Below are 57,671 nucleotides of genomic sequence, written 5' to 3' on the forward strand. Positions count from 1 at the left end.
ATTCTTCTATGACCACCGTAGTACTGGCAGTACCAAATTTGGCATCAACCAGCATGCTGCGTAGCTCTTCTTTTGCTTCCTGCAAATCGTGCAGAATAAGCACGCCTTTCCCGGCTGCCAGACCATCGGCTTTTAAAACATAGGGAGGTTTCAGAGCATCTAAAAACTGAAACCCTTGGTGCAAGCTTTCTTTGCTAAAGTGATTGTAGGCAGCTGTGGGAATCCTATGCCGCATCATAAATTCCTTGGCAAACTGCTTACTACCTTCTAAAGCCGCAGCGGCTTTTTGCGGGCCTATAACCGGAATGTGCCTTAACTGCGGATCGTTCAAGAAAAAATCGTGCACGCCATTTACCAACGGGTCTTCGGGACCTACCACTAACATCGAAATAGCCTCCTGTAGTACCAAGGCCTTTATGGCCTGAAAATCATTGACTCCAATCGCCACATTACTAGCTATTGCAGCCGTACCCGCATTTCCGGGTGCTACAAACAATTTATTGAGTTTTGGACTTTGTTTTAGTTTCCACGCTAAGGTATGCTCGCGGCCACCGGCACCAAGGATAAGAATGTTCATCATTAAAAATTTGCCCAAAAATACATTTTGCAGCGCAATTTACCCCTGTATCCCAGCGGGAAAAATGAATTCCTTTACAAAAACAAGAGTAGCTGTGAGTACAGCGGACTTTAATTGACTTTTTTTGGTCTGTTTTACGCTTTGTTACTCCTTACTTCTTGTTTCTATCGGCAAAATCTCGATGTTCGGTTTTTGTTAGTTCTTCTTGTGTAAGGGTTTTAAAGAAATCCCACGTTTTCTTCATGCCTTCGGCCCTTCCCACCTTGGGCTCCCAACCCAATAATTCTTTTGCCTTGGTAATATCGGGCTGGCGTTGCATAGGGTCGTCCTGTGGTAGCGGTTGATATATGATTTTTTGATTTGTGCCCGTTAGTTTAATTATTTCCTCGGCAAATTGTTTGATGGTGATTTCATGGGGATTGCCAATGTTTACGGGAGCGCTATAATCGCTCATCAACAATCTATAAATACCCTCCACCTCATCGTCTACATAACAAAAGGATCGGGTTTGCGACCCATCTCCAAATACCGTTAAATCTTCCCCCCGAAGTGCTTGTCCCATAAAAGCAGGGATAACACGCCCGTCGTTTAACCGCATTCTGGGCCCGTAGGTGTTAAATATGCGTACGATACGCGTTTCTACCCCATGAAATCGGTGATACGCCATGGTAATAGATTCCTGAAACCGCTTGGCTTCGTCATAGACACCTCGCGGGCCAATAGTGTTTACATTGCCATAGTACTCCTCTGTCTGTGGATGCACCAAGGGGTCTCCATAAATTTCAGAGGTAGAGGCGATAAGGATGCGCGCCTTTTTTTCCTTGGCCAAGCCTAGTAAATTATGCGTGCCCAAGGCACCTACTTTTAGGGTCTGAATAGGAATTTTAAGATAGTCTATGGGGCTGGCCGGAGAGGCAAAATGCAAAATATAATCGAGTTTGCCAGGCACGTGTACGAATTTGGTAACATCGTGGTGGTAGAACTCGAACTGTTCTAATTTAAATAGGTGTTCTATATTCTTTAGATCTCCGGTAATAAGGTTATCCATGGCAATGACATGGAATCCTTCTTTTATAAACCTGTCGCATAAATGCGATCCTAAAAATCCGGCGGCACCGGTGATTAATACTTTTTTCACTTAAAATAATTTAAATGGTTATGGTGTAGATTTCTACTCAAAATTAGGAACATATGCGACATGAATGCTTTTTTTCTGATAAACGACCCAAAAACCTAGGCAAGTACCCTATTGCTTGCTTAATGCGCCTTTGCTTCCATTGCTATGTTCTGTTTTCCTAAATTATATAATTCTTTTGCTACTGCGCTATTGATCATAGTACAAACATTACACTTTCGGAATTACATTCCGAAATTGTAAATGTTAATAGGCCTTTGCCTCCCCGGAAAATGCATTTAACACCGTTTGCACTATAATTTTAAGATCTAAAAAGAGCGACCAGTTTTCGATATAAAAGATGTCAAATTTTATGCGATTCTATTTCCACTTCTATATTTCTGGGCAGTATCTAAAAAAATGAAAAGTGTACGCAATTACCAACATTTTAGGATCTGGAATCTTTATTTTTATCAGAATCTCGTTCAAGGCCTCTATTGGCATTTTCATTCTTAGGAATGCCTTCTACGCGTCTTTTTATCTTATTTACTTTTCGCTTTAGTACAATTTTTTGCTTCAGCGTAGAAAAGTTGTAATTGTACTTAAAAAAAATATACCCCAAAAATATAACAACTGCTACTAGAAAAATCACCATTCCTAAATTTTTAGCTGTACTCCCTAGAATAATAAACAGTATAACAAAAAGAAGATTGAAGCAACCTATTATAAAACTAGCTTGTTTATGAGAAAGACCCCAATAATCAATTAAAACATGATGGGTATGGTTTCTGTCAGGAGAAAAAGGCCCCCTTTTATTGGCAATACGAATGGTAAATACCCTAGCTGTATCAAAAAGCGGAACAATTAAAATACTAATGGCTATTAATGGCGCATTTTCCAAAAGAAAAGGCAAATCTGTGTAGGCATGAGGTTTTAAAGCCAAGAATTTCAATGTTAAAATACTTATAATGAAACCTACAATGAGTGAGCCTGTATCTCCCATAAATATCTTCTTATCCGAAGACAAATTGAAACCTAGAAAAGCCATTAATGATGCATTCATTGTAATGCTAATCAAAGCATAAAAATATTCTTCCGTCAAATAAAAAATTGTTGTGTATATAACCATAATAACAATACCAACAATAGAAGCAAGACCGTCGATGCCATCGATTAAATTATAGGAATTTATGATAGTAATCATCATAAATCCCGCTATACACAGATAGAGATAATAGGGAATTTCATTTATATTGAGAAAGCCATTTAATGAATAAATGGTGAAACTCGGATTAACTAGGATAAAACTTACTGCCAAAGTTTGAGCAATTAACTTTGCTCCAGGAGAAAGGACAACCAAATCATCTTTGAGACCAACGATAAAAAGAATAGTAAGTCCCGGAATAATATACATTGCCTCATCGAAAGTATCGCGCCCTTTGATAAAAAAAAGCGCGAATATCAAGGTGTAAAAAAATGCAACACCTCCTAATGTTGGCGTTTTTAAATTATGCGAACTCCTATGATTAGGATCATCCATAAGTCTCTTATATTCAACAACTCCTATGATTTTAGGTATTGTTAAATACGTAAGAAGAAAAGACCCTAAAAAAACAAAAATGGCTGTTTCTAAAAAATACATGATAAATGCATTCTATTTACCTTAAATTTTATTTAAAACAATTTTTAAAAAAAATTGAAATAAATTTAGTTGTCTTGAGATTCTAGTTGGCTCTTTAAGCAATCTAAATAACCACTCTAAACCAAGTTTAATGATTACTTTTGGTGCTCTTTTTTTTTCTCCACAATATACATCAAAACTACCACCTAATCCCATGTAAAGTGCCGGATATCTCTTAATGAATTTATCCATTACAAATTCTTGCCTCGGGCTGCCCATAGCCACAAATACGATGTCTGGTTTTTCTTTAATTAATTCTAACAAAACCATGTTCTCATCGCCGTTGTTCAGGTATCCATTTCTGTAGCCCTTAATAATAACATTAGGGTACGCTATTTCTAATTTTGATACCGTTTTTTCTATAACTTGTTGCGTGGATCCCAACAGATAAAATGTTTTCGTTTTATGAAACTTTCTAACCACATCTAACCAAAATTCTGCGCCAGCTATTTTTACACTCCTAATACCCTTTCTTTTGAGTGCCAAAACAGCGCCTATACCATCCGCATAACCAATGTTCTTATTAATTATTTTATCCAATTCTTGATTTCTAGCATTTAATTTTTCAGCATTTAATGCAATCAAAATCTTTTTTTTTCCGTCTATAAAATTTAAAAAATCAAGTTTTGATTCAAACGGGTATACATTCTTATTATTGATCAGCATAATTTAGTAATATCTTCCTTTAGAATTTATTAAAAGTAGCGTTCTACGATAATTTTTACTCATCTCTATTTGCGTTTAAAAGAGTAGAAAAAAACGCAACAAAAGTAATCCCCGCATTCCGAATTAAATAATTTTCAAAAAAGCAAATCACAAATAGGGTTAAAAAAAACCATAAGTGAATAATTTGATCTGTCTTTATTGCATAGTTAAGGTTCCCCAAAAAAAACCATCCTAGCAAAAATACTGCAAATATACCCCCCTCTAATGCAAATCCAAGAAATTGATTGTGTGCATTATATCGATAACCCACGGAATGGGCCATTCCCATTTCTTCAAATTTGGCAGATAGCACGTCTACTTCCCCTCCGGCACCGTAACCCAATAAAGGTTGCTCACCTATCAATGCCAATGCAGCATGCCACCGGGCAACTCTAGAATCTCCGGTACCCTTTTTATTGTAATTTGTGCCTACTTCATATGACAGCTCCCAATTTAATTCGCTTGTCATTCTTTGATAAAAATAGGTTTTCCCAAAAAAAGCTACAAAAGCAATACCAAGTATAATACAGCTTCCTAAAACAACAGCAACCTTAATGGCTGTAGTATTAAAAAATTTGGTTATATTTTTCCAAAAAAAGAAAAGGACAATAACCATAAACATAAAAAATATAATTCTGGCGTTTAGAAAAAGGGTACAGACAAACAAAACTAAAAATACAATTACCCTAACTAGGGGTTTTCTTATGGGCGATTTAAACAACAATATAAGGAACGCCAACAATACGTACATCCCAAAATACGTTGGGTGAATATCTACTATTTTGGTAAATTCTTTGCCTGTATGATAATAATTAAGAATGTCTTTATCTATATAAAACAAGGGTCTAATGGTATAATATTTATATAGATTTTTGCTGATCAAAAAAATGGATGCGGCACAAACACCGTAAAATATCCCTCTTAATGAAAAATTTAATGACCGTTCTGATTCATCCTTTGATAGGAATAGAATTAAAATTGGGGCGACAAGGTAGCCTATTCGTCGTTCCAATGCGGTAAAAACACTACTTATATCGGCAACATATATAAAACTTAGTAATGTTGGTATAATAAGTATAATTGTGGAAAATTTTAAAGTCTTTATGTTTTTTTCGTCCAAGAATCTCTTTTTAGAAATTAGCAACACTGTTATAATTACAAAAAAAAGAACGAATGCTAAATTGCTGAATTTTGTAGAGAACGGCAGAAGCAATCCAAATAAAAAGGCAGTGTAAAAAAGACTAGTTTCTAGGCGTTTCATTTTTTTGTACATACATTAAACTAAAAAGTAACCCTATATAAATGCCAGCCATGCCTGAACTAAAAACATGTCCTGCGATGGTCGATATCGTAAGTAATACCACCGTCATTAATAAAACATACCTGGCGTAATCGTAGCTTTTATGCCTAGAAAGTTTTAATGCCCTATGCAGTAACAGTCCTATTAATAAAACAAACAAAAAGAGTCCAATGAAGCCGTAGGCAAAAAAGATGTCTGCTACGTCAATCTCCACAATTTTCCCGTCGTTTAATAGCTCATATCTGGATTGGCCAACCCCGATAGCCTTTTCCACCATACTATATTCTGTTTTATACGTAGCATAGGCATTTTTTAAAAATACATTTCTGTTCGATAAAACAAAGGTTAAAACATCCAATCGATCCCAAAAATAGATTAGTCTTGAATAAATAGCGCTCGTTTTCACTACTTGCCATGCCACTATGAGCACAACAGGCAGTATCAAAAAAACCGATAGTAAGATGCTCCTAAGCCTTTTAAGGCTTATGGTCATCGATGGCCTTCTAAGCGGTATAAGAAAAAATATAAGAAGAATACCTAAAATACCTGTTTTGGAACTTATGGTTATACCTACTACCAAATTGAGTACAAAAAATAAGAAATAGGCTCTTTTTTTTCCTGTAAGCCAATAGTTATAGGCAATGATAGAAACTAATACAATTAACAAGGCAGAGATTTCGTTTCCTGCAAAGAAGTATCCTTTACTCCCGATATTACCGTGTTCGTACATAGGATACCCAAGACCTACATATTTAAGAAAAACATTTATAACAACAACGATATAGGAGAATTTTACTAGTGAAAAAACCTTTCGCAACCTTTGTCTTAATCCATTCATGATAATTAGAACAAAAAAAAGAAAGCTATATAATGGCGTTAAGTATCTAAATATTTTGATGGTATCTGGTAGAACGGAACGAATATTACCTTTTATAAGGAATACTACAATTGTAGGGACAAACAACATTAAAGTTATAGAAATTGCTATTACAAGGAGTTTAGGCTTAAAACAAAACCTAAAAAAAATTAATAACAAAAGAATCATCTTAAATAATTGGGCAATCGACATTGGCATTATTACTGCACTTTTTAGTAGTAAGCCATTGAGCATATCAATAGGTAAAAGCAAAAACATTAGGAAGATAATAAGATCGTCCAGATATAATTTTTTACCCATTACCACATAATTCATTTAGTAATCGCACTTCCTCAATAACGGTTATTTTAATGTCTATTTTTTTCATATCATTGTTAGCATTCCTAGTTAATTTATAATAATTCGATGATGTATCAACTATAGATAGTATTTTGTTCGCAATTTCACTAGGGCTGCTTCCAAGTAAGCCGTTCACTCCATCTTTTATAAATTCAGGTATCGCCGTATTATTATTACTAACTGTTAACAGACCAGACGACATCGCTTCGCACATAGTTACCCCTTGCGCATCCATTCTTGTAGGACAAAGAAAAATACCATAATTAGAAAAAAAAGAGTTCATCTGATTTCTTTCTATAAAAGAATCCTTAATAAAAACTCTGTTTTCAAGACCTTCCTTTGATATTAATTTTTCATACTCTAATTTATAAAACCCTCTACCATAAATATCTAAAACAAACTCTTCTGGCAAATATTTCATTACCTTAATCGCGATGTCCACCGCATATTTTTTACTTGAAAGTGGTCTTAATGTAAGTAGCTTGATTTTTTTTTTATAAAGTTCGTGATACTTAAAGAGCATGGTATCTATGCCGTTAGGTATAATGTGATATTTTGTGAGCGTAAGAGATAAATTTGCCTCCAAATCTTTTTTCATCCAAATAGAAGGAAAAATAAGCTTAACGTTGTCACGATCCTTTGTTAAATTAACAAATCTTTTTATTTTGGGAATAACAAGGAAATCCTTCTTAAACCATTTCAAAAAATCCGATAATCGAAACCGAAATTCAAACATTCTAGCTCCATATTTTTGAACCTCGCTACCGTGCACATACATTGCAAAAGGTATCTTAGAGTCCATAATAAAAGAATACAAGGGCCAGCCATTAGAAGAACTCAAAGGATAAATATTTAACAAATGAAGGTACAATACATCAAAATCATCCAACATTAATGTCAACTTCTTAGACGTATCCTTTATAATTTTAATATTCTCAAATAAATAGGTTTCCGTTGTTTTCGACGGCACCAATACAGTTACATCTGCTCCCTGCTTGTGCATCTCCACTGCTCTCATATGAACAAACATATGGTTATAAGGATTGTTTTTGCTCGGATATCGGGATGTTAGTATCGCTATTTTCATTTACTTTTGATTTTTATTTGTCTTTCCGAAATTAATACCATTCCCACAAGAACGACCAAGTAAGAAATAGCGTTGGTAAGTACAGCCCCGAAAAGACCATATTTAGGCAACAGTAAAAAAATAGATGATATGCCCATAACAGCAGCTAAAAACATTACCATGAAGCGTTCTTTTTGCTTGTCGTATATAATCAAGAGTATCTCGTAGTTTGCGAAAATGAATCGCATTAAAACAATAGAAATAAGTAGCAAAAATGCGTTATACACGTTACTATCATTCTCAATTTTTATTAGCGTAAAGGCATAGTCCCTCAGAAAATATAGATTCACACAAATGAAAACACCTAATGCCATTACAGTGTATTGTATTTTTCGAAAAACGACCACCAAACCAGTGCCTCGAAATTTCTTTAGGTGCGTTAACACTACTTGGGCAACAGCAACCGTAACCATAAAAATGGGGGCTATCAGTACAAAAAGCGCTCGGTATTGCCCATACGTTCTAGCATCGACAACGTAGAACAAAATCAACAGACCTCCTTGCGTATATATAGCTGTCACAATTTCTTGAAGCCCAAAATATGCCCTGAGACCAAAAGCCTCAATAAGTTTTCTTGTTTTCCACGTTCTTAGGTTCGATTTTAAATAAAAAAGTGCCTTTCTTGGTGATGATAGAAAACAATATAAAAGCGTTATGCAATTTAGCCCTATAAGAACGCAAAAAATATAGCCTATTTCCAAGGAGCTCTCTTGGGCAAAAAAGGCATATCCTGTAATACTAAATAACAGTACACTAAAAATAACATATGCTTGGAGTTCTTTTTTGAATTTCCCAGCCCCCTTAAAATACGAAAATACTACTAAATTAAAAGACAATAAAAAACTTAATATAAGTCCATAAATGATGTACTCCCATCCCTTTATACCGCCAAAAAAGGGAGTTACTCCGAAATAAATTAGTAAAGCAACAAAAAATAAAACGGAAACAATGGTCAAAGAATAGAAAAGATGATGTGTTGTTTCATGGTTCTTGTTTGTATTGCCTATTAAAAATATTGAACTTCCGAAGGGCAGTACAGATAATACTATGTTTGACAATGAATACACAAATGAAAAGACACCGTACGATTCAATGTCCAAAAGCGCAATAAGTGCTAGGTTTAAAACCCATCTGGACCCAAATTGAAGGGCTTGCGAAAGATTGTTTAAAAGGATGTCTTTAAAAAAACGCATCGCTATAGATTATAATCAAAAACTACTCCCGCTGCCACTAAAATTAATTATGCAATGCCATAAAAGTTATTTATAGCACGCTACCTAAATTCTTATAAGGCTGAAATAAAAATTAAAGGAAAAAAACTGAAAACGCTATTGAAATAAACAGCATAAATTCAATTTTTTACCCCGCAAAAATCCAACACTACCTTATTTTGTGAGATCTCCAGGGTTTTAAATTCTTTATGCGCTACTAAAAACACAATAATATCTGCTTTTTCCGCTGCTTCCTGAAAATGGGTTAACTTAAACACCTTGTGGTCCTCTATATTGGGCTCTACAATATAATATTCCTCGTTGTTGGCATTTTGCAATACTTTTTGGACAATATATTTGGCCGGAGATTCCCTTAAATCATCAATATTGGGTTTAAAGGCCAAACCCATTAAAGCAATGCTAGGTTTTCGTCCGTGCCGCAATTCAAACTGAAGCTTCGCAGTTTGTACCTTTTCGGCACACCAAAAGGATTTATAATTATTTATTTCCCTGGCCTTACCAATAATCTGGGATTCCATGGGATAATCAGCTACTATAAAATAAGGGTCTACAGCTATACAATGACCTCCTACCCCGCAGCCGGGCTGCAAAATGTTTACTCTTGGATGCTTATTCGCCAAAGCTATTAATTCCCATACATCAATCCCCGCTTTATCACATATTAGCGATAATTCATTGGCAAACGCAATCTGCACATCTCGGGAGGAGTTTTCCACCAGCTTACACATTTCTGCTGTGCGGGCATTGGTGCCATGTAGTTTCCCTTTTATATATTTAGCATAAAATGCCTTGGCCTTTTCAGTAGAATTTCTGTTTACCCCTCCAATTACTCTATCATTATTCACTAATTCGAACATCACGTTTCCGGGTAATACACGTTCGGGACAATACGCTATATAAAGTTTGTCTTTTAGCTCGGGACGTTCACTATAAATAAGCTCCATCATTTTTTCTGTAGTCCCTATGGGAGAAGTGGATTCTATAATGTATAGGTCGCCTTCCTTTAAGTACGGCAAAACCGAATGGGTAGCGGCCTCCACAAATGAGATATCCGGCTCATTTTTATCTTTAAAGGGGGTTGGGACTACAATAAGATAGGTGCCCGCCTCTACAGGAGTAGTTCCTGCTATTAAATAGCCCTCTTTTACGGCATTGGCCACGGCTACATCCAATTCCGGTTCAACAATATGAATTTTACCTGCATTTATGGTCTCTACCACTTTAGGGTTAATATCTACGCCGTGTACATAGGTTTTATTCTGGGCAATTAAGGCGGCTGTGGGTAGGCCAATATAGCCCATTCCTATCATGACTACTTCCGGTTGGTTCATTTCTTGTGTAATTTTTTTTTTGATTATCAAGTGCTTTTGGGTTTTCACTTCATCACTCCGTAACTAATATTTTGCCATTATGAAACTATTTACATCCCCCTTAATCCCCCTTCAAAGGGGGAATTGGTATCTAGAATGTTTTTCTTCGCAACCATTTAACTTCTTAACTTGCCAATATGGTTAAGTTATTGCGTCATTAGATATATTTTTCAGAGTTAAGAACTTATTTCTAAAATATGGCTTACAATCTTGCTACAAGCCTTTCCATCTCCATAAGGGTTATGTAATTTTCCCATTTGCTCATAGGCCTTAGTATTGTTCAAGAGTAAAGTAGCCGCGCCAACAATTTTTTCTATATCTGTTCCTACCAATAGTACTGTTCCCGCATCTACAGCTTCCGGACGCTCTGTAGTGTCTCGCATTACCAATACCGGCTTTCCTAAACTAGGGGCTTCCTCTTGTACACCTCCACTATCGGTTATGATTAAATAGGATTTCTCCATCAGCCATACAAATGCCGGATAGGATAAGGGCGCAATTAAATGTACATTTTCTATTCCTTTTAAAAGCTCAAACACCGGCTTTTGTACGTTTGGATTTAGGTGTACAGGATATATTATCTGACAATCCGGGTGTTTTTCTGCTATCTCTTTCAATGCAGCGCAGATATTGATAAATCCTTGCCCATGATTCTCTCTTCTGTGCCCAGTAACCAGAATAAGTTTCTTATTTGGGTTTGTAAGTTCTTTTACAAGCTCTATTTCCTCATCTTTAAAGTCTTTTTGGTTTACTTTATTTACGCTATATAATAGGGCATCTATAACCGTATTTCCGGTTATTATGATACTGTCTTTATGCTTATTCTCTCTAATTAAATTATCCCTAGATGTGATCGTTGGCGCAAAATGAATATTGCTAACCACCCCGGTGACACTGCGGTTCATTTCTTCGGGAAAAGGCGATTGCATATTAAAGGTTCTTAATCCTGCCTCTACGTGGCATACTTGCGCCCCTGAATAAAATGCGGCTAGGCTGGCAGCCATGGTCGTTGTGGTGTCACCATGTACGTATACATAATCAGGCTTATAGTCCTCCAATATTGGCTTTAAACTGCTTATGATATCAGCGGTAAGCGTATATAAATTCTGATTAGGTTTCATTAAATTCAAGTCAAAATCTGGTATAATCTCGAAAAACGATAATACCTGATCCAACATTTCGCGATGTTGAGCAGTTATACAGAGCTTCGTCTCAAAATATTCCGAATGTTTTTGAAATTCCTTAACCAGAGGTGCCATTTTAATTGCTTCCGGACGAGTTCCAAAAATTATCAAATTCTTTTTTTTCATTTTTTTGTGTTAACTAGATTAGCTAAAACGCTATTCCTAGGTCTCTTGGCAAAACTACGATAATTATTGTTCCTTACAATTTTCGTAGTGTTTTTCAAGTTATTTGTTTCTATGATCTTAGATGCAAATTCATACCAAGTCATAGCCTCTCCATCGGTAAAATGATATATGCCAAATTGTTGGCTTTCTGATAGTATTAATTCCAAAATAAACGTTGCCAAATTACCGGCATGTGTGGGACAGCCCGTTTGTTCATCCGTAATTCTCAGTGTCTCGCCTCTTTTGGCTTTCTCTAAAATAGTGGTATAAAAGTTCTTACCATAATTAGAATATAACCAAGAGGTACGGACAATAAAATAATTGTTTAAAATTTCTGCTATGTGCTTTTCTCCTTCCCATTTAGATTTTCCGTATTCGTTTAAAGGGTTCGGAAGATCGGTTGTGGTATAAGGTGTATCCTTTTCGCCATCAAAAACATAATCGGTAGAAATATGTACCAATAGTACGTTATGATCCTTACAGGCCAAGGCTAAGTTTTGTACGGCTTCCGCATTTACTTGAAACGCAATTTCCGGTGTTACTTCGGCCTGTTCCACGTTCGTAAACGCAGCACAGTTGATGCAGTAGTGAAATTTACCGGTTTGTAATATCTGATATACTTTCTTATAATCGGTAATGTCTAAGGCTTTATAATCCACGAAATGAAATTCAAATCCACGGTATTCCGGTGCTATATCCCGAATACTTAATCCGAGTTGCCCTGAAGCACCGGTAACCAAAATTCGTTTCATGTCTTTAGATCTTTCCATAACGGTAATTCTAGGTCTTTTTTAGAAAGAATGGGGTTGATTGTATCCTTGCCCCAATTGATGTTTAATTCGGGATCGTTGTAAATAATACCTCGTTCCGATTCCTTGTGGTAATACGCATCGCACTTATAGGAAAAAATTACGTTCTTTGACAGAGCTAAAAAGCCATGTGCCATACCTTTTGGTATAAACACTAACGTCTTGTTTTTTGACGACAATTTTAAGGCCAAATGCTGTCCGTACGTACGGCTTTGGACTCGGAGATCCACAACCACATCCAAAATCTCCCCTTCTATAACCTGTACTAATTTAGCTTGCGCATGCGCTCCCGTTTGATAATGAAGCCCACGAAGCACGCCTTTCTTAGAAATGGAAATATTGTCCTGCACAAAATCTACCGGCTTCCCTACATACGCATCGAGCTTGCTTTTCTGATAGGATTCAAAAAAAATACCTCTACTGTCTTTGTAAATTTCTGGCTCTAAAATAATACATCCCTCTAATTGGGTTTTTGTTACTTTCAATGTGTTGTATGGTTATGTTGTTATCTAGTTATGTTGTAATGTAGCTAGGTTAATGTGTTCTTCTTTGTAACAGTATTACACCATAACTAAGCTTTTTCAATAATTGTGATTTTTACATCCCCCTAAATCCCCCTTCAAAGGGGGAATTGTTCCCGTGAATTCATTACTATTATGATAACCGCTTACTCTTTGATCAACCCCAACAAATAGTTACCATAGCCACTTTTCAATAAAGGTTGTGCCAAGGCAAAGAGCTGCTCTTTGGAAATATACCCCATGGTATACGCAACCTCTTCAATCGCACCAATTTTAAGCCCTTGACGCTCCTCAATGACTTCCACAAATTGCGAAGCTTGCATTAGGGAGGTAAACGTTCCTGTATCTAACCAAGCCGTTCCACGATCTAAAATGCGCACCTGTAACTTGCCCCTTTGTAGATACGCTTTATTAATATCGGTTATTTCTAACTCCCCTCTTTCGCTTGGTTTAATTTCTTTGGCTATAGTAACAACCTCATTGTCATAAAAGTATATTCCAGGTACCGCATAGTTTGATTTTGGGTGCTTCGGTTTTTCTTCAATACTTATCGCCTTGCCCGCTTCATTAAATGCTACTACGCCATAGCGCTGAGGGTCTTGCACGTGGTACCCGTATATAATTCCGCCATCCGGATTTGTACTGGTTCGTAAAAGATCAGACAGACCAGAACCATAAAAGATGTTATCGCCTAATATAAGTGCTACACTATCCGTGCCTATAAATTCCTGACCAATACGAAAAGCTTCCGCCAGTCCGTTCGGATTCAACTGGGACGCGAATTTAAAACTACAACCCAGCTGTGAGCCGTCTCCTAAAAGATTCTGAAACAGTAAATTGTCCTTTGGTGTTGTGATAATCAATAGTTCTCTTATTCCGGCCGACATCAAGGTTGCCAAAGGATAATAAATCATGGGTTTATCGTAAATGGGCATTAACTGCTTGCTCATCGCAAGTGTTATGGGGTATAGCCGTGTTCCGGAGCCTCCGGCGAGTATGATGCCTTTCATTTTTGTTGTGTTTTTATTTGGGTAAAGGTGAATTTTACATCCCCCTTAATCCCCCTTCAAAGGGGGAATTGTTGCGGTAATGTTGTTCTACTTAACAGCGAGATTTAACACCGTATTCCTATTTGTCCCAAACCACCCCCTTGATCCCTACTTTGACAACACTCAGTGCACGCCTTCAAAGGGGAATTGCTCCAGAGATGATCGTTTACCTCGTTATTTCATTACATTGTTTAAACGTTATTGTGTTGTTTATCATAATCTATTCCCATAAGTTCTGTTTCACAAAGGAAACTCCTTCGATGATGCTTTCGCTTACCCTGATATCGATCACAAACCATTCCCCCTTTGAAGGGGGTCGGGGGGATGTCGTTCCCTCATTTTATCACTTAAAATATCTATTTTATCCTTTAGTACCAATAAAACACTGAACATTTGCTGCTTTACCTCTCTATCGGATAGCCTCAAAAAAGTTACGCCATATTGCTCTAACTCATACTGTCTTCTATCGTCATATTTTTGTTTGAGGTCATGACTATTTCCATCAATCTCAATAGCAAGCCTAATCTCATGTGAATAAAAATCAACGATATAATTTAACATAGGAACTTGGCGGTGAAATTCTACACCTAATGCTTTCCGTTTCATTTGATTCCACAATAATACTTCCGCCAGGGTACTGTTTTTTCTTAGTTCTCTGGCGTATGCTCTAAGCTTGGGGTGATATGGTATTATTCTGTTTTTCATTGGTTTCCGATCTAACATCCCCCTTAGTCCCTACATCGACGAGGCTCTGCACAGGCCTTCAAAGGGGGAATTTAATCTAATCCCTATACTGTTCCTCATAATACTTCTGATACTCTCCGGAAGTGACATTATTTAACCATTCTGTGTTCACCAAATACCAATCTACTGTTTTTTCCAAACCTTGTTCAAAAGTTACCGAAGGTTTCCAGCCCAACTCTTTGTTGATTTTACTGGCATCTATGGCATACCGCAAATCATGGCCCGGACGGTCCTTAACGTACGTAATCAATTTTTCGGATGTCCCTTCTGTTCGGTTTAATTTGGTGTCCAAAATGCTACACAGTAATTTCACCAAATCAATGTTTTTCCATTCATTAAAACCGCCAATATTATAGGTTTCATGATTTTTACCCTTATGAAATATTAAATCTATGGCTGCCGCATGGTCTTCTACATAAAGCCAATCTCGGGTATATTTTCCGTCTCCGTAGACCGGTAGTGGTTTGTTTTCTATAATATTATTGATGAAAAGCGGTATTAACTTTTCCGGGAAATGATTGGGCCCGTAATTGTTAGAACAATTGGAAATTACATAGGGCAAGCCATAGGTTTCCCCATAGGCTCTTACAAAATGGTCCGAACTTGCCTTAGATGCCGAATAGGGGGAATTTGGGTCATATGGGGTCGTTTCGGTAAAAAGTTCTTCTGATCCTAGGCTACCATACACCTCATCGGTACTGATGTGATAAAAACGCTTTTTTTCGAATTTATCCTTCCAGAATTCCCTAGCCACATTCAACAGATTAACCGTCCCTATAATATTGGTGCGCACAAATGCTAAAGGATCCGTAATAGACCGGTCTACGTGCGATTCTGCCGCCAAATGGATTACGCCGTCGAAATGGTACTTTCTAAAGAGGGATTGCATCAAATCGGCATCCAAAATATCGCCTTTTATAAACGAATAATTCGCTTCGTTTTCTATATCTCTGAGATTTTCCAGATTTCCGGCATAGGTTAAAGCGTCTAAATTAACAATCTTATAGTCCGGATAACTGCTTACAAAACGCCGAACCACATGAGACCCAATAAAACCTGCTCCGCCGGTAATTAAAAGGTTCATAGCTTGTTGTTTTTGTAGGTATTAAGAAACCTATTTAACGAGAAAAGCCCTAGTAATAGCAGAAGTACGCTTAGTAAGCCTACCGGTACCCAAAATTTATAGCTGTTCCAAATTCCTTTTAGCTCTACGCCCCGTCTTGGAAAGGCCGAAATAACATTTAAAATACTCGATTTGTTGGCACGCTCTTCATTCAATTCAACAAGACCAGTTTTTAGTTGCTCCATTTTATTGATCAGTGCCAGTTCTTTATTTTCCTTGCCTCCATTTTCACCCAAACTTATACTTGTGCCTTGCATCGGTTTTTCGGCTTCTTTTACCATCACTCTTTTGTACAAAAGCTGTAGGGAATCAATCTCCCTAATCTGTTTTTTGTACAAGCTGTCTTGTAATTTAATATTGGTGTCGCTAATGTCTTTTTGCAGATTGAAATAGTCATTGCGTGAAATAGAACTAATGATGGAAGGCTGAATTTTTTTTGCGATGGAATTATCCGAAGCAACTACCGATATGGTGTGAAACCGCGCATCTAAAGAATTAAAGTTTTTCAGATAATTTTGCATGTCGATAGTCTTCTTGGTTGTAGAATCGAGACTGCGCACAAACTTGTCAAAAAGTTGTACTTTTTGATTCTCATCGGAATAGGACTCTATGGTAAACTTTTTAATGGTAGCTGCCTCCGACACTGAAATTTCTAAGGCTTCCGCTAATGCCAAAGAATCTTGAGATTCTGCCAACTCGCCATAAAACTGAATATTATTATACAACTGTTGAACGCTGTTAAAATTGGGTTCTATCACCATTGTGGATAGGTATTTCGGTTCCTTTATCATATCCAAATACACCCCAATACCTACACCTACAACACCTGTGATTAGAATTTTTACCATATGTTTTTGAATAAACAGTAAAAACCGAATCAATAGTGTAAAAATTCCAGTGATAATAGCGCCAAAAAATCTAAAAAGCTTCTTAAAGCCATTTCCGATCATTTCGAACAACTTGCCCAAATCTACCTCATCAGCGGCATTAGACGGCGTATTGGTTGGTGTTTGGTTTCCCATAGGATTACGAATTAAAAATTTGTTCTAGAATTTTTTCTGTGATTAAATAGGTAGGTTTTACCCCTGTCGTTCCCAATCCTCCGGAGGCCAGTGTGCTTCCTGTTTCCAACGGATTATCGGATGCGTAATAGGCATATCTTACTTGTACATCTTCCCGAATACTTTTACGGATTTTGGATGCGGCTTGAATTGCCTTTTGATAATGAACGCCTTCCATTTCTAACCCAATAGCTTTCCAGGTAGAGTCGTGAAAGAACTTTAAAATATCCTTGTTTTGTAATGAAGTTCCCAACACCGTAACCATATTTCCCTCTAAAACCTTAAGGCCTTGATTCCGGAAAAGGGAGGCGCTTAGTTCATTGTGAAACGGATAATTATCGGCAGTGCCTTCAAAAAAATGAGCCGTAGGGATCATTAAATCGCCTTTGCCTCCTTCTAAAATTCCGGCCTTTCCCATGATGGAAATAGATTGGACATTCAAAAATAGTTTTTGCCCTTTTTTAATTTTATAAGGTTTTAAAAATTCGTCTATGGTTTCAAAAGCTTGTTCGCCAAAGGCATAGTCCATCACAAAGAGAACCGGTTTTTGTTTGTCCGCAATTCCTTCGGGCAAATCATAACAGCAAGCAGATGGCCCTAAATTGGCCATGTCAAAAATCTGCACATCGATATTTGTGCCCGATACGTCGTTTATCGCTATCATACCATTCTTCTTGGCTACACCGGTAACCTTATTCCTTAAAGCCGAATTTTCGGGCAAGCTTAAGGCTTCATAGATTTCCAGTGACCCATTGGCATTAGGAAACTCTTTAGCTAGCGCCTTCTTAGCAAACAAGGAATTCATTACACTATGCATATTGGCGCTTATAATGTGTATGGGTCGCTCTAAAAGCCCATGTTGATGCAATGTGTCTTTTATAGTATTGGCCCAACGCTCCCCGTGGATATGATGGCCTAGCCGCTCCCGCAATAAAAGACTGAAGGTAATGGCGCGTTTGTTTCCTGTAGTCCGCTCTTCTATGGCCAGTGTTCCAAGCCAATACACAATGTTTAAAAAGCGATCGGGATCTTTTTTCGTAGCCAGTTTTTCGTAGGTTGCTACCGTTTCGCTATACGATCTTCCCAAAATATTAGAAGTATGAATTAAGGCCACTTCTTGTTCGGCTTTGGTGCGCTTTTGTTTTTTAAGCACCGCCTCCAATTTTTGCCAATCTCTTATGGTTTCCTTGCCGTCTTCGACCAAAACGCGATTGGCTATTTTCTGAGATTCAATAAAAAGAAATGTCAAATGGGTTAGAATGTCGTATATATCCGATCGGCCACGGGTAATCTCAATATTCATCTGCTCCTCATCAATCCGATAACAATTTCGCTTTCGTTTCGCCGGTATAATGGGTGTTATATGCGACTTCCCGTAGCCCTCATCAGAAGTAAGATTAATAAAGCGGCATTGTTCTATGCCTTCAGGGAGCCGCTCTAAGATGTATACCAGCCCATTCAACTCGGATTTTTCCTCGGCAATAGATCCGTAAATTTCCGGACGAAGTTGCAACAGCGCCTGCTTTAAGGTTTCTCCCGAAACCCCTGTGGGCTTGTAGAAGCCTCTGTTAAAGAGATGACGCATGGTAATGTACAAACGCTCGATAGCATTGGTAGATTCCTGTGCCCTTGTGGTATTGGCCGTTTTACCCATGGAACATAAATTCTTGCAAAATTACGAATATTATTAACATACGTCTCCTTTTGACATTTTGGCATTGGCAGGTACATACCGCTATGGGCGTCTATGGGTTTAGTCTATACTATATACGGATAAGGCATCGGCCAGTTTGCGATCATTAGCGAGCCTTTGCACCTTGTTCTGGCCTCCCAATTTTCCTATAGATTCCATATAATTTCTAAAGCCCCCTACCGCAACGCAGGTTATTTTTAAACGTTGTAAGATGCCCCCTTGTATCAAATCGAAATAATAACTGTTTTGCTTTTGCAATTGGTTGTCTAAAATGGTTGCAAACTTCTCCATATCAGTAGGTCGTTTTTCAAATTCTACCAACCATTCGTGGTACGGAAGTTCCTTATTTGCAGGAGTAATTTGTGGCGCCACGCTAAATTCATTGATCTGGGCATCTGTTTCACTTAGGGCAACGCGCATCGCCTCTTCTATTTCTTTGGCAATAACGTGCTCCCCAAAGGCAGAAAGAAAATGTTTTATGCGTCCGGTTACTATAATTTTGTAAGGCTTGGTACAGGTAAACTGCACGGTATCACCAATATTATACCCCCATAAACCGGCATTAGTAGAAATAATCATCACATAATTTATACCTATCTGTACATTTTCTAGGGTTAGTCGTTCGGGATTTGGCTCAAAAAACATATCGGCCTTTATAAATTCATAAAAAATACCCGAATTGAGCAGCAGCAATAAGCTTTTGTCTTTTTGCGAATTCTGATAGGCAAAAAATCCTTCACTGGCAGGAAACAATTCTATACTGTCTACGGGCTTTCCTAAAAGGTCTTCGAATTTTGCCCTGTACGGCTCATAGTTTACGCCTCCGTAAATAAACAACTGTAAGTTTGGGAATACCTCTGTTACCTTTTTTCCCGATCTGGTGTGTACCTTTTCAAAATACATTTGCACCCAAGAAGGAATTCCGGCAATAACAGTCATATCCTCGCTAAGGGTTTCCGTTACAATTTGGTTTACTTTGATCTCCCAATCTTCTATGCAATTCGTATCCCATGTGGGTAACCGATTTCGCTGTAAATAGGTAGGTACGTAATGTGCCGATATGCCAGATAAACGCCCTAATTTAATCCCGTTTTTTTCTTTCAATTCGGGACTTCCTTGTAAAAATATCATTTTACCATCTACAAAGGCTGCATTTCCGGTTTCATGGATGTAGCTTAGAATGGCGTCTCGGGCAGCGTCTATATGATGCCCTATAGAAGCTTTGGTTATTGGGATGAATTTTACTCCGGAGGTAGTACCCGATGTTTTTGCGAAATAAATAGGCTTGCCGGGCCAAAGAATACCTTCTTTACCTGCGACCACCTGATCCACATACGGTTTTAGTCCTTCATAGTCCCTAACGGGTACCTTTGCCACGAAATCGGCGTGCGATTGAATGTTCTTAAATTCGTGATCCTTTCCAAATTGAGTATTTACAGCCGATGTAATGAGTTCACGAAAAACCCTATTTTGCGTTTTAATTGGGGTATTTGCCCAATTTTTTGTTTTTAGAGCCACGTAACGGGCAAAATATTTGGCTGCAAAAGCTTTTAAGGACATGTTTTTTTATTTGAAATCTATATAATCTAAGGGATTTACATGATTGCCATTGCTCCAAAGTTCGAAATGAAGATGTGGTCCGGTGGTAAATTCGCCTGTATTGCCTACAGCAGCCAGTACTTCGCCCGCACGAACCGTTTCGCCCTGCGATTTGTTTAGGGAGCCATTGTGTTTGTACACCGATAGGAGTCCGTCTTTATGATCTAAAATAATGACATATCCCGTCTCAACGGTCCATTCCGCAAAAATGACAGTGCCATCGGCCACAGCTTTTACCGGACTGTCTTTGGGCGCCACAATATCTACCGCAAAATGCCTTTTATCTGCTTCGTAGGCTTGGGTTAACATGCCGCTTACCGGTGAAAAAAGCACCAGACCCGAACTTTCCGTATTGGTTTCAAATAAATTGTATTTGTCTTCTAGGGCTACTTGTGCCCTAAGTAAAGAGTCTTCACGAATGGGGGTAAGATCAATAGCCGATGGATCCGGTCTAAATTGCTCAAATAAAGAGTCTCTATTTATTTCATTATTGTCGATATCTCCCTTTAAAACTTTGCGAATATTATCCAAATACCTGTTGGTATAATTTAAAACGGTGACTAGTGAGTCTGTCCTGAATGTTAGTTCTGTGGCCTGCCGTTTTAATTTGGTAGACGAATAGCCCGGTATATATTCTCGCAAAGGCGTAAAAGCAATGAGCAATATAGTTAAGCCTATTAGGGCAATTATAAAGATGGTTCCTGTTACAAATACATTAAGGCGATTTAGTTTAAAGGAAATTTTTTCCTCAAAAGTACTTTCGTTTAGGATCACCAAACGGTACTTGTGAAGGAGCTTTCTTTTTATTTCCTTTCCTTTAGGTTGTTTACGAGCCATGATGAACAAAGATAAGCTTAGAATTGAAATTATAATCGCTTCCGTATTTTTTTTGACTTTTAATGTATTGGCTTTGATTTTACTACTAACCTATAATTAAATATGAATATCCGCGTTATTTAGTATATTAGGAACAAGTTTTTTAGTATATTTGTGATCCATATAAAATATATCGCATGACATCTTTAAACATATTTTTGGTAGTAGGCCCTTGGCAAATCGTAATTGTGGTGTTGGTCGTACTCCTATTGTTTGGGGGGAAAAAAATACCCGAGCTAATGCGTGGTCTGGGAAGTGGCATTAAAGAATTTAAGGATGCCTCCAAGGAAGACGACAAATTGGAAGAAAAAAAATAGCACTTATTATACGTACATTTGAACGTAAAACATCCTCAGCTGAGGATGTTTTTTTTGTTTTAGAAAGGCTGCCCCAATTTGGGATGCCTTTTTGAAGGTTTTTTCATCTGTAAGGTTTGTGTCAATTCCAAAAAAAATTGCGGCTTACAGTGACCCCCCTATAGCCCCTCACAGGCTTACTCTTAAGCCTGTAATGTTTAAAATCAGTTGCTTTACGACAAAAAGCAACCCTTTTACAACAAAAAAAACTGTTTGCCTTTAAGAAAATGTAAATTTGCCGTTACATAGTCCGTGTTAAATTACAGTGGAAACGGCCTATAGTGGTTTATTATATGTTTAAGAACAATATCACTTTTAGTATTCTCCTTTTCATGTTTCTATGGCATATCGCACCCGCCGTAAAGGTTTATGGTGCAGGGAGTCCTGAAACAATGATCGCCCATACCGAGAACTCCGTGTCTTTGCCCAGCCTTGCTTTTGAACGTGAGGCCAAGCGACATAACATTCGCTTTAAAAGCGTTAAGGCTATAGATAATGCTGCAGGGGGCTATTACACGGTGGCCGGGGTTTTTGGAAACCCAGAAAACAAGAATAAGGCTTTAAACCGCTTTAAGGCTCTAGGTTTTTCGCCGGGATTTATCCATGACACAAAAAAGAAATTATATTACGTATATCTTTCGTATTATGCTAGCGGGATGCTAGCCATTGAAGATTGTGCTTCCCATTACAATGGGAAGTATTCTGAAACCGTCTGGATTTTAAATATTGCCAATCAAAGTACTTCTATACATCGGGACAATAAGGATTCCTTGTCCGTAGCCTTCCCGGATGCACAACAAGAGCCTACTGCTGATACTTCTATTGCAGCAATTGCAAGCGTCGTGGAACCCAAAAATGATCCAAAGTACAACAAGCTCATTGCAAAAGCGAATAGTTATTTTGAAATTATGTGGTATGCCGAAGCAGCTAAACTATATGAAGAAGCACTTAAAGATAATCACAACAATGCCGCTGCGGAAATCGTAGAGCGGGTAGGTGATGCCCACTATTTTAACACCAACGTAGAAAGAGCCTATTATTGGTATACGCTGTTGTATGAAAATTATGAGGACAATCGCTCATCCAATACCATTTTTAAGTACGCCCAAACCCTAAAAGCTGCCGGAAAATATACCAAAGCAAAACGCCTCATGCGCTTATTTGATCGCCAAAAGGAATCCACAAATGCCACAAAAGATGCGGTTGCCGAAAATGTTGTGCTTGATGAGCTCCTTTTAGACAATGCCGTTTTGAAAGATCAGAAATTTGAAATTAAAAATCTAGATGTAAATTCTAAGTATTCGGATTTTTCGCCTGCGTTTTACGATACGGATGCCCTTGTTTTTGCATCTTCCAGGGATTCCTTATTCTTAAATACCAGAAGGTACAAATGGAACGATCAACCCTATTTAGACCTTTATGTGGGTAAAATAAACGAAGAAACTCAAGAAGTAAAAAGTGCCCTAAAGTTTTCAAAAAAAATAAACTCTAAATATCACGAGGCTTCGGTTACCTTTTCTCCAGACAATACAACCATGTATTTTACGCGCAATAACTACGGTAAAAAACTGCGGCGAGATTCAAAAGGAATTAACCATCTTAAAATTTACAGGTCCAAAAAAGTGAATGGGGAGTGGACGGAAGCCACAGAAATGCCTTTTAACAGCGACGCGTATTCTACGGGACATCCTGCCTTAAGTCCGGATGGAAAAATCCTGTATTTTGTCTCTGACATGCCCGGTTCTCTCGGGAAAACGGATATTTTTATGGTAGATATCTTAGACAACGGCACTTACTCTAATCCCAAAAATCTGGGGCCAAAAATTAACACCGAACAGCAGGAAATGTTCCCTTTTGTCACTCCTGAAAAATTATATTTTGCCTCAGATGGACACGACGGTTATGGTGGTTTGGACGTGTACCAAGTAGCACTGCCGGATGAAGATGGTTTTGGAGAGGTCTTTAATTTGGGAACGCCTATTAATAGCAATAGAGATGACTTTTCGTATATTGTAGATGAGGCTACGCAGAAAGGTTTTTTTGCTTCAAACAGGGATGGTGGCAAAGGGGATGATGATATCTACTCCTTCCAAAAATTGTTGCCTGAAGAAACGTCAACGCATGCCATCGAGGGGGTAATAACGGCTTTGGAGACTGGTGAAACCATGCCGAGAGCACTGATTACACTTTTAGATGAAAACAACATCAAAATCAAGGAATTACACAGCAATGAGGATGGTAGTTTTATGTTTGAAGATCTGGAAAGTAATACAAAGTACACACTACAAATTACAGCAGAAGGTTATGACACTGAAACTAGAGTGCTACAGACTGCAGAAAAGGGTATATTAACCGAAAATGTGGCGCTGAGAAAACTGCATGAAGAAATAATTGTAGAAGAAGGAATCCGCAAATTTAAAACCGAACATATTTTATTTGATTTTGATCGTTGGAATATTAAAAATGAAGCTGCCGCCGAATTAGAAAAATTAGTGCGCCTCATGTCCGAAAACCCCAACATGGTCATTAAAATTGAATCGCATACAGATTCTCGTGGTTCAAAAGAATACAACAAATACCTCTCCGATAAACGAGCCAAAGCAACCCGAGATTACATTATTTCGAAAGGTATTGCAACAAACCGTATTGAGAGTGCCATAGGCTATGGTGAAGCGCGTTTATTAAATGAATGTGACGGCAGTATTCGCTGTACCGAAAAACAACACTTACGCAACCGTAGGTCCGAATTTATAATTGTACACACCTAACTTCTTTTTCCATAACACAAGAGCAAACCCTCCCTTTGTAAACGGTGGGTTTTTTTATACCTAAGCACTCTTGTCTCTATGTAAAAAATGGGTAGACTGGCGTAAATAGTGTTTGATATAGCTCCGGATTTAGTATTTTTTATCTCATACGAATTGAAATTAGAGCAAATCAAAGAGGTGGGGTATATGTCGATTTTTTTTATGTTTAAAATGGATAAGTTATTTGCTTCATCCCCACAACATATATGTGAGCCAATGATTATTAGATTGGTCTTTCAAAACCAAGAAGGGGATAAACGTGTCTTTAAAATGGGGTTTCAATCTTAAAACAGCCGTGTTCTACACCGATATTCCTAGCAGAATTGCTCCTAAAAGAACACCTCTTTAATACATCCTAGGTTTCGTAACCTATTGGTTTAGATGGATTTTGCTATAGAGGAGCGGCACTAAATTGTACCGTCTTTAGAATGGCTTCCAATTCAAACATATAATCGCGTTTTTCTGTGGCTGGCGCAAAGGTGAATCCTTCTATAACGAGCTTCCGGTTGTTTTCCGGGTCGTTGATGATGTATGTTAAAAAAGGCCCCGCCATGGGATACCCATGTATTTCCCAAATTCCCTTTACCTCTACGGCCTTTTTTCCGCTTATTTCTGCCGGGAAGACATAGGGCGAAAAGGCCTTTTCTGTGATCATATAGGTCGTTTTTCCGGGCATATCGGGTCCGGGAATGTATTTTTGACCCATAGAATCGCGCATTTTTATAATATCCTGTACAAAAGTAGCATCGTTCTTGAAACTATGCCAGGGCATGGCGTAGACGATGATGTTCATTGTGCCTTTTTGGATCTGCCGATCTATCCACACAAAATTATCTTCTTGTTTGCCTACCCTATAAATGGAAGGAATATTTAGCGTAATTCCAAACTTTTCGCTTAGTGCAGTCTCTTTATTGAGTGATATAGTGAATCGCTTTTGGGCTTCTTTAAGCTCCAGATTTTTAAAAGAAGCGATAATTTCGTCTGCCTTGTCTTCTAAATTCTGAATAATTTCTTCCTCGGTACTTCCCTTTATTACAGCAATATATTGAGGAGATGCGTAAAGGTCTTTCTTTATATGCGCAATATTCAGCGTGTCTTTTTGAACAAACAATACCGATCTGGTATTCCGAATGGTGCCACTAAATACGCTTGGTGGCATTTGGTTTATGGTAAACAAAGGTTCTTCCCAAGTAAGACCCAATACAGGTGCTGCAAAATGTTCTCTTAGCCTATCACCGACTGTGCCTTCCCAAAGGACATTGTCTATTACGATGGCGACTGAATTAATAGCGCCTATAGATCCGGGTAAATAACTTTTTTTGTCGCCCTCCTTACATGCTGTTAAAAGCAACATAAAGACAGCCAAAAGCGGTACGTGTTTTTGCATAAGGTGTGGTTTTGAAAACGATTAACAACTGCACAGCTTTAGTTTTGTGCCTGGTTTTATATCGTTACCACTAATACCGTTCCATTCTCGTAAATTATCAATAGAAATTCCGGGATATTTTCTAGAAATAGTCCATAATGAGTCCCCGTTTTGTACGGTATGAACTTTTACGTCGTTCGCAATGGCTGTATTTGCAGGCCTTGCAGATGCCTCAGAAGCGGTTTTAACAGGTTTTGGCGTGCCGTTTGCATATATCGTTAGTCGTTGGCCTACGCGAATGGTATTACTACGCAATCCGTTCCAATCTTTAAGGTCAGATACCCGCACCCGATACCTATCGGCAATTTTACCCAGCACATCGCCGCTTTGCACCCTATACCGGATCGGATTTCCTTGAATCTGTGCTTGTTGTGGGGCTATGGTTTCTTCCGATTTCAGCGCCTCCTTCACATAGGCATAAATAGCCTCCTCATTAGTAACAAATTTCCCCATCGACTTAACAGGTAAGCGCAGCGCATAATTTTTATTCGCTACATAGGGGATTACATCCAACCTGTAGGAAGGATTCAAAATCTTCAGTTCCTCTACATCCACATCAACCAAATCCGAAATTTGTTGAAAGGTTATATTGCTTTTTACATGAATGGTATCGGTTTCAAAATAAGGACGGGCAACCGGCTTACCCTTTAACCCATGCTCTTCGGCATATTCAAAAATATACATCATGGCCAAAAAGGCAGGCACATACCCGGCGGTTTCTCTAGGTAGGTTTCTCCTAATGTTCCAATAATTGGTATATCCTCCAGATCTTCTTATGGCCTTGTTTACATTGCCCGGACCTGAATTGTAAGCTGCCAATGCCAAATCCCAATCGCCAAAAATATCATATAATTTGGCCAGGTATTTACTTGCTGCTTTGGTGGATGCTATAGGATCACTACGTTCATCTACATAACTATTTACATCGAGTTTGTACATTTTGCCCGTGCCGTACATAAATTGCCAAAGTCCTGTTGCACCTACTCTAGAACGAGCTCTTGGATTTAGAGCCGATTCAATAACTGCCAAGTATTTAATTTCTAAGGGAATGTTATGCCGATCTAATTCTTGCTCAAACATGGGAAAATAGAACTGACTCAACGTGAGCATACGTTCTAAAAAATCGCGTTTACGCGTTAGAAATGAATTTATAACGTTCTCCAAGGAGGGATTGTACACCACGTTGAAAGGTGTTTTTTGGTTGATTTGTTCTAACCGAAGTTTAAGGGTCTCTGTATTTACATTAGGATGATATACAGAATCTATTTCCAGTTGTGCTATTTCTTCATAGATTACCTCAAAAAGTGCTGTATTAGTTACCATTTCCTTCATCCATAGGCTGTCGTACTTAGCCGCTTCCGGCAGGTCTTGAAGGTTGAATTTTTTATCCGATGATGCGGACGGGAAAATTGATGTTAGCGGTACTTCTTCAGATTCCATAACTACCACTTGCTCAACACTTTCCGTGTCTACTGCCAAGGTGTCTTTTGCAACCAGTACTGCTTGTTCGCTTTCAACGGACGCAACAGGCGTAGATGGAGCGGTTTGGGAATAACCATGCCATACGAAAGCCGAGACTATAAGAGTAGAAAAAAACGGTTTGTGATACATCATAGGGCTGTTATTAAACTAAATGAGGATAACGAAAATCGCCTTTTTTTCTGAAATACTAAAATTTAATATCGAAAAAATGCGCAAATACGCAATGCCCCGTTTATCGATAACGCCTTTATCCTTCTAATATTGCAGCGATACCGGGCAAGATTTTACCCTCTAGACTTTCCAGCATGGCACCGCCACCGGTTGAAACATAACTTACTTTGTCTTCAAAGCCAAATTGCTTTACCGCCGCTACAGAATCACCACCACCTACTAATGAAAATGCCCCGTTTTGAGTAGCTTCATCTATATAATTACCAATAGCAATGGTTCCGTTGGCAAAATTTTCCATTTCAAAAACCCCTACGGGGCCGTTCCATAAAATGGTTTTAGAAGCAAGTATTACTTTTTTGAAGTTTTCTAAGGTCTTTGGTCCTGCATCAAGACCCTGCCAACCCTCCGGTATAGCATCTACCGGTACGATTTTGGTTTGTGCCGAATTACTAAAGGCATCTGCCGCCAACACATCTACGGGAATATGTACGGTTACCCCTTTTTCTTTGGCTTTTTCCAAAATCTCCAACGCCAGTTCCATTTTGTCATCTTCACAAATGGAATCGCCTACTTGTCCGCCTTTCGCTTTAACAAAAGTATACGTCATTCCACCTCCAATAATTAGATGATCTACCTTGTCTAAAATATTTTCTATGATGGTAATTTTTGAAGATACTTTAGCACCCCCTAAAATAGCCGTTATGGGTTTTTCGCCCGTGCGCATAACCTTTTCTATAGCTTCTATTTCATTAGCCAGTAAGTACCCGAATGCCTTTTTACCCGGAAAGAAATTGGCAACAATAGTCGTAGAAGCATGCGCCCTATGCGCGGTACCAAAGGCATCATTAACATATATATCCCCTAATTTGGACAGCTTTTCGGAAAAATCCTTGCTACCTTCCTCTTCCTCTGCATGAAATCGTAAATTTTCGAGCAATAGGATCTCACCACTTCTTAAATCGGATACTGCATTCTCGGCGGTTCTTCCTATGCAGTCATCTGCAAACTTCACAGTAACGCCTATAATCTCGGATACTTTGGCGCATATATGCTTTAAAGATAAATCGGCACTACGTTTACCGTCGGGTCGGCCTAGATGACTCATTAACACCGCACTACCGCCATCTTCTAACACTTTTAGAATGGTAGGCTTGGCTGCTTCTATTCTACTGGCATCCGTAACCTCAAAATCTGCATTAAGCGGCACATTAAAATCTACCCGAATGAGTGCTTTTTTGTCTTCAAAATTAAAATCGTCTATCGTTTTCATCTATTTAAAATAAATTTATTTCTATTATCATGCGTCAACCAAGCCCGGTGCGGAAAAGGAACGCCTATAATCTTGCTTTTTGGCGTTCCATTTTACCCTAAACACGCTGTTGCTATTTTGTCTATTTGCAAATGTAAAGATTTATGCAGCGCTTCTAAACCCCAAATTCATAATATTTATGAAATTGTATTTTTTAATGATGCGTCTTTGTCTGTGCCGAATATCTTGGTCGTACGTACTATTATAGATTTATATTGAATCCTATTGCATCCTTTAATGCTTCATTATTGGGGCTTTATGCCGTTACTAGCAATCTATCTGAAGATTAAATTTTGGTGCTGCTCCTTCTTAAATAAAATAGTACCCAGAGTACGGTCTATTGCCGCAGCGCACCTTATAAATGCTAAAAAAAACTATCTTTGACTTATGTTGTTTCGTGATATTTTAGGTCTGGATCATATAAAAAAGCACTTAACCACTAGTGCAGACGCCGGGCGCATTCCCCATGCCCAAATGTTTGTGGGTGCGGAAGGTGTTGGCACACTGCCAATGGCACTGGCTTATGCACAATACATTCTGTGTAAAAACAGTGAAGCAGAAAATACTACCGGCAACGAGGCCTGCAATCTAAAGTGCTCGCATTTTTCGCACCCCGATCTTCACTTTGCTTTTCCCGTAGCCAATACCGAAAAGGTAAAGTCGCACGCTGTAAGCAATCATTTCATGGGAGATTGGCAGCTCTTTTTAAAAGAACAGCCTTATGGCAATCTTTTTGATTGGTATCGCCACATAAACATTGAAAAAAAGCAGGGGCTCATTGGTGTGGATGAAGCCCAAGACATTGCGCGGAAATTAAGTTTAAAGTCGTATGAAGGCGGCTGGAAGGTGATGCTTATTTGGATGGCCGAAAAATTGAATACGCAAGCTGCCAACAAGCTTTTAAAACTTTTGGAAGAACCGCCTGCTCAGACTTTATTTTTATTAGTTGTAGAGGAGGAGGAAACCCTACTGCAAACCATACGCTCGCGTTGCCAGGTACTTCATTTCCCTCCTTTAGCGGATCAGGTAATTGCACAAAAATTACAGGAAAATGGATTACCATTGGATGAAGCAATGCGCATTGCGCACGAGGCCAACGGGAATTACAACAAAGCTTTAGACCTAATGCATAAGGACTCCGAAGATCTCGTTTTTGAAAAGTGGTTTGTACAGTGGGTTCGCAGCGCTTTTAAAGCTAAGGGCAATAAGGCTGCTATTCATGAGTTACTGCTTTGGAGTGATGAAGTCGCCAAAACAGGTAGAGAAACGCAAAAAAAGTTTTTGGTCTATGCCCTTGCCATGATGCGGCAAGCGCTGCTTCGAAATTATAATGCTGAGACGTTGGCCTATATGAAGATTCATATGGAAGGATTTCAGTTTGAGAAATTTGCCCCATTTATACATGAAAATAATATTTTTGGAATTGTTTCCGAAGTAGAAGATGCCATGTATCACGTAGAGCGAAACGGAAATTCCAAGCTTATTTTTACGGATTTATCAATTAAATTAACGCGGCTATTACACACCAAAGCCTCTTAACACACGCTAATGATGATGACTACAATCTTTAACAATGCCACCGAAATTAGTATATTATTATTTCTATGCATCACTTTTGCACAAAGCGGGATAGATAAAATAATAGATTGGGAGGGTAATTTGAGTTGGTTAAAAAGCCATTTTAAGAAAACCATTTTTAAGACTTCCATTCCGCTCTTGTTGGGAATCCTTATTGTCTTAGAAATGGCCTCGGGGCTTTTGTCTGCGCTTGGTATCGTAAAATTAGTTTTAGATGGCACCCAAACTATAGCCCTGTATGCTGCTCTATTCTCGGTGTTTTCGTTTTTACTATTGCTCTTAGGTCAGCGCATCGCTAAAGACTACGATGGCGCTCGTACTATTGCTATCTATTTTATACCCGCTGTATTCTTGCTTTTTCTCTTACAGCACGGAACCTAGATAGAACTAAAAAAGGGAAGCGATGTACTTGCTTCCCTTGAAGTATAGAACACATGCTAGTTCCTATTTCTTGTATTTTTCATTTAATAGTTTGGTGATTTCTTCGGTAAGGTTATGGGCTTCTGCCCCATAGAGCACACTACCCCCATCACCGCCACTTAAAATATAGGCATATCCGTTAGCCTTTCCGTAAGCACTAATTTCACGCTTTACCTTACTCACCATACTATCGATCTCTGTCTGATTTTCCTGCTGTAATTGCTGCTCTTCCTGCTGTAATTGTTGTCCTATCATTTGACTCCTTTGCTGTAGTAACCCGTATTCTTCCTGAGCTCTGTTTTGTGCCATACTTTGCGCCCTTTGTTGAAAAGCTTGTGCTTCCAACTGAAAACTCTGTGAGATACTATCTCTCTTTTTTGTAAATTTTGCCGCCTTTGCGTTAAACTTGGTCTCCACATCCACCTTTTCTTGATACGCATTAATGAGCTTTACGTTATCTACATAACCTATTTTTTCTTGCTTGCATGCAACGGCTAGAACGATGGTAAAAGCCAGAACTATATTTTTCATTATTTTAAAATTTAAAGTTGCGCAAAAGTATGAAAGCTTTTTTGATTATTTCATGACTAAGGCACGTAATACCATTATGGATTAAAGGCGCCCTTGAGACAGGTTTTATTAAACATAATTAAATACTATAATTTACCATTATTAGTATAGTTTTACTCTATACTCTTGGCCTATGTTAAAGCGCATTTTACAGCGTATTGGAAAATTTGTGTGCCAAGGTATAGTCTTATCAAAAAATACCCCTAGCAACGCTCTTAATCCATTTTTTGGTGTTTTAAAATGTAAATGTGAGAAGAAAACTCCCCCGTGTACCATCCTTTGATATTGGATTTGATCCCAATCCAAAACGCATTAAGATAATTGGATTTACCCGTTTTGTACTTCTCCGAAAGTAAGGCCACATAAAAGGCGTCTAACCACATAGGCTTAACAGAAATTACTTCCATACCGTGCGATTTAAATTTCCTTTCAATAGCTGTTCTGGAAAAATGCCAAAGATGTCGTGGTGTATCATACCCTGCCCAAAAGCTTCCGTAAAATTGAGCATCAAACGATTTATAATTAGGTACGGCTACTACAAGCGTTCCCCCTATTTTTAAGCTCGATACGATTTTTGTAAGTTGTGCCTCAAGATTAGGAAGGTGCTCTAAAACATGCCACAGGGTAATACAATTATATTTGCGGTAACCAATAGCCTCGGTATGGGATGCAAGGGTGACCCCTTTTTGTAATGCTTTTTCTCTGGCCCCTTCATTGGGCTCCACGCCTGCAATAACCCAACCTTCTTTTTTGGCTGTCACTAAAAAATCGCCTGTGCCTGCGCCAATATCTAATACACTTAGATCACCTTTAACGTACCGTCGTAAAAGTGTCATTTTCCTTTTTAGATTGATTTTTTTTGCAAACTGGTATGCCTTTTCCAGTACGGATTTGGATGCATCGGTATGTGAAATATAGGTTTCACTTTGATAATAAGGCTCTATAACTTTGGGCACCGGTTTTGTCATCAACATATCGTTATCCGGATCCTGCCATAATTCAAAATCCTCTTGGGTAACAGCAAAGTCCTTGGTGCGGAGATACAATTTCATTTTTGGTATAATTCGTAGTGTTTCACTCTTGGGTATGTCCTGAAGGCTCTGATAGACATGTATTCGTATTTTGCGATTTGTTCCACGTGGAACAAGTGGATTCCTAAAAAATTTCTAATGCCACTATTAACGCCCCATATATACTAGAAGCACACTGATGTCGCTAGGGGACACCCCACTAATACGGGAGGCTTGCGATATGCTTGTTGGCTGAATCTTGGTAAGTTTTTCTCTAGCCTCGAAAGACAAGGATTTTAATTTTGTGTATTCAAAATTAGGCGGAATACGTATATTCTCTAATCGTTGTAGTTTGTCGGCATTATTTTTTTCTTTCGCAATATAGCCCGAATATTTTATTTGAATTTCTGTTTGTTCCAGCACCTCATTTGAAAGCTCATTCTTGGCTATGTAACCATTTACAGTGTCCAATTTTTTCAAATGTTTCATCGTAATTTTGGGTCGCGCTAAAATTTTGAATATTTTGTCACCCTGATTTACTTTAGCAGATGCTACCTCTTCCAATATGGGGTTTACCTCTTCGGGTTTAAAACTAGTCTCTTTAAGATAGTGCACAAAAGCCACTGATTTACGTTCCTTTTCCTCCATTCTACGCAACCTATCTTCTGTAGCTAAACCAATTCTATATCCTTTGGGCGTGAGTCGCACATCTGCATTATCCTGTCGTAATAGCGTTCTATACTCCGCACGAGATGTAAACATCCTATACGGCTCTTCCGTGCCCTTGGTGATAAGATCGTCTATTAAAACCCCTATATACGCCTCGTCTCTACTTAGCTCAAACGGCTCCTTATTATGTACTTTAAGATGCGCATTAATTCCTGCCATTAGACCCTGACACGCCGCTTCCTCATAGCCCGTAGTTCCGTTAATCTGACCGGCAAAATACAAGTTTTCCACTAATTTTGTTTCAAGGGTCTTGCGCAACTGGGTAGGTGGAAAATAATCGTATTCTATAGCATAGCCTGGTCTAAAGAATTTCACCTTTTCAAAACCCCGAACCGCTCTAAGCGCCTTAAATTGAACTTCTTCCGGTAGCGATGTGGAAAATCCATTTACATATACCTCTACGGTATTCCACCCTTCGGGTTCCACAAATAATTGATGTGCCTCTTTGTCCGAAAATCGGTTAATCTTATCTTCTATGGACGGACAATACCGAGGGCCAATACTTTTAATGCTGCCATTAAACATAGGCGACCGATCAAAACCTTCTCGTAACAGTTCGTGTACCTCCTTACTGGTATGCGTCAAATAGCAGTCGCGCTGAACACTCAAGACCTGACTATCTAAATACGAAAATTTCTCGGGCACCGCATCACCGGGCTGTGGAATCATCACACTAAAATCAAGAGACCGTCCATCAACTCGAGGGGGCGTACCCGTCTTCATCCGACCACTTTCAAATCCAAGCGCTACCAATTCCTCAGTTATTCCGGTAGCCGCCTTCTCCCCTGAACGACCTCCCCCCAACTGCTTCTCTCCTATATGTATTAATCCGTTTAAAAATGTCCCGTTCGTTAGTACAACTGCACGGCCACGTATCACGGATCCTAACGAAGTACGTACCCCAACGACATGTCCCTTTTCTATCACTAGGCCCTTTACCATTTCCTGATAAAAATCGACATTTGGGGTCGCCTCCAATGCTAAACGCCATTCTTCTGCAAAGCGCATTCTATCATTTTGTGTCCTAGGACTCCACATCGCAGGTCCTTTGGATTTATTTAGCATCTTAAACTGTATAGCGCTTTTATCACTAACAAGGCCGCTATACCCCCCCAATGCATCAATTTCTCGTACAATTTGCCCTTTTGCAATACCGCCCATAGCCGGATTACAGGACATTTGTCCAATAGTTTGCAAATTCATGGTTACCAATAAGACTGTAGAACCCATATTTGCTGCAGCAGCAGCCGCTTCTGCCCCGGCATGACCAGCCCCTACCACAATTACATCATACGTAACATTCATCATAACCTCATAGTTCCACGTGGAACAATTCTATCATTTCATTCTCCTTTATTCGCATTTCCTTCTGCTCTTCTTTCGACTTATCCTTGTAGCCCATCAAATGCAGTATACCATGAGCCATTACGCGCAATACCTCTTCATAAAATTGTGTGTCAAAGGTTATGGCATTATCCTTAACCCTTTCGATACTAATAAAAATATCCCCGCTAAGTTCATCGCCGTCCACATAATCAAAAGTAATAATATCGGTAAGTTCGTCGTGCTTCAAATAGTGTAGATTAATAGAATGTAAATAACGATCATCACAAAAAACATAATCTATCTGTCCTATAAATTTACCCCTGCCAACGACATAGTTTGTAATCCACTGAGCTACCTTGGCTTCGTGATTTAATCGAAACTCGCATTCATAATGACAATTAATCATCCCCCTTAAAATAATCTCTCACTTTATCCTGAAAAATATTTTGCAAAGGTAATACTTGCCGTTGTAATACCTCTATTTGATTTTGATAATTCCTAAAAAACTCAGGCGCCGATCGTCCAGAAAAATTATATTGTAATAGATTGGTGTTGCTTTTTCTTTCCTCCTCCTCACCTTGTTTCAATTGCGCATCCTTAAGTTTTAATAATTCATATTGAATCGTGTTCATTTTTGCTATGCTTTGAAAAGTAACCCCATTTTCAATCAAATTATTTTGAAAATCTTCCATCTGTTCAATTAATTTTTCGCCAATCTTACGATCATCCCCATTGATCATATTCTGTAACTGTTCCTCTAAACGCTCTTTTATAAACTGTTGTTCCTTGTAGATCTCGAATACCTCCTGGGCTCGAATTTCCTCCCCGGTGGCTCCTTCTCCGTGTTTGTATTGAGATCCCTTAGTCCCTTCGCCTTTACCTCCCTTTGTGCCGCTTCCCTCCTTACCGTTTTCCGAATTGCCCTTACTGCCCTTTCCTTCTCCCTCCTTTTCTCCAGACCCCATTTGGCCCAACTTCTTTCGCAATTCCCCTTGCCCTTGAATAATATCGGGAAGTTGAAAATTGTTTCCCTGACCCGAACCCTCACCTGATCGTAAACTCTGTTGCATATTCTCTAGAATAGTAACTAAAAAGTCTGCCAATTCATTAGATGCCGTAATCACATATTGCTGATAAGAAACCCCCTGATACCATTGTCCTTGTACCAATCTATCTATGGAACGGTCGATATTATAGTACACAGCACCAATTTGTTCGTTTACAAACTCGGACAACTCCGCTCTTCGTAAAGACAGTGACAACAAACTGTCATCCACATGTTCGAAAAGTAATTTTAGCTCCTGCTGCTGCCTTACCGCACTAGATAATCGATTTTCAGATAAACCTTCATTATTTAAATATTCATATAAACCCTCTTGTTTAAAAGAGAACAAAACCAAATTATCCAGTATCTGCCGCAACATCGCCGCATCCTCCGCCATCGTAGCTTCACTATCCCCGCTAGAACTACTACCCAATTGCTCACTTAATTCCTTCATCTTATTGGCAGCGGACTTCTGCTTTTCATTGGCTCTTTTTTGACTAGTAGCATCACCAGTGCCTTGTTCCTCCTCTTGAAGTTCGTTTAACGCATCCTTTTGATCCTCTCGAATTCCATTTTCCAACACCCCATTATCCGGCAACTCCAAAGGCTTTTTTAGCGACCTGTTATCCTCACGTAACTCGTCTATTTCCTTCTTAATCTCAATAAATGAGTCATTTAGAGTTTCCTGCTCTTTAACCTCTTTATAGCTCGACTCCTTTTCATTGGACAAAATTTCCTGTTGTTCAGACAATTTTTCCAATTCCCGAGCGAGTTGCGCTGATTTTTCGGAAACGTAATACCTTTTGGTTAATTCCACCAACTGTTCTAATCCCCTTTGATTATTCTTCTGTTTATTACCCAACTCATCCAGCTTCTTTTGTAGCTCATCCTTATTCATTTTCTCAGCCAACTGCTCTAATTCCCTTAACAGCTCCTGATTCTTTTGCGCCTCCATTTCTTGACGCTCCAAACGCTCCTGAAGAAGCTCATTCAATTCGTCCTGATTACTATTCTTAGCTAAACTTTCTTTGATTTGTTTGCTAAAATTTTTCATGAGCCCCTCTTGTTGCAACTGCCGTTCTAGATATTCCTTAATTTTACGTTGTTCATTAAAAGAAAGAATTCTATCCTCCTTTTGATTCTTTCTGAGTTCCTCTAATACCTCAGTCTGCTCCAAAATGCCCTCTTTACTGTTACTAAAATTCTCTAATAGCGTTTGCCTAACATCTAACTCTTTCTTATACAACTCTTTATCGGTATAGATGCGCTGTTTAAATACCTCCGTACGTGACGCTTTTCCTCCACGTATACCATCATTATCCGTAACTTCAAAATAGAATTCATAGGTTGTATCCGCTTCTATATCCATGTTATCTGGAAAGGCGTAATAAAAGGAATCTACCGTACCCACAGGCCTACGCAAGACCAATTGCTTTGCTTCCTCAGACAACCCTTCCGGAAAATAAACAACTTTTAAAGTTGATAACCCATAATCATCGGACAAACTACCTCGAAAATACTGTTCATTGCCTTCCAAAGAATCTAATGCCCTACTTACCGAAATCGTGGGAAACGCATCCGCTATTACCCTAAAACCATAAGGCACCCTTTCGTATTCTTTAAGTACCTCATTGGAGGTACTAATGGTATAATTTAAATCTTCATCTACTTTATGACGCAATCTAAAATCGCCCTTTTTCCTTTCAAAAGCTCTAATAGCATCTGCCGTTACCCAATGAATACTATCGGTATTCCTACCCACAATTCTCCATTCCACCTCGGTACCTTCCGGAATGGTAGCGTTACCAGTACTTCTGATAACCTCCTCATCCCTCATTAAATACTTAGGATAGGATAGGGTCATTTCAAAATCTAGTATCACCGGCGTTCGCATCAATTCCATGGTATACTCCTTAGATTTTATGCCATTTGCCTCAAAATAGAATTGTGCCCCGTCTATGGGAATAACCGCACTATACTCAAAATTATCCTCTTGACGTTGCATTGCATAGGCTTTCCCATTAATTACGACTTGCACCGAAGCAGGCCGCAAATTGCCTGTAGTAACCACCTGTATTTTATAGGGTTCATCTTCAATAGCCCTAAGACCCGTAGAAACCAATTGAAATTTAAACGGTGCAGGTACTTCATATACCTGACTGTAATTAATCACTCTTTCATAGGAAACAAAAAAATCATGCATCCTCCCACTTATCCAAAGTAAGAATAATATACCAATAGGTATTACAATAAATTTTACGTACCTAATTCCAGCCCGAAAATTGATCGCATTTTGAAAAGGAATACTCCGGAGCAAACGAGAACGTTGTAGAATACTTGCTCTTAACAATTCTGAAGCATCCTTATTAGCTACAAGGTCCAAAAGATTGTGCAATTTATCCTTGACATCGGGAAACTGTGCTCCAATAATAATAGAAGCATCTCTATTCGATATCCCGTGCCGAATTTTAAACAGAAAAAGTAAGGGCACAAAAATGTACTTATATAGCAGCCCAGAAGCCAGAACCAACCCAAGAAGTAACAACGCAAAACGCCCCATGGAAGGAAGCCATAGGAAATACTCCACACCAAGCACACCCATAACCAATAACAAAACCAAAGTAGTACATAGAAACAGTCCTTTGATCAGCATAATAGTATAATACTTTCTGCTGAACTTTTCCAACTTTGTTAGTATCTCCTCAAATTCATTCACCGATACCTAATTAATATATATAGCAAGATACTTTTAACCCCACAAAACTTTTAAAAAAGAATGTTAAAATAGACATAACCTAAACGCATCGTATCACAATCCGATGTTCGTACCCAACCACAGAACCCAATTTAATCTAAATATTGAAATGTTAAATACCTTTACCCGTAGTTTTGCTATTTCCAAAAGGCAATTGCATTAGAATACTACAAATTATAATCCTAAATCAACTTAAAGTATCTTTGCTGTTAAATTTCTAATTATGAACCATACCATACGCGTACGATTTGCACCAAGCCCCACAGGTGCGTTGCATATTGGCGGTATCCGAACTGCCCTATACAACTACTTATTTGCTAAAAAACATAAAGGTGTCTTTGTGCTTCGTATCGAGGATACCGATCAGAATAGATTCGTTCCCGGAGCAGAGAGCTACATCATAGAATCGCTAAAATGGTGCGGTATTCCTTTCGACGAAGGTCCTGGCCTACCCGGTAACTATGGTCCTTATAGACAAAGTGAACGTAAACATCTCTACAAAGCATACGCCGAGCAACTTGTAACATCAGGAAACGCTTATTATGCGTTTGATACCACCGACTCCCTAGAGAAGCACAGAAAAACTCACGAAGAAAAAGGGAAAACCTTTATTTACAACTGGCATAACCGCCAGAAACTAGACAACTCCCTAACCCTTACTGAGCACGAAACTACTCAACGTTTAGCTTCCGGAGTCGATTACGTAATCCGCTTTAAAAGCCCCAAGGATGAAAAACTACACCTAACAGACATCATACGCGGATCTATGGAAATAGACACCAATGTTCTCGATGATAAAGTGCTATTTAAAAGTGATGGCATGCCTACCTATCATTTGGCCAACATTGTAGATGATCATTTAATGGAAATATCCCACGTGATCCGAGGCGAAGAATGGCTTCCTTCGTTAGCCTTGCATTATCTTCTTTACCGCGCATTTGATTGGAGACCACCAGCCTTTGCACACCTACCCCTTCTTCTAAAACCCACAGGAAAAGGAAAGCTTAGCAAACGAGATGGTGAAATAATGGGATTTCCGGTATTTCCACTTCAATGGGAAAACACCAAAGGGTATCGGGAAGAAGGCTACTTTCCGGAAACTGTTGTCAATTTCTTAGCGCTTTTGGGTTGGAATCCCGGAACAGAACAAGAGATTTTTAGCTTACCAGAATTAACCGATTCCTTTAGTCTAGAGCGGGTTCAAAAATCAGGTGCCCGTTTTGATATAGAGAAAACCAAGTGGTATAATCAATATTATCTACAGCAGAAATCAAACGACGAACTTACTCGTTTATTTTTACCTCTTCTTAAACAAGCACTTTTACAGCAACAAAATCCTGTTTGTTTTAATATCGATGAGCCGACCGCCATACAACAAATTTCCAAAATTATAGCCCTAGTTAAAGATAGGGCTACTTTTGTAAAAGAATTTTGGGATCTGAGCTCCTATTTCTTTGTAACTCCTCTAAGTTATGATTCAAACGCGGTATCGAAGCAATGGAAACCTAATACCCCACAAGTAATTTCAGAACTTCTTTCCCTCTTAGAAGCCGTTGAACCTTATACGGCCGATTTCCTTGAAACTACTCTAAAACAATGGATTTCTGAAAAAGGATATTCCTTTGGACAACTAATACCCCCGCTACGCCTCGTTATTGTAGGAGAAATGAAAGGACCTTATCTTTTTAACATCTTGGAACTAATAGGTAAAAAAGAAACGCTAATACGTATTAAAAATGCACTGCAACACTTAAATTAAAAAGATCACAAATATTTAAAAAACAACCAAATATTAATTTAGAGTTCTTATCTTAAGACCTAATATAAAACAACATCGTTATGGGCTCATTTCTACTTTTTCCTATTGTATTTTTTATTGTAATTATCCTATTCGCCTCCTTTTTTACCGTGAAACAACAAACCGCAGTAATTATAGAACGGTTCGGAAAATTTCAAAGCATTCGTCATTCCGGGCTTCAATTAAAAATTCCATTAATAGATCGTATTGCTGCACGTATTGGACTCAAAATTCAGCAATTGGATGTTATCGTTGAAACAAAAACCTTAGATGATGTATTTGTTAAATTAAAAGTTTCTGTGCAATACGTTGTTATAAAAAGCAAAGTGTATGAAGCGTTCTATCAATTAGAATACCCTCATGACCAAATTACATCTTATGTATTTGATGTGGTACGGGCAGAAGTTCCAAAAATGAAACTGGACGACGTATTTGTAAAAAAGGACGATATAGCCATAGCCGTTAAATCCGAATTGCAAGACGCCATGCTAGATTATGGCTACGATATTATAAAAACGTTAGTGACGGATATTGATCCGGATGCACAAGTTAAGGAAGCCATGAACCGCATTAATGCCTCTGAGCGTGAAAAAATTGCCGCTCAATTTGAAGGTGATGCCGCCCGCATTCTCATTGTTGAAAAAGCAAAAGCCGAAGCTGAGAGCAAGCGTCTGCAAGGACAAGGGATTGCCGATCAACGTCGTGAAATTGCTCGGGGTCTCGAGGAATCCGTAGAAGTACTAAACAAAGTTGGCATTAATTCTCAAGAAGCTTCCGCCCTTATTGTAGTAACCCAACATTACGACACCCTACAATCTATTGGTGAGGCCACGCATACCAATCTCATTCTTTTACCCAATTCTCCCCAAGCCGGTAGCGACATGCTCAATAATATGGTAGCCTCATTTACAGCAAGCAATGTCATTGGTGAAGCAATGAAAAAGGAAAAACTAAAAGGAAAGTAACACACTGCCCATTTCAAAATTAAAAATCCCTATCAAAAAGTACTGATAGGGATTTTTTTTGAAAAAAGGCACTAGACGCCTTATGTTCTCATTTCAATAGTCCGGTATACCTACGGCTAAGCCCAAATTTAAAAAGGTCTTAAAATCGATATAGCAAGACATCTGACATCGAAAATACCAATGATTATATTAAACTATATAAAATTTAATTATGCCCCTGATACTATCCATAAAAGCCAATAGTCTAACTGAAAAATAGCCCACCGAATAATAACGCCTTCCTCACCCTTTTCTCTTTTACCATTTTCGTTGGCGGAATACAATTCCTTTCCTAAACAAACAAAAAACCATTCCTGCTAGAAAAATTTTGCTACAAGGTCATTCGTTTAAACTAATTTTGATTTTGGACTGATCCAAACTTATTCGATAAATTCTTACACCTTCTCTTGAAGTTTTGCCCACGTATCTCTCAAACCAACCACTTTATTAAAAACCAATCGATCTTCCATTGTATCCAAATCTACATTAAAATAGCCCAACCGCTGAAATTGAAACCTATCACCGGGTTTCGCATTCTTAACACTTGGTTCCAGATAACCGGTACTAATTTTTAAAGAATCAGGATTTATAAAATCTAGAAAATCCACATCTTTATGTGCATCCGGCGTTTCATCGGTGAATAAACGATCATAGAGTCGCACCTCGGAAGAAATTGCATGCCCCACAGAAACCCAATGCAAGGTTCCCTTTACTTTTCTGAGACTCTCTTCAGAGCCACTACCACTCCTGCTCAATGGATCGTAGGTCGCTTGAATTTCAGTTATATTCCCATTGGTATCTTTTGTTACGCTTTCAGCCTTAATAATATACGCCGATTTTAACCTGACTTCACCCCCTAATTTTAACCGGAAGAATTTTCTGTTCGCTTCCTCCATAAAATCTTCTCGTTCTATAAATAGTTCTTTTGAAAACGGAACCGTTCTAAAGCCGGCACTAGTATCCTCCGGATTATTTTCTGTCTCCATCCACTCCACCATGTCATCCGGATAATTGGTAATTACCACCTTAACCGGATCTAATACCGCCATAACACGAGGTGCTATTTTATTCAGGTGCTCCCGTACATGAAACTCTAACAATCCTACATCTACTACATTATCACGTTTAGCGATCCCTATAGTATCTGCAAAATTACGAATAGCTTCCGGCGTATACCCTCGACGACGCATTCCTGTAATTGTAGGCATTCTTGGATCGTCCCAACCCCTGACGATTTTTTGAGTAACCAATTGAAGCAGTTTGCGTTTACTCACCACGGTATAGCTCAGGTTCCGTCTGGCAAATTCCCTTTGCTTGGGTCTTATCGTATCCCCTTGTACTACTTGATCTAAAAACCAGTCGTACAACTCTCGATGCATGGCAAATTCTAACGTACATAACGAATGCGAAACCTGTTCTATATAATCGCTTTCACCGTGTGTCCAATCGTACATCGGATAAATACACCAATCGGTACCAGTGCGATGATGTGCCTTATGCATTATGCGATACATTACGGGATCTCGCATTAACATATTGGAAGAAGCCATGTCGATTTTAGCCCTAAGTACATGAGTTCCTTCCTTAAACTCACCGTTCCTCATGCCTTGAAACAATGTTAAATTTTCCTGTACCGATCGGTTTCTATAAACACTTTCTACACCAACACTCGTAGGAGTTCCCTTCTGTACAGCTATGGCTTCGGAAGACTGACTATCTACATAGGCTTTGTTCTGTTTAATAAGGTAAATAGCCCAATCATAGAGTTGCTGAAAGTAATCCGATGCATAACACTCTACGTCCCAAGTAAAACCTAACCATTCTACATCCGCTTTTATAGCGTCTACAAATTCTTGCTCTTCCTTAGAAGGATTGGTGTCATCAAACCGCAAATTCACCGGGGCATTATAGCGTAACCCTAAGCCAAAATTTAAGCAAATGGAACTCGCATGACCAATATGCAAATACCCGTTTGGCTCCGGTGGAAACCTAAATCGTAACTTAGATTGAGGAAACCCTGCCTTTAAATCATCCTCCATAATATGCTCTATAAAATTTAGCGACCGCACTATCTCACTCATGCCATTGAAATTGAGGCACAAATGTAGGAAAAATGACATTACAAGTGCCTATAAAAAAGATTCACTTCACTTAAATACCATTTCACAACATATTCCATATACGCCACAACATTAAGTTCTTTGCGCTGTAATTAAAATCCATATTTGTTGTTGAATAATGTAATTATAACTGTTTTAGAATGCCTTTTATCGATAAAACCATCAAAAAAAGTAAATGAATAACGTTTTATCATTCCCAATCTTACCCCTTTGCAAGCGGTTATAGCTACCAAAATATGGCAATCATGAAGACAAAACTACTTCTAAAAAATTCAGTTATTTCCTTTATGCTCCTTTTTGCTATGGGACATGGTATTGCGCAGACCCTAAACAAACCCACACCAGCCGATAATCCGAATCAGGCAGGTAATTCTATTTGGTCTGCGGCCTGCGCCTCTGCAAGCTTTAATGAATATTTTGTAGATTTTACTTGGAATACACCGCTGGTTAATAGTGCTAATACCTTTATTTTAGAACTCTCAGACGCCAATGGCACCTTTAGTAATCCTGTTGAACTAGCACGTGACAATACCAAAAACACCTCTTTTAACTTTGCCTTTAGCTTTTCACTACCTACGGATACTCGCGGTGAAGGCTATAGATTACGAGTTCGAAGTACCAGTCCGGCTATTACAGGTGCCGTGTCTGATCCATTGCCCATGTACTTTATCGATTTTAATTCGCCCTTACTTATTAGTCCAAACGGTAATGGAAGTATTCCGTCTGGAGGTAGCATTCAATTATGCGATGGAAACAATGTAACCCTAGCTCCTCATAACATAGCAAATCCCAATACTTATCAGTACAATTGGTACAGAAGCGGCACCTTACTTTCAGAAAAAGGGCCATCGATAACCGTTTCTCAATCCGGCATTTACAGTGTAGAACTAGATTATGGTTCTATCTGTTCCACCTCGGCCAATACGCTCTCTAATGACATCACCATTTCCGAAGGAAACAGTTTGGGGGTAGCCATAAATATGCCCTCTTCCACCAACTTATGTCCCGGAGAAACCGTAAACCTAATAGCCAATATTACCGGACAAGGATTAACATATACCTGGTATAAAGACGGCATTGCGATCACCGCTCCAGCCGTTAATAACGATACGTTTACGGTAGATGCATCCGTTGCCGGATTTGAAGGAAACTATCAAGTAGAAATAAATGGTTCCGGAACCTGTCTTGAGCGCTCAACGCCCCTAACGATAACCAATGCAGGCAATTTTACCGTAGCCCGGGATAATTCAGAAAACATAATGCTATTGCCAGGCGACACCAAAGTCCTTGCCGTTTCCACCTCTTCTCCTTCCGTTACCTACCAATGGTTTAGAGACAACGTAGCCATTTCCGGAGCTACAGCAAACAGCCTAAGTGTAACCCAAGTTGGTACCTATTATGCAGAAGTTACTTTAACCGGTGGTAGCTGTACTGCAACTTCCAGAACGTCACCTGTAACTACTGTAGTAGCTCCGACCGCATTAGACATTTCCATTACTTATGGCTCCCCATATACCGATTGTACAAATACCGATATTGTATTGGGTGTGGGCACTATAACCGCTGTTTTGGCCAATAATGACATTTTAGATGTTACTACAGACTTGGTCAATAGACTAACCTACCAATGGACGAAAAACGGCACCCCAGTTGCCGGTGCTACCACCTCCAATATAAGCCTTACGTCTATAGACGAAAATGGGCAATATGAATTAAACGCCTCATTGGACACTTTCACTCCAGTATCGAACACCTTGCCCGTGCAGTTGTTGGTTAATGAAACGCTTACGATAAACAGCACAAGTTTTACCACTTGTAACCCCTCAGATTTTATTACCATTAGCAGTAGTATGCCTTTAAACGGTGAATCTTTTGAGTGGTATTTAAACGATACTCTTTTAGATACTTCCAGTACTTCATTAAATGTAAGCGCCTCAGGAAGATACCGATTGGTAGTTTCTAGAAATGGTTGTCCACTAAATTCTAATGAAATAGTTATTAGCCCTTTTGACGAATCCCTAATTACGTTGGATACTCCAACAGAAGTGGTATTTCCGGAAGGCAACTCAAGAACCATAAACGCTAGCGGCGGTACGGCATATCGATGGTATGATATAAACAATGTACTTCTTAGCAGTACCTCTTCTTTAACCATTACTGAAGAAGGATCGTATATGCTTGTGGCCAACATTGATGCTTGCGAAATTACAAAGCAAATTACCGCCACATTTTTAGACACCTTTAAAGTACCCAACGTGATTACCGTTAATGGAGACGGACTAAATGATCAATGGGTACTTCCAAATAGTTTTTCCAGAAATGCCGATATCAGTATTATTATATACAACGATAGGGGAGAAGAGGTTTTCAATCAATCCAATTACCAAAATAATTGGCCGGAATCTACCACTTCCTTTCCGAGACAAAATATGGTCTTCTTTTATAAAATAAGGAATGCCGGCCAAATACTAAAACAAGGGACGATAACCGTTATCCGCTAAACCAAGATGAAACACCAACGCATCCTATATTTCATAGTAGGCTTTCTGGCCCTAACTACCTTTGTTAGCGCTCAGGACGATAACCCTTTTATTACCTATGACGTTCCTGCACAAAACCTTTTAAAATATAACCGTTTTCTTATCAATCCTACCTTTTCTACGGTGAGGGAAGACAAGTCCTACGTGAATCTATTACACAGAAACCAATCGGTTTCTTTTGACGATAATAATCAATCCTATTTCCTGAGCTATAGTGGTAGAATTAGCGATCGCACGGGATTAGGCCTCAGCCTATTTACACAACGCGAGGGCTTAATTACCAACTTCGGTGTTTTGGCAAATTACGCTTATGGCTTAAAGCTAAGCGATAAGAGCAACTTTACCTTTGGAGCAAATATTACGTATTACAATAGCGGCTTTGACGAAAATAGAGCGAACCCTATAGATCTAGACCCTCTTCTTAACGGGTTTCAGGATAGTTCCCTATTATCCTTTCAGCCCGGATTCAATATTTCCTATGGTAAATTTGACTTCGGCATCTTTGCCGAAAATCTTATCGACTACAATTTACGCACTAGTGAATCAGTTAGTGAATTTAAAGACAAAACCTTTTCAGGACATATACAATATACCCATCAGTTCAAAAATTCATCAGGTATTATGGAACAGGGTCGACTAATGCCTTTAGCCCGATTGCGAAAAGTTGGTGAAGAAGAAGTGGTATTGGGCGGAAGTCTTATTCTGGATCTTCCTAAACTGGGCTGGGTACAAGCTGGATACGACAGCTTTTACGGTGCTGCAGCAGGAATTGGTTTTAATCTAAACCGTCGAATTTCTATTGGGTACACGATGGAAAAAGGACTGTCTAACAATTTTGACAATTTTGGACTTACTCATGAAATTTCTTTCGCCTATTCCTTTACTCCGAATCTTACGGAAGACCGAGTATTATTAGAAGATCGTAATGATGACTTGTTAGTAGATAATATTGAAATAACCGAAGAGGTGCTTACCAATAAGGATAAAGAAATAGACGATCTGAAAAAGAAACTGGCTGAAAATGACGCCATATTGGCCGAACTTATGTTCCGACAAGATTCTCTGGAAGACAATAGGCAAAAAGACTTGGAGCGGCGCTTTGAAATGGTCATGCGTATGGTAAAAAGAGAAACCCAAGGAGAACGACCCGATCTGGAAGAAAGGGCCAAGCAAATCTATTTCATTAATAATGACGAATCTTCTTTAGCCGAAAACACTTCGCCAAAAAACAATGTAATACCGAACGGTACAGAGAATGAAGCAAAATTGAACGCGGCTACCACAACTACATCTCTTAAGACCAACCCACAAGACCAACGCACTTTAGAAACCCCTTCTACAGACAAAACCATAACGGATACATCAACTGCCATCGCAGAAGGCACATCAAAAACGGAGGTTAAAAAAGACAGGCTTAATGCTACAGCGGAACAACATAAACTTTCTACACAAAAGAACGCAGTGGCAGAAAAATCGACTCAAACCACCGAAAATACATTAAAACCGGAAGTTCAACAAGATAGGATTAGGGCTACCGCCAAACAAGATAAACTTTCTAAAGTAGAAAATGCGGAGGATGATGAATTTTCTCAATTAGCCCAACAAAACAATGTGAAAAGCAGAAAATTCAGAAATCTGCAAGGTGTAGAAGACGGTTACTATGTAGTGGCCAACGTCTATAAAGGAGATCTTTATCTTCAAAAATTCATCGATGAACTGGAACGTAAAGGGATACAAGCCAGCTATTTTACAAATCCATCTAACGGATTAAAATATGTATATCTCAAAAAATCTGATTCTTGGCAAGAAGCCCTACAGACCTATACCTCTAAAATGAATGGTATGTATGAGGGAGACCTCTGGGTAATGAATGTAGACAACGCTACATATACGGATAAAGCATACGCCACCAATGTAACCAAGATCAAAGAAAAAGCGGCCCAGTATGATGTAGATGTACTTCAAAAAAATGTAGTAGTAAAAGACAACACAGCCGCCCCGGCACCCACTTCTAAAACCATGAAAATAGATGGTGTGGGAACAGGGTATTACATTATTGTAAATGTATTTGCCAATCAAAATAACGCCAATCGATTTGTAAAACTTTTAAATTCTCAAGGACTCAATGCCGGTTATTTCATTAATCCGGAAAATAAGTACCGCTATGTTTACCTAAAACGGCATGACTCCTGGAACAACGCCCTCATTTCCTATTACAGCAAAATAAATGACACCTATGATGACAAAATGTGGATCATGCGTGTAACACCAAACCAACTGACCTAATGAAACGAAATTTCGTTAAAACCCTATTTATATCCTGTATTGCATTTTGGTCTTATACAGGTCTTGCGCAAGAGTTCAATGACTTTGATATCCGGTATCAAACCAATATCAAAGGCGATCTCACTTTTATTGCCAATAACATTCTAAACAGAGATGCCGGTAATGGCAATAGACCGAATGACCCTTATAATGCCACTGGAGGAGCCTCGCAGTTCAACGACAATTTTAATATGCAGTATATTGATATTGATGGGGATCCTTCTACCTTTAGCTCTAGTAGTGCAACGTTTACCTTTCCATCGGCAGATTGTAACCTCATTCGATATGCAGGCTTGTATTGGTCTGCCACGTATCCTAGTGCGCAAGCAGGACAGGCCGTTGGCACAGGGCGAGAAAATGATTTTAACCAAGTACGCTTTCGCGTTCCCGGGGGTACTTATGTAGACGTTGTTGCCGACGAAATTCTATACGATGGCTTCACTAGCGCAGAGGCTGCTATGCGCCAAAATAGCCCCTATGCTTGTTATGCCGATGTTACATCGCTTATTACCGCCCTTCCCAATCCTAACGGAGAATATACCATTGCCAACGTACGGTCTGTTACGGGTGCGCTGTCACCCGGAGGCGGTGCCTCGGCAGGGTGGACCTTAGTCATTATTTATGAAAACCCAACTCTCAGTGGAAAATTAATCACTACGTTTGACGGGTTTGCACGCGTTCGTGCGGCTAACCCTGTGGTGGATATTAACTATTCTGGGTTTAACACTATTCCGGTTGGTCCTGTAAGAGCTAATATAGGTGTAGCTGCATTAGAAGGCGATAACCGCATAGCGAATGTTACTACAAGTATTAGAGCCCAAAGCAATCCGGGCTTCACTACGTTGAGTAATGCCACGAATCCTGCGAATAACTTTTTTAACAGTACCATTTCTTTAGATGGTGTTATTGCTGCCAATAGAACCCCAAATAGTGTCAATACATTGGGTTATGATACGGACATATTTCTGCTCAACAACCCGCTCAATAACGTCATCCCCAATAATGAAACAGCGGCTACCTTTAGATTTACCTCGAACCAAGATCAGTATTATCCCTTTTTCAATTCCTTTAATGTAGAAATTATTGAGCCGGAGATTGTACTTGAAAAAAAGGTAGAAGACATTGCAGGAAACGACATTACTGGAGCAGGTGTTAATCTTGGTCAACAATTAGATTATGTGTTAACTTTTCAAAATACCGGAAATGACAATGCCGTAAACTATACCATCCGGGATATATTGCCCATTAACGTAACTTTTCAACCTGCTAACTTGGTGCTTCCACCGGGAGTCACCTATGTGTACAACGCTGCAAACAATACCATTACCTTTACCATCCCTCCGAATTTAGTAGAAGTGGGCGATCCGCCTTCGAGCATAAGAATGCGTGTACGTGTTGCCGAAAATTGTTTCGATTTTATAGATGCCTGTACCGATATTATTCAAAACCAGGCGTTTTCAACCTATGAGGGCGCTATCAATAATAATCAAATCTCCGACGACCCCAGCGTATCCGATTTTGATAATTGCGGTTTTGTAACCCCCGGTGCTACCAATTTTCTTTTGGATGACTTATCGGATTGTGATTTCAGCAGAACGGTACAGCTTTGTGGTGCCAACGTACTCTTAGATGCCGGTGATAATTTTGATGATTACATATGGTACCGAGATAATAACAACAATGGCATTATCGATGCCGCAGATACTGTAATAACAGACGGTAACCCTGATAATGATTTAAGTACCTTATTAGTAACCCAAACAGGCACCTACATTGTAGATAAAATAATAGCCGATCCCTGTAAAGGATTCCAAGAAATCATTACCGTAATTCCGTTTGGAAACACCCAGACCAACCCCATTATCGATCTTATTAACGACCCTACAAACACCGTAGAAGGCGAAGTTGTTGCATGCTCTATAGACGGCGATCTTTTGCCCAAAATTTTCCTTTGCGGTCTTAATGATACCGAGCTTATACAAATTAATATTCCCGATGCGGTAAGCATTGTATGGCAGCGGTTAGATGAAACCAGTTGTGCCTCTTCCGGAGATGATTGCGCCAATAAAAACGGGACCTGTACTTGGGATCAGGTAAGCACCGGAAATTCCTTTTTGGCGTCCGATGCAGGACAATACCGCTTGATTATTAACTATCAAAATGGCTGTTTTACCCGTTTCTATTTCAACGTATTTAAAAACCCTTTAAATCCACAGTTTAACAAAACCGATATCATCTGCGCCACACCGGGCAACATCACCGTAACCAATATGCCGGCCACCTATGAATATCAATTGTTAAATGCAGTTAACGGGGCGGTACTGGTTCCCTATAGTGCTAATAACGGCCCTAGTTTTACCATTCCAAATAACGGTGCCTACACTATAGAAATGCGCCAACAAGGTGTAGTTGGAGGTTGTATCTTTCGTTTGGAGGATATTGGGGTACTAAACCGAGATTTTCAGGTAGATATCACCTCGAGAGACACAGATTGCTCCGGTTTAGGTGAAATTGCAATTTCCGTTCTCAATGTTGAACCTCAATACTTTTATCAAATATCTCAAGGAGGAGTTACCATAGATACTCAAGGTCCTTCGCTAGATAATAACTTTACCTTTCAAAACCTGAATCCGGGAGTGTATGATGTACTGGCCACCACAGATGATGGTTGTTCTTATACAGAACAAATTACGATACTAGATACTTCAAATTTACAGCTCAATGCACGAATTTCACAACATATCTCGTGCAGGGAAGGGAATATTCTTATGGAGTCTACCGGAGGAAGAACGCCCCACACCTATGCCATTTGGTCGTTCGTGAACACCCTTGGTACTACGGTAACATCATACCCAGATCCGTCGAGCATTCCGGCATCTGAATTTCAAACCAGTACTATATTTGATATTTTAGACCCCGGAGATTATACCTTTGTTGTTGTTGATAGAAACAACTGCTTCGCCATATCCAATACAGTTACCATTGAACTGGTGCCTTCCATAGAATTTGATCCTACAACGGTTATCAACGAAAGTTGTTTTGGTGCCGCAAACGGCTCAATCTCATTTAACCTTACTAATACCAATGGTTATCAATTAACGTTCTTTTTACTCGATGCTGTTGGAAATGAAATTACCAGCAATGCATCAGGTGTTTTTACAGGATTACCTCAAGGCAATTACACGGTACGATTAAATCAACGGCGAGGCGGTTCTTCCTGCGACTTTTTTGAAAACTATACCATTTCAGGACCCAGCAATGCATTGACCTCTAATGCGGTCTTAGTGCAAGAGTATACGTGTACCCAATTTGGCAGTATTGAAGCGCAAGGCACCACCGGGGGTACTGCACCTTATACCTACAGCATCAATGGGGTTACTTTTGGGGCTCCGGGCGTAAGCACCTTTACTAATTTAACGGCAGGCACCTATACCGTTACCGTTAGGGATGCCAATGGGTGTACTTTTGCCACCAATCCCATTACCATAGCACCCTTAAATCCACCTACGGATCTCACTTTTACCGCCACAACACCCTCATGTCCCAGCAATATTTCGGACGTCACAGCCACTGTGGTGAACGGCAACGCACCTTTTAGTTTTGAAATTTTAGCACCATCTGCGATTGCTGCAACTTCCATTTCGGGCACAACAGCAAATTTTAATGGATTAGCACCCAATACCTATACCTTCAGAGTAACCGATGCCAAGAATTGTACCTATGAAGAAACCTTTACTATTGCTCCAGTAACGCCAATTGATGTGGTGGGACAACTGCTGAGCAATGTTTCCTGTTTTGGCAGTGCAGACGGCGAAGCGCTATTTACGATATCCGGATTTGGAACAGGTAGTTATAATTACACTGTAACAGGACCGGCAAATTTCACCGGATCTAACCAAACAGCCGCCACAATTCCTTTAAGCGGCTTAGCTGCTGGAAACTACGAAATTACCGTTACGGATACCTTTACTAGTTGCTCTGCTATAGCCACAGTAACCATCAGTGCTCCAAGTGCCGCATTGACCTTAGGCACCACTGCGACGCAACCCACGTGTACAGCCAACGGAAATATACAACTAACAGCAGCCAATGGTTGGGGTAGTTATAGCTATACCGTTATGTACCCCGATGGCGCAACAACATTCACGAACACCACAGGATTCTTTGGCGGACTAACCGCAGCAGGAAATTATTTGGTTTCGGTAGAAGATGCCAACGGTTGCCAAGTAGACTCCTCCATTACCATCAATGCTGCCATAGCTCCGGTACTGGAACTTGTACCTAACGCCCTATGTTACACCGCTGCCGTAGGGTTAACCCTAACTGCCAACATAACCTCAGGAGGCGATGGAAATTATCAATTCAGTTTAAACGGAGGTGCCTTTACCGCTACTAACAATTTCTCCGGTTTGGCACCGGGAACGCATACTGTAATCGTTAGGGATGGCAATAATTGTACCGATACAGAAACAATTACAATCCGACCCGAATTAACGGTGACTGCATCAGCAGCCCCAATTACGGCATGCGCAACCGCTACCAATGTAACTATTACGGCGGCCGGGGGTGATACCAATTACGTGTACGCAATTGTCGCCAGTGGTACAGTACCGGTTGTAGGAGATTTTAGTGCAACCAACCCCATATCGGTTACAGGTGCAGGAACGTACGATGTGTTTGTGCGGGACAACAACGGGAACAGCGGATTTTGCGAAGCCCAACAGAGCCTTACAATAACACAAAATGCCCCACTAGATTTAACCCCAACCGCTACACCCGCAGTATGCTTTGGTGAGGCCAATGGCTCCATTGCTATAACAGCAACAGGTGGTGCCGCTCCTTATCAGTATAGTGTTGATGACGGTACTACATATCAACTTTCTAGCAACTTCAACAATTTGGCCGCCGGAACCTACAATATTCGGATTAGGGATGCCAACAATTGTGAGGAAACCGCAAACATTGTTGTAACCCAACCCGACCAGTTACAGGCAGAAGCCGCACTTACGGCGAACTATAGCTGTTTGCAACTTGGTGAAATTACCGTAGGAAGTCTTACGCCTACATCAGGGGGATCAGGAACCTATCAGTATAGCTTAAATGGTGGCGTTTGGACCGCTTCGACAAGCGGTGGTACTGTATTCTCAGGATTAACTGACGGCACGTATTCGGTTCGTGTACGCGATGCTAATGCTATTAATTGTGTGTTTGCTTTGCCCGCAATCACCATCAATCCATTACCTGTGGCACCGGTCTTAGCTACTACCGTAGATTACGCTTGCGATGGTAGCGGTATTATAACCGTATTGCCCAATGATCCAAGCTTCACCTATAGTCTAGACGGTGGTGCCCCTCAAGCTTCCAATGTGTTTAGTAATCTAGCTCCCGGAAACCATACACTTACGGTAGACTACGGAAGCGATTGTACCGTAACTACTTCCATTATTGTAGAGAGTGGTCGTGCCTTTGAAGCTACCCTTCTTAATTTTACCAATAACAGTTGCAATGGCACAACGGATGGTACGCTTTCTTTTGAAGTAGAAAATTTTAATCCCATAAACGGATTTGAATACAATATTAACGGTGGTGCCTTCTCTGCGCCACAAACTGTTAGTCCGATTACAATACCAAATTTAGGGGCTGGTACCTATACCATTATTGTACGCGATGTTTTAGATCCTAGTTGTACTATTACGCTTACGCAAGATATTACGCAGCCCGATCCTGTAGTAGCCAACGCCATCGTAGCAACACCGTTTACCTGTGCCAATCTAGGCGCTACCATCACTGCCTCGGCTACGGGAGGTACACCAGCCTATCAATATCAATTGGAAGATACCTTAGGCGGTATCATTACTCCCTATCAGGCTACATCCACCTTTACCAATGTGCCCGCGGGAGATTATATCGTTCGGATTAGGGATGTTAATGGTTGTGAAGATAGCATAGATGTACCATTAACCATTGTATCCCCCAGCAATCCTACCTTTACTACTACACCAACCGCTTGTTATTCCGGTAATAATGATGGTAGTATTTTGGTAGATGTTACCTCTATTCCCGGTAACGGAGGATTCCTGTTTAGCATTAATGGCGGTCCTTGGCTGGCTCCTGTTCCGGCTGCGGCAACTTCATATACTTTTGGCAATCTTACTGCGGGTACGTATAGTATCAATGTCAGAGATCAATTTGGATGTGCTGCAACGCCACAAAATGTTACCATAAACCCACAATTAACGGCCAACGCCCTTTTAAACAATGACCTAACCTGTTTGGCAGATGCCCAAGTGGCTATCAATGCTAACGGAGGTAATGGCGCACTTTCCTACGAATGGTCCAGCGATGGGGGTACCACATATTCCAATACCAATTTTGCAGGAAATATTTTTACTACCAATGCAGACGGAACCTATATTTTTAGAGTAACCGATGCTATAGGGTGCACCGTAGAAACCAATGCCGTAACCATTAATCCGGCAGTGCTTCCTGTGATCAACAGCATTCTACCTACCAATTTATTATGTAACGGCGATAATTCAGGCGCTTTAGCCATTACTTTCGATGCCTCTATTGGACTTGCTCCATTTGTCATTAATGTACTAAATACCACAACAGGGGTAAACTACGGCACCCAAACTTCAGGCTTAGCGGCAGGGGACTATACGGTAACCGTTACCGATGCCAAAGGCTGCGTTACCACAGATTTCGCAACCATTACGGAACCCAATGTAATCAATTACAGCGTAACCACAGTGCCTATAACTTGTGATGACGTCCTTAATGTAACCAACCCAGGCTCTATAACCATTACCGGAATTAGTGGTGGCACCGCAGAATACAACTATTACTTAAACGCCAATATTCCCGGTTTCGTTACACAAACCTATACTACAACGCCATTGAACAGGGATCACACTTTTACAGTTTTAGAATTTGGGATTTATCAAGTAGATGTCACAGATGCGAACGGTTGTTCTGCTTTTAGTACCGAAATTATAGCATCGCCCCCCAATGATCTCGATATAGATGTAACCACGCTTACCGCCGATTGTACTACAGGAGGTACCGCCATTGTAACTGTAGGTGCAGCCGTAGGTAGTGGCAATTATGAGTTTGCCATTTTAGAGACCTTTGTGGCGCCTTACTCAAGCACGTATATACCTCCCGATACTCCCGGTGGTGACACAGCAACCTTTACCGGATTAATCCCCGGTATTACCTATACGTTTGTGGTTCATGATTTAACAACAGATTGCTTTTATTTCGAAGAAGCCGATGCGCCTATAAATTCCCCATCCAATATGACGGCCACTCTGGACACTGTTGCCAATGTGTCCTGTACCGGGGCGGCCGACGGGAATATTTCGTTCACCTTTGACAATTATGACAGTGGTGCCACAGCCGTGAATTATGAAATTTTTAATTCGCAATCTAATGTGTCTACCGGATTTAGCGGAACAACCTCCGTTAACCCACCTACAGGTGCCCTATCCGTAACCAACTTTGCTACTTTGCCTCCGGGCGAGTACTTTTTACTGCTATCGGAAGTGGGCGGTGCTTTTAATGGCTGTTCTGTTTTTGGTGGCGAATTTACTATTCGACAGTCGGTAAATCCACTTGCTTTAAACCTATCGGTTACAAGAAACGATAATTGTAACGTAAACGCAGGAGTGATAACCGCCTCCGGACAATTTGGAACGGGGCCTTACGAGTATCAAATTTTACCGGTAGGATCCCCTGCACCAACAGTGGCCACTTGGGCCGGATCTTCATTAAATGTGTTTAATGTGGAAGGTGGCGCTTATGATGTGTACATTAAGGATGCCTTCAACTGTATCCAAATGCAAAACATCCTGATGCCAACAGATCCGGCACCAGAAATTGCATTGTCTTTGGTAGATGAATGTGCTCCTGAAGGCAGCTATGAAATTTTGGTGGATTTAACTCAGGCCGGGATACCCCCATACGCCATAAGCGTTAATGGATCGGCTTTCCAAAATGTTACGTTCAATGCCAGTAACCAATACACTGTATCCGGATTGAGCTCAGGACTTGGCCAAACGGTCACCATTCAAGATCTTAATGGATGTGGTGAAACCCAATCCTTTGATATTCACCCAAAACCGGAGGCTGCGGTTTCCGTAACCAAATTATTGGATTGTACGGTTACCCCTAATGGAGAAATTACTATTTCTGCTTCTAATGGCTCGGGGTCTTTTGATTATGAAATAAGCGGTCCGGTAAACCAAGCCAGAACGGCTATCCCGTCTCCCGCCAATAGTGTGGTATGGAATTTGGCCAGCGCGGCCGGAGATTATCTGGTTTCTGTTTATGATAACAACACGCCTTCCTGTGCGCCATTGACTTTTACGGTACGTATTCCCCCTGCGGTAACTCCTGTATTTACAGAAACCCATTTGGATGTAAGCTGTTTTGGTGCCAATGACGGCTCCATTACCCTCTTTCAAACTGATAACGGAATCAATCCGTTGGCCTATAGCATCAGTCCTTTGGCAGGCACATTCAATGCAGCTACCAGCTCTTTTGAAAATCTACCGGCAGGAACCTATACCATTACAGCTACAGGCACCAATGATTGTACAACAGCTATCACCAATATTGTGATCGGCACACCGGCAGCCATTGCCAATGTAAATGCTACAGTAGTTGAATTTGGCTGTAGTGCTGGTAACAACACAAACAATGCCAGCATCACTATAGATGGATCTGCAATTACAGGTGGTAATGGTACTTATGTGATCTATGAATTCATCAATAACGGTACGGCTAGCATTGTACAAACAGGGAGTAACCCAACCTATATAGAAACCAATATTGTTGGGGGTACGTATACGATTAATGTGTACGATAGTAACGGTTGTGTAGGCACTACAATCGCTACCATAGCACCTTTTGATGCGCTATCGGGAGCAACTGCGGCTATTACCAATCCATTAAGCTGTACTCCCGGAGGGGATGGGGAAATTACCATAACGGTCACATCGACAAATAGTGACCCAACCCGATTTGAATATAGTATCGACAATGGTGCAACCTACCAAGCATCCAATGTGTTTAGCGGGCTATCTGCCGGAACCTATACCTTTTTAGTGCGACATATAGACACCGGTTGTGTGGTGACGACTTCGGAAACCATTCTTCCGACAGATAATCTTACTTTAGATGTGGTGAGCACCACCAATGTTACCTGTTTTGGAGATGCCAACGGTGAGGTAGAATTGGATCTGCACCTCCTTGGTGTAACCTACGGAAATACCATTACGTATGTTTTAAATTATGACGTAAACAACACGCCCTTAGACCCATCAGATGACGATATCATTACCGGTAGCTCTCCTAATGGAAATTTCTTAGTCTCTAATTTAGAGGCGGGTAGCTATAGCATAGTGGTAACGCAGTCTAACTTCCCAACATGTTCATACAGCGAGACCTTTATTATTGCCGGGCCTAGTGATCCCATAACAGCTGTTGTGGTAGTAACGGATATAACCTGTAACCCCACGAATAACGGTATTATCCAAATTACAGATGTACAAGGTGGATGGGGCTCCTATACGTACTATGTGGGTACTGTAGCTCCTTCCGGCACAGGCGACTTTGTGGCTTCCCCACGATTTGAAAATCTCGCCGCCGGTACGTATGAAGCTTGGGTACGGGATGTAAATGGTTGTGAGCAACTGATCCAAAATAACATTGTGCTTTTAGATCCAACACCAGTCGCTGCAACGCTACAG

Annotated in this window: 37 protein-coding genes and 1 pseudogene (2 of these 38 cut by a window edge); 9 read left to right on the forward strand and 29 right to left on the reverse strand. The window is 39.7% G+C overall.

Features of this window, described 5'->3' with window-relative positions; all coding sequences use genetic code 11:
- The 20 genes and pseudogenes from purD to U1E44_RS10130 form a co-directional block, all read right to left on the reverse strand.
- Window positions 1–577 carry the start of a phosphoribosylamine--glycine ligase gene (gene purD, locus U1E44_RS10040; protein WP_323673877.1) on the reverse strand. Its footprint begins 695 nt before the window's first position, so the window shows 577 of its 1,272 coding nt (coding positions 1–577); its start codon is at window positions 575–577; its stop codon lies off the left edge, out of view.
- 151 nt (window positions 578–728) lie between these two features.
- On the reverse strand, window positions 729–1,715 hold the full coding sequence (locus tag U1E44_RS10045) for a UDP-glucuronic acid decarboxylase family protein (RefSeq protein ID WP_322930949.1): 987 nt from the start codon (window positions 1,713–1,715) through the stop codon (window positions 729–731).
- A gap of 243 nt (window positions 1,716–1,958) precedes the next feature.
- A pseudogene (locus tag U1E44_RS16785) lies at window positions 1,959–2,072 on the reverse strand (sugar transferase); the annotation flags it as partial.
- Between the two features lie 67 nt (window positions 2,073–2,139).
- Window positions 2,140–3,333: a glycosyltransferase family 4 protein gene (locus tag U1E44_RS10050; RefSeq protein ID WP_322930950.1), complete on the reverse strand. Its 1,194-nt coding sequence runs from the start codon at window positions 3,331–3,333 to the stop codon at window positions 2,140–2,142.
- A gap of 21 nt (window positions 3,334–3,354) precedes the next feature.
- Window positions 3,355–4,038, reverse strand: coding sequence for a WecB/TagA/CpsF family glycosyltransferase (locus tag U1E44_RS10055; protein WP_322930951.1), 684 nt, complete (start codon window positions 4,036–4,038; stop codon window positions 3,355–3,357).
- A 55-nt stretch (window positions 4,039–4,093) separates the two neighbouring features.
- Entirely contained in the window at window positions 4,094–5,197 is a 1,104-nt protein-coding gene (locus U1E44_RS10060; protein ID WP_322930952.1) for an O-antigen ligase family protein, read from the reverse strand.
- Window positions 5,198–5,318: 121 nt separating this feature from the next.
- Entirely contained in the window at window positions 5,319–6,215 is an 897-nt protein-coding gene (locus U1E44_RS10065) for an O-antigen ligase family protein (protein WP_322930953.1), read from the reverse strand.
- A gap of 331 nt (window positions 6,216–6,546) precedes the next feature.
- Window positions 6,547–7,680, reverse strand: a complete 1,134-nt coding sequence (locus U1E44_RS10070) for a glycosyltransferase family 4 protein (protein WP_322930954.1) — start codon at window positions 7,678–7,680, stop codon at window positions 6,547–6,549.
- On the reverse strand, window positions 7,677–8,912 hold the full coding sequence (locus U1E44_RS10075) for a lipopolysaccharide biosynthesis protein (protein ID WP_322930955.1): 1,236 nt from the start codon (window positions 8,910–8,912) through the stop codon (window positions 7,677–7,679). The genes U1E44_RS10070 and U1E44_RS10075 overlap by 4 nt, the downstream gene beginning before the upstream one ends.
- Before the next feature lie 158 nt (window positions 8,913–9,070).
- Entirely contained in the window at window positions 9,071–10,282 is a 1,212-nt protein-coding gene (wecC, locus tag U1E44_RS10080) for a UDP-N-acetyl-D-mannosamine dehydrogenase (RefSeq protein ID WP_323673878.1), read from the reverse strand.
- A 215-nt stretch (window positions 10,283–10,497) separates the two neighbouring features.
- Complete coding sequence (wecB, locus tag U1E44_RS10085) at window positions 10,498–11,631, reverse strand: non-hydrolyzing UDP-N-acetylglucosamine 2-epimerase (protein ID WP_322930957.1); 1,134 nt, start codon at window positions 11,629–11,631, stop codon at window positions 10,498–10,500.
- Window positions 11,628–12,440 (reverse strand): dTDP-4-dehydrorhamnose reductase, encoded by an 813-nt coding sequence (gene rfbD / locus U1E44_RS10090; RefSeq protein ID WP_322930958.1) that lies wholly within the window; start codon window positions 12,438–12,440, stop codon window positions 11,628–11,630. Before rfbD ends, wecB begins: the two co-directional genes overlap by 4 nt.
- Entirely contained in the window at window positions 12,419–12,964 is a 546-nt protein-coding gene (gene rfbC / locus U1E44_RS10095; protein ID WP_322930959.1) for a dTDP-4-dehydrorhamnose 3,5-epimerase, read from the reverse strand. Before rfbC ends, rfbD begins: the two co-directional genes overlap by 22 nt.
- A 182-nt stretch (window positions 12,965–13,146) precedes the next feature.
- Window positions 13,147–14,010 (reverse strand): glucose-1-phosphate thymidylyltransferase RfbA, encoded by an 864-nt coding sequence (gene rfbA, locus U1E44_RS10100; RefSeq protein WP_322930960.1) that lies wholly within the window; start codon window positions 14,008–14,010, stop codon window positions 13,147–13,149.
- 327 nt (window positions 14,011–14,337) lie between these two features.
- Complete coding sequence (locus tag U1E44_RS10105; protein WP_322930961.1) at window positions 14,338–14,754, reverse strand: endonuclease domain-containing protein; 417 nt, start codon at window positions 14,752–14,754, stop codon at window positions 14,338–14,340.
- A gap of 76 nt (window positions 14,755–14,830) precedes the next feature.
- On the reverse strand, window positions 14,831–15,877 hold the full coding sequence (gene rfbB / locus U1E44_RS10110; RefSeq protein WP_322930962.1) for a dTDP-glucose 4,6-dehydratase: 1,047 nt from the start codon (window positions 15,875–15,877) through the stop codon (window positions 14,831–14,833).
- Window positions 15,874–16,938, reverse strand: a complete 1,065-nt coding sequence (locus U1E44_RS10115; protein WP_322930963.1) for a hypothetical protein — start codon at window positions 16,936–16,938, stop codon at window positions 15,874–15,876. The genes rfbB and U1E44_RS10115 overlap by 4 nt, the downstream gene beginning before the upstream one ends.
- A gap of 4 nt (window positions 16,939–16,942) precedes the next feature.
- Window positions 16,943–18,631, reverse strand: a complete 1,689-nt coding sequence (locus U1E44_RS10120) for a DUF6909 family protein (RefSeq protein ID WP_322930964.1) — start codon at window positions 18,629–18,631, stop codon at window positions 16,943–16,945.
- Between the two features lie 99 nt (window positions 18,632–18,730).
- The gene (locus U1E44_RS10125) at window positions 18,731–20,230 is read right to left on the reverse strand and encodes a GH3 auxin-responsive promoter family protein (protein WP_322930965.1); all 1,500 of its coding nucleotides are present in this window, start codon (window positions 20,228–20,230) and stop codon (window positions 18,731–18,733) included.
- A gap of 6 nt (window positions 20,231–20,236) precedes the next feature.
- Entirely contained in the window at window positions 20,237–21,106 is an 870-nt protein-coding gene (locus tag U1E44_RS10130; RefSeq protein WP_322930966.1) for a M23 family metallopeptidase, read from the reverse strand.
- Window positions 21,107–21,282: 176 nt separating this feature from the next.
- Between U1E44_RS10130 and tatA the strand changes: the two genes are divergently transcribed.
- On the forward strand, window positions 21,283–21,462 hold the full coding sequence (gene tatA / locus U1E44_RS10135; RefSeq protein ID WP_322930967.1) for a twin-arginine translocase TatA/TatE family subunit: 180 nt from the start codon (window positions 21,283–21,285) through the stop codon (window positions 21,460–21,462).
- A 371-nt stretch (window positions 21,463–21,833) separates the two neighbouring features.
- On the forward strand, window positions 21,834–24,269 hold the full coding sequence (locus U1E44_RS10140) for an OmpA family protein (protein WP_322930968.1): 2,436 nt from the start codon (window positions 21,834–21,836) through the stop codon (window positions 24,267–24,269).
- A gap of 430 nt (window positions 24,270–24,699) precedes the next feature.
- Here U1E44_RS10140 and U1E44_RS10145 read toward each other — a convergent pair whose 3' ends face one another.
- The 3 genes from U1E44_RS10145 to U1E44_RS10155 form a co-directional block, all read right to left on the reverse strand.
- Window positions 24,700–25,695 (reverse strand): DUF4837 family protein, encoded by a 996-nt coding sequence (locus U1E44_RS10145; protein WP_322930969.1) that lies wholly within the window; start codon window positions 25,693–25,695, stop codon window positions 24,700–24,702.
- Between the two features lie 21 nt (window positions 25,696–25,716).
- Window positions 25,717–27,345 (reverse strand): LysM peptidoglycan-binding domain-containing protein, encoded by a 1,629-nt coding sequence (locus U1E44_RS10150; RefSeq protein ID WP_416242054.1) that lies wholly within the window; start codon window positions 27,343–27,345, stop codon window positions 25,717–25,719.
- A gap of 118 nt (window positions 27,346–27,463) precedes the next feature.
- Entirely contained in the window at window positions 27,464–28,657 is a 1,194-nt protein-coding gene (locus tag U1E44_RS10155) for a phosphoglycerate kinase (RefSeq protein ID WP_322930971.1), read from the reverse strand.
- 426 nt (window positions 28,658–29,083) lie between these two features.
- On the opposite strand from U1E44_RS10155, the gene U1E44_RS10160 reads away from it, so the two are divergent.
- Window positions 29,084–30,235, forward strand: coding sequence for a DNA polymerase III subunit (locus U1E44_RS10160; protein ID WP_322930972.1), 1,152 nt, complete (start codon window positions 29,084–29,086; stop codon window positions 30,233–30,235).
- 9 nt (window positions 30,236–30,244) lie between these two features.
- Window positions 30,245–30,655, forward strand: coding sequence for a hypothetical protein (locus tag U1E44_RS10165; RefSeq protein WP_322930973.1), 411 nt, complete (start codon window positions 30,245–30,247; stop codon window positions 30,653–30,655).
- 63 nt (window positions 30,656–30,718) lie between these two features.
- On the opposite strand, the gene U1E44_RS10170 is transcribed toward U1E44_RS10165, so the two are convergent.
- From U1E44_RS10170 to U1E44_RS10190, 5 genes are all read right to left on the reverse strand, one after another.
- Window positions 30,719–31,225: an OmpH/Skp family outer membrane protein gene (locus tag U1E44_RS10170; RefSeq protein WP_322930974.1), complete on the reverse strand. Its 507-nt coding sequence runs from the start codon at window positions 31,223–31,225 to the stop codon at window positions 30,719–30,721.
- Window positions 31,226–31,479: 254 nt separating this feature from the next.
- The gene (locus U1E44_RS10175) at window positions 31,480–32,316 is read right to left on the reverse strand and encodes a class I SAM-dependent methyltransferase (protein WP_322930975.1); all 837 of its coding nucleotides are present in this window, start codon (window positions 32,314–32,316) and stop codon (window positions 31,480–31,482) included.
- Between the two features lie 126 nt (window positions 32,317–32,442).
- Entirely contained in the window at window positions 32,443–34,311 is a 1,869-nt protein-coding gene (gene mnmG, locus U1E44_RS10180; RefSeq protein ID WP_322930976.1) for a tRNA uridine-5-carboxymethylaminomethyl(34) synthesis enzyme MnmG, read from the reverse strand.
- A gap of 4 nt (window positions 34,312–34,315) precedes the next feature.
- On the reverse strand, window positions 34,316–34,735 hold the full coding sequence (gene ybeY / locus U1E44_RS10185; protein WP_322930977.1) for an rRNA maturation RNase YbeY: 420 nt from the start codon (window positions 34,733–34,735) through the stop codon (window positions 34,316–34,318).
- A complete protein-coding gene (locus U1E44_RS10190) occupies window positions 34,728–38,027 on the reverse strand; it encodes a DUF4175 family protein (RefSeq protein WP_322930978.1) in 3,300 nt (1,099 codons plus the stop codon). The genes ybeY and U1E44_RS10190 overlap by 8 nt, the downstream gene beginning before the upstream one ends.
- A 325-nt stretch (window positions 38,028–38,352) precedes the next feature.
- Between U1E44_RS10190 and gltX the strand changes: the two genes are divergently transcribed.
- On the forward strand, window positions 38,353–39,888 hold the full coding sequence (gene gltX / locus U1E44_RS10195; protein ID WP_322930979.1) for a glutamate--tRNA ligase: 1,536 nt from the start codon (window positions 38,353–38,355) through the stop codon (window positions 39,886–39,888).
- Between the two features lie 80 nt (window positions 39,889–39,968).
- A complete protein-coding gene (locus U1E44_RS10200) occupies window positions 39,969–40,892 on the forward strand; it encodes an SPFH domain-containing protein (protein WP_322930980.1) in 924 nt (307 codons plus the stop codon).
- Between the two features lie 434 nt (window positions 40,893–41,326).
- Here U1E44_RS10200 and U1E44_RS10205 read toward each other — a convergent pair whose 3' ends face one another.
- A complete protein-coding gene (locus tag U1E44_RS10205) occupies window positions 41,327–43,012 on the reverse strand; it encodes a glutamine--tRNA ligase/YqeY domain fusion protein (protein ID WP_322930981.1) in 1,686 nt (561 codons plus the stop codon).
- Between the two features lie 284 nt (window positions 43,013–43,296).
- On the opposite strand from U1E44_RS10205, the gene U1E44_RS10210 reads away from it, so the two are divergent.
- The 3 genes in view from U1E44_RS10210 to U1E44_RS10220 are tightly spaced (at most 6 nt apart) and all read left to right on the forward strand, a layout consistent with a single transcriptional unit that may run on beyond the window.
- A complete protein-coding gene (locus tag U1E44_RS10210) occupies window positions 43,297–45,552 on the forward strand; it encodes an Ig-like domain-containing protein (protein ID WP_322930982.1) in 2,256 nt (751 codons plus the stop codon).
- Window positions 45,553–45,558: 6 nt separating this feature from the next.
- On the forward strand, window positions 45,559–47,877 hold the full coding sequence (locus tag U1E44_RS10215) for a PorP/SprF family type IX secretion system membrane protein (RefSeq protein WP_322930983.1): 2,319 nt from the start codon (window positions 45,559–45,561) through the stop codon (window positions 47,875–47,877).
- Window positions 47,877–57,671: the 5' portion of a T9SS type B sorting domain-containing protein gene (locus U1E44_RS10220; RefSeq protein ID WP_322930984.1), read on the forward strand. 3,831 nt of this gene lie beyond the right edge of the window; the window shows 9,795 of its 13,626 coding nt (coding positions 1–9,795); its start codon is at window positions 47,877–47,879; its stop codon lies beyond the right edge, outside the window. Before U1E44_RS10215 ends, U1E44_RS10220 begins: the two co-directional genes overlap by 1 nt.

The organism is Aurantibrevibacter litoralis, assembly GCF_034651555.1.
GTDB classification, from domain to species: Bacteria; Bacteroidota; Bacteroidia; order Flavobacteriales; family Flavobacteriaceae; genus Aurantibrevibacter; species Aurantibrevibacter litoralis.

What these genes read in the sequence shown, in the direction of transcription:
- U1E44_RS10050 (WP_322930950.1), bottom strand. Translation starts at nt 3,333, where the DNA reads ATGTATTTTTTAGAAACAGCCATTTTTGTTTTTTTAGGGTCTTTTCTT.
- U1E44_RS10055 (WP_322930951.1), bottom strand. Translation starts at nt 4,038, where the DNA reads ATGCTGATCAATAATAAGAATGTATACCCGTTTGAATCAAAACTTGAT.
- U1E44_RS10065 (WP_322930953.1), bottom strand. Translation starts at nt 6,215, where the DNA reads ATGAATGGATTAAGACAAAGGTTGCGAAAGGTTTTTTCACTAGTAAAA.
- U1E44_RS10070 (WP_322930954.1), bottom strand. Translation starts at nt 7,680, where the DNA reads ATGAAAATAGCGATACTAACATCCCGATATCCGAGCAAAAACAATCCT.
- U1E44_RS10075 (WP_322930955.1), bottom strand. Translation starts at nt 8,912, where the DNA reads ATGCGTTTTTTTAAAGACATCCTTTTAAACAATCTTTCGCAAGCCCTT.
- wecC (WP_323673878.1), bottom strand. Translation starts at nt 10,282, where the DNA reads ATGAACCAACCGGAAGTAGTCATGATAGGAATGGGCTATATTGGCCTA.
- wecB (WP_322930957.1), bottom strand. Translation starts at nt 11,631, where the DNA reads ATGAAAAAAAAGAATTTGATAATTTTTGGAACTCGTCCGGAAGCAATT.
- rfbD (WP_322930958.1), bottom strand. Translation starts at nt 12,440, where the DNA reads ATGGAAAGATCTAAAGACATGAAACGAATTTTGGTTACCGGTGCTTCA.
- rfbA (WP_322930960.1), bottom strand. Translation starts at nt 14,010, where the DNA reads ATGAAAGGCATCATACTCGCCGGAGGCTCCGGAACACGGCTATACCCC.
- U1E44_RS10105 (WP_322930961.1), bottom strand. Translation starts at nt 14,754, where the DNA reads ATGAAAAACAGAATAATACCATATCACCCCAAGCTTAGAGCATACGCC.
- rfbB (WP_322930962.1), bottom strand. Translation starts at nt 15,877, where the DNA reads ATGAACCTTTTAATTACCGGCGGAGCAGGTTTTATTGGGTCTCATGTG.
- U1E44_RS10115 (WP_322930963.1), bottom strand. Translation starts at nt 16,938, where the DNA reads ATGGGAAACCAAACACCAACCAATACGCCGTCTAATGCCGCTGATGAG.
- U1E44_RS10120 (WP_322930964.1), bottom strand. Translation starts at nt 18,631, where the DNA reads ATGGGTAAAACGGCCAATACCACAAGGGCACAGGAATCTACCAATGCT.
- U1E44_RS10125 (WP_322930965.1), bottom strand. Translation starts at nt 20,230, where the DNA reads ATGTCCTTAAAAGCTTTTGCAGCCAAATATTTTGCCCGTTACGTGGCT.
- U1E44_RS10130 (WP_322930966.1), bottom strand. Translation starts at nt 21,106, where the DNA reads ATGGCTCGTAAACAACCTAAAGGAAAGGAAATAAAAAGAAAGCTCCTT.
- tatA (WP_322930967.1), top strand. Translation starts at nt 21,283, where the DNA reads ATGACATCTTTAAACATATTTTTGGTAGTAGGCCCTTGGCAAATCGTA.
- U1E44_RS10140 (WP_322930968.1), top strand. Translation starts at nt 21,834, where the DNA reads ATGTTTCTATGGCATATCGCACCCGCCGTAAAGGTTTATGGTGCAGGG.
- U1E44_RS10145 (WP_322930969.1), bottom strand. Translation starts at nt 25,695, where the DNA reads ATGCAAAAACACGTACCGCTTTTGGCTGTCTTTATGTTGCTTTTAACA.
- U1E44_RS10150 (WP_416242054.1), bottom strand. Translation starts at nt 27,345, where the DNA reads ATGTATCACAAACCGTTTTTTTCTACTCTTATAGTCTCGGCTTTCGTA.
- U1E44_RS10155 (WP_322930971.1), bottom strand. Translation starts at nt 28,657, where the DNA reads ATGAAAACGATAGACGATTTTAATTTTGAAGACAAAAAAGCACTCATT.
- U1E44_RS10160 (WP_322930972.1), top strand. Translation starts at nt 29,084, where the DNA reads ATGTTGTTTCGTGATATTTTAGGTCTGGATCATATAAAAAAGCACTTA.
- U1E44_RS10165 (WP_322930973.1), top strand. Translation starts at nt 30,245, where the DNA reads ATGATGATGACTACAATCTTTAACAATGCCACCGAAATTAGTATATTA.
- U1E44_RS10170 (WP_322930974.1), bottom strand. Translation starts at nt 31,225, where the DNA reads ATGAAAAATATAGTTCTGGCTTTTACCATCGTTCTAGCCGTTGCATGC.
- U1E44_RS10175 (WP_322930975.1), bottom strand. Translation starts at nt 32,316, where the DNA reads ATGAAATTGTATCTCCGCACCAAGGACTTTGCTGTTACCCAAGAGGAT.
- mnmG (WP_322930976.1), bottom strand. Translation starts at nt 34,311, where the DNA reads ATGATGAATGTTACGTATGATGTAATTGTGGTAGGGGCTGGTCATGCC.
- ybeY (WP_322930977.1), bottom strand. Translation starts at nt 34,735, where the DNA reads ATGATTAATTGTCATTATGAATGCGAGTTTCGATTAAATCACGAAGCC.
- U1E44_RS10190 (WP_322930978.1), bottom strand. Translation starts at nt 38,027, where the DNA reads ATGCTGATCAAAGGACTGTTTCTATGTACTACTTTGGTTTTGTTATTG.
- gltX (WP_322930979.1), top strand. Translation starts at nt 38,353, where the DNA reads ATGAACCATACCATACGCGTACGATTTGCACCAAGCCCCACAGGTGCG.
- U1E44_RS10200 (WP_322930980.1), top strand. Translation starts at nt 39,969, where the DNA reads ATGGGCTCATTTCTACTTTTTCCTATTGTATTTTTTATTGTAATTATC.
- U1E44_RS10205 (WP_322930981.1), bottom strand. Translation starts at nt 43,012, where the DNA reads ATGAGTGAGATAGTGCGGTCGCTAAATTTTATAGAGCATATTATGGAG.
- U1E44_RS10210 (WP_322930982.1), top strand. Translation starts at nt 43,297, where the DNA reads ATGAAGACAAAACTACTTCTAAAAAATTCAGTTATTTCCTTTATGCTC.
- U1E44_RS10215 (WP_322930983.1), top strand. Translation starts at nt 45,559, where the DNA reads ATGAAACACCAACGCATCCTATATTTCATAGTAGGCTTTCTGGCCCTA.